The sequence below is a fragment of the Clostridium sartagoforme genome, assembly GCF_039521405.1.
GTDB classification, from domain to species: Bacteria; Bacillota; Clostridia; order Clostridiales; family Clostridiaceae; genus Clostridium; species Clostridium sartagoforme.
The window spans coordinates 1-57671 of record NZ_BAAACH010000015.1 but is presented as its reverse complement, the minus strand read 5'-3'; the positions used below and the strand labels follow the sequence as shown (position 1 = coordinate 57671).

Genomic DNA, 57671 nt, shown 5'->3' with positions numbered 1-57671 from the left:
AAAAATTGAAGCAATAGTAGGTACAATAAATCCTGAATTTAGAAATATTCCATTTATATCATTAGAAGAATTGATGAAGGGGTCAGGAGTTAAAAAGCTTAATAATATAATTTCAGAGAAAGAAGAAAACAAATTATCTGAAATTATTAATAAGGATGTTGTTTTTGTTAATGAAGAATATAGGTATAAGGACGAGGCATTAGATGATATGGTTAAAAAACTTATTAATGGCGGGTATGTAAAAGAAGAGTTCTTATTAAGTGTATTTAAAAGAGAAATGCTTGGAGATACATATTTAAAAGGTGGAATAGCAATTCCACATGGAGATTCAGAGTTTGTTACAAAACCAACCATATTAATTACAAAACTAGACAAAAAGATAACATGGAGTGCTAATTATGAAGTAGATCTAATTTTCCTTATAGCATTAAAAGATGATTCTAAAAAATATTTTGAGCAATTATATAAAATAATCATGGAGCAAGATGTATTAGACAAGATAAAATCTAGTACTAGCAAGGATGAAATATTAGAGATTTTACTATAAAAACATAAATACAAAATCAGCCACAAAAACTTGGCACGGTAATTGCTTTAATATATGGCAAGACAAAAACCAAAGGGGGGAAAAGGATGAAGAATTTTTCTAAAGTGACTGTTATCTTAAGAGGTTACAGCTATGAACAAACAAAAACAGTTATGGAGGCCTTAGTTCAATCAAGTATTAGAGCAGTAGAAATTACATTAAATACAGAAGGAGCCCTTGAAACTATAGAGAAAATCTCTAAGGAATATGGAGATAGAGTTAGTATAGGTGCAGGAACAGTAAAAAATATAGATGATGCTAGAAATGCTATAAAAGCAGGAGCAAAATTTATATTAACACCAATAGTTGTTTCAAAAGACGTTATTGATGAATGTAAAAGATATAATGTTAAATCGGTAATAGGGGCAATGTCTCCAACAGAAGTATGGTGGTGTTATGAAAATGGAGCAGATATAGTAAAAATATTTCCAGCAAGAGCATGTGGAAGTAACTATATAAAAGATATAAAAGCTCCTTTAGGAAATATAAAGGTTATGGCCGTTGGTGGAGTGTCAGTACAGAATGCTAAAGAATTTTTACAAAATGGAGCTGACTATTTAGGCATTGGATCAAGTCTTTTTAACAAAGAGGATGTAGACTCAAAAAATATAGAAGCATTGGTAAATACATTAAAGGAATTAGAGAAAGAGATACAGTAGGAGGAAAAGATATGAGTCACAGCACTTTAATTTATAGGGATTTAAATTTTAGTAATAGCAGCGAAATTTTAAGTTTCTTAGCAGATAATCTAAAAGTAGAAGGTTTTGCTAAAGAAGGATATAAGGAAGCTATATTAAAAAGAGAAGTAGAATATCCAACAGGATTACCAGCTGCTATAAAAATAGCTATACCACATTGCGATCATACTTTAGTAAACGAGTCAGCAATAGCAATGGGAGTACTTAATAATCCTGTAGATTTCCAAGCAATGGATGATCCAAGCATAACATTGGATGTACAAATTGTTATTATGTTAGCATTAAATGAACCACATGGTCATATAGAAATGCTTCAAAAAATTATAAGTTTAATTCAAAATACAGGGGATTTAAAGAAAATTATAGAAGCTAAATCCGATGAATCAGTATTAGAAGTAATAAAAAAATATTTAGATTAAAAAGTAAAAAATAAATTTAAATACAACTACACAAAACTTAATTAAAATGGAGGAATGAAAAATGAAAAGAATATTAGTAGCTTGTGGAAATGGAATAGCAACATCAACAGTGGTAGCAACAAAAATCAGAGAAGTTTGTGAAGAAAATGGGGTAGCAGTATCAGTTACTCAATGTAAACTATTAGAAATAGATAGTAAAGTAGATGATTTCGATATATTAGTAACAACAGGAAAATATGGTGGAGATAATGCAAAAATACCAGTAGTATCAGCAATGTCTTTATTAACAGGTATCGGAGAAGAAGAAACTTTAGAAGAAATAGTGAATTATGCTAAAAAATAAATAAAATATCTTTAAAATGAGGAGGATTAACTATGGAACTTATTTATAATGTATTCCAGACACTATTAAACGCAGGTCCAACAGTACTTTTACCAATAATAATATTACTAGTAGGTCTTGTTTTTGGAGTTAAACCAGCTAAAGCATTTAGATCAGGTTTAACTGTTGGTATAGGATTTGCAGGTATCAAACTTGTAATCAACCTTTTATCAGGAAGTCTTGGGCCAGCAGCAAAAGCTATGGTTGAAAGATGGGGATTTAGCTTAGATGTGTTAGATGTAGGCTGGGGAACAATAGCAGCAGTAACATGGGCATCACCAATTATACCAATTTTAATATTTGCAATTTTAGCAGTTAATATAGTAATGTTAATTTTAAAGAAAACGAATACTCTAGATGTTGACATATGGAATTATCACCATATGGCTATAGTTGGAGTTATGACATATTTTGTAACAGGAAACATATTCTTAGGTGTTGGTGCAAGTATAGTAATGGCAATTATAACATTTAAATTATCAGACTGGTCAGCACCTATGGTTGAAGATTACTTTGGCTTACCAGGGGTATCATTACCTACAGTTTCAGCATTATCATCATTAGTAGTGGCAGTGCCTCTTAACTGGATATTAGATAAAATACCAGGAGTAAATAAAATAAACTTCTCATTAAAGGATGCTAAAAAGTATTTAGGATTCTTTGGAGAACCAATAATAATGGGATTAATTCTAGGTGGAATTATAGGATTTTTAGCAGGATATGATTTTACTCAAATAGCAAATGTTGCTGTAAACATGTCAGCAGTTTTAGTTCTTATACCAAAGATGACATCATTATTCATGGAAGGTTTAATGCCAATATCTGAAGGCGCAAAGAAATTTGCTAAGAAGAGATTTAAAGGAAGAGATTTATTCATAGGACTAGATGCAGCTGTTATTTCAGGGAACCCTGATGTTATAACTACTTCATTAATAGTAATTCCATTAACAATATTATTAGCAGTAGTACTTCCAGGAAATAGAGTGTTACCTTTTGCAGACTTAGCAGTTGTACCATTTAGAGTTGCAATGGTAGTTGCATTAACTAGAGGTAACCTATTTAAAAATATTGTAATTGGATTATGTACAACAGCAGCAATATTATTAGCAGGAACTGTTACAGCACCAGTATTAACAAATTTAGCTGGAAGTGTTGGAATAGATTTAAGTTTAGCAGCAGGAGCATTAATATCATCATTTGCAGCAACAAGTTTAACTCAAAGTTTCTTAGTATTTATGGCATTTACAGTGGCTCCAGCAATATCTATACCAGTATTATTAGTAGTATTTGTAATAGTATGGTACTACATGGATGTTATTAAACCAAAAAAAGATGCTAAAAAAAGTTCAGAAGATAACGGTAGTATAGAGCAAAGCGCTTAAATAAAATCTAATAGTAGAAGGAGACTTTGTAATGAAAATAACAGGTATTAAAGTATATACTGTAAAACCAAGATGGATATTTATAAAAATTTCAACTGATGAAGGAATCGAAGGTTGGGGTGAAATGATATCTGGAACTAAAACGGATACAGTAGTAGCAGGAGCTTATGAATTAGGAAAAAGAATAATAGGAAGGAATCCTTTTGAGATAGAAAGAATTTGGCAAGAACTTCATAGATCATTCTTTAGAGGAGGTCCTATTAATGGAACTATTGTTTCAGGAATAGAAATGGCTCTATGGGACATAAAGGGAAAAGCATTAAATGTTCCTATATATGAATTACTAGGGGGAGCAGCTAGAGATAGAATAATGGTTTATTCATGGATTGGCGGAGATAGACCATCTGATGTTGTAAAAGAAGCTATCGATAGAAGAGATAGAGGATTTAAAGCAATAAAGATGAATGCTACAGAAGAGCTTCACTATATCGATTCATTTATAAAAGTTCAAGAAGTTGTTGATAGAGTAAAAGCAATAAGAGATGCAGTTGGATTCGATTTAAGTATTGGAGTAGACTTCCATGGACGTGTTCATAAACCAATGGCTAAGGTATTGGCAAAAGAGTTAGAACCATATAAGCTAATGTTCTTAGAAGAAGTTGTTCTTCCAGAAAATGAAGAAGCTTTTAGAGAAGTCGCTAATCATGTTTCTACACCTCTTGCAACAGGTGAAAGATTATATACTAGATGGCAATTTAAAAACATTATCAAAGATGGAGCTATTGATATAATACAACCAGATATAGCACTTTGTGGTGGAATATTAGAAACTAGAAAAATTGCAGCAATGGCTGAGGCATTTGATATTGCAGTTGCACCTCATGCACCATATGGTCCAATAGCATTAGCAGCTACATTACAATTAGATGTTTGTACACCAAATGTATTTATTCAAGAACAAAGCTTAGGAATTCACTATAATAAAGGATTTGATTTACTTGACTTCGTTAAGAATAAAGAAATATTCCAATACAAAGATGGATTCTTAGATATACCAACTAAGCCAGGTTTAGGCATAGAAATAGATGAAGAATTAGTTGAAAAAGTTTCTGCAGAAGGACTATATTGGACTAATCCAAGCTGGAAAAACTACGATGGTACTATAGCAGAATGGTAAAATAAAAATAATAATCTGTATGAATCTATTGGTTCATACAGATTATTTATTTACATAGAATTAGGGAGAGAGAAGAATGAAGGAACCAAAATATAAATTAGTTTGTATAGATTTAGATGGAACACTTTTAACAGATGAAAAAACAATAACTAAAGAAAATATAGAAACTATAAGAAAAGCTAGCAGCCTTGGAATTAATATATGTATAGCAACAGGAAGAATTTATAAATTTGTAGATCATATAAAAGAAACATTAGGTAATAAGATCAAAGTAATTGCATCTAACGGAGGAATAATCCTTAAGGAAGATGAGGTCTTAAGTTTTAGGACTATAAGTTATGAAGAAATTCTAAGATTAAAGAATTTAACTAAAGATTATAATGTAGATATATATTTAAACACAGAAAATGAAATAATATCTGAAAAAAGTATTCCTAATACATATAGTTATAAAGCAATAAATAATGGCTTAGAAGATAGATACAAAGTGAATATAGTAGAGAACTATCCTTTTGAAAATTTGAAATATGATAAAAAACATAAGATAGTTAAAGCAATTTGTATAAATAAAGATGATTTAAATGAAGTGAAAAAGGTTAGGCAATTATTAGAAGAAACAAATGAATTTGAAATATCTAGTGCAGAGCATCACTATTGTGAGATAAATAGTAAGGGAGTATCTAAAGGGAAAGCTGTAGAAGAACTAGCAAAAGATTTAAAAATAGATATTAAAGAAGTTATGTGTATAGGTGATGGAGGTAATGATATAGAAATGTTAAAAATATCAGGAATTTCAATTGCTATGCAAAATGGAATGGAAGATGTAAAATCTCTAGCAAACTATATAACTGAAGATAATAATAATAGTGGAGTAGCTAAAGCTATTGAGCGATTTATTTTAAATGATTTAAATATATAAAATGAATATTAATTAAATGTATCTAATATAATGTAAGTGTATATTTTATAATATAAGCAATTAGTCACTAGAGGTATAAATTTGAAGGTTGAAAGAAATATAAAAGAAGAAAATTTGCGAAATGAAAAGACAAACAATATTGAAGAATATACTGATGAAAATAGTGTTGAAATAGATTTTGAAGAAGACCTTGGATTTATATCAGGAAGTGAAGAAAGTACAGAAACTCCGGAAGAGTTATTGTCTAGATTAAATACAATAGAGCAGTCAATTGATGCTTCTAAGGTTGGATTACTAACAGATTTACTAAACTTATATCTTTTATATAGTTCTAGAGCAACAGTAAGAGATACATTATATAATACAAAAGAAAGTGAAAATTTTATTGATACAAGCAACATTTTGTCAATTACAACTACCATGAGTGTTTATACTTCAGGAGTATTCTTAGATATTGCTGATAGAGCATTACAAAATGCCATATCAAGGGGACAACAAAACAGAATAGCAATAGCAAGAAGTGCTTATTGGGCTGCATTATTTGCTTTTATTGCATCAATAATTGCATTTAGTGCTGCTAGAATGGAATAAAAATAAGAGAGAAAAAATATAACTCTCTTATTTTTTTGCAATTTATTCGGATGAGTAGTAATAACTGGTAGCAAACATTGTATAATTAATGTAAAAATAATTACAATTACTAACTACTATAAAATATGAAAAAAAAGTTACAAAACTTCTAGCTTATATTAAACATGTATCTTATGTATCATTGATATTGTAAGAGGGAGTAATAAGGGAGGAAAAAAAGTGTTAAGTGGACGAATGCTAAAATTAATTGAGTATTTACAAATTAATAATGTGAGTACTTACAAGGAAGTATCAATTGAATTAGACATTAAGGAACGACACATAAGATATGATGTAGATAGGATTAATGACTTATTGAAATTAAATAAAATGCCATTAATAGAGAAACAATCTAAAGGCATAATAATATTTCCTAAAGATATTGATATATCTACATTGACTAAAGAAAACGATTTTATATACTCTCAAGAGGAAAGAGCCTCTTTAATCTTACTAATTTTATTAATAGATAATACGAGCCTTAAGATTAATAAGTTAAGTTTTGATTTTCAAGTTTCTAGATCAACTATTAAGAATGATATGAGTTTTCTTGAAGATAAGCTAAGTGAGAAAACTATAAAAATTAGTTACACAGATCATTTCTTTTTGGATGGACTTAAAAATAATAGAGTATCTTTAATGAATAATGAATTTAAAAAATATGTACATTTATTAAAAGAAGATGAATCAAATTTAAATGCTTTTGAAGATTATGCAGTTAAAATTATAAAAAAGGCCTTTGCAAGTGTATCCTTAAAAGATGTAATAAAATGGATTGATGAATTACTTGAAAATATGAATTGTATTCTAACAGATGATTCATATAAATGGTATGTATCAAATATATTTGTTGTTATTTGGTTTATATTAAAAGAAAAAGAAAATCCATTAGAGTTAACTATCAGTAGCTATAGTTGTGACGGCTATAATGAATTCATAGAAAAGTTAGAAAAAATTATAAATATGAAAATAGATAACAGAAAGCAAAAAGTATTAATAAGATTATTAAATTATATAAATAAAGATGCTGGATTAGATGAAGATATGGATCTAATTTACATAGAGACTATTGTTTCAAATCTAATTGCATCTATGTCAAATGAGATGGATATTGACTTTAATAAAGATACTATACTAGTTGATGGACTAATAAATCATATAGTTCCTTTAATTAAGAGAGTTAGTAGCAGAATAAATATTTGTGATGAAGTATTTTCTATTCTTTCCGAAAAAGATATGCAAGTATTTGAAGCAGTAACAAGAGTTATTAAGCAAATAGACAGGCTAAAAGACATTAAGAATTATGATGAAATAACATATTTAACAATACATTTCATTGCAAGCATCAAGAGATTAACAAAATCTTTAAATAAGAAAATATTATTAGTTTGTGGACATGGGTATGGGACAACAACAATATTAAAGGAAACACTATTAAATGAATATCAAATAAATATAATAGATACAATTCCAGTATATAAATTAGCTACATACGATAATTGGGAGAAATTTGATTGCATAATATCTACAACAAAATTAAATATATTAAACAAAAAAGAATATGTAGTTGTTAATCCTTTATTGTCGGAGCAAGATTATATCAATCTTGATAGAATTGGAATACAAAGAAAAAAGATACTAGCTAACTATTACTCCATTAATGAAAAGCTAAGTTTCTTAAATGATAAAGATAGAATTAAAGTACTTGAAGTAATTAAAAAGGAATTTGGATATCAAAGTGTATTGATGCCATCAAAAATTAATAAGCTTAGTGATCTATTAATTAGTGATTGTATAGAAATGATTGAAGAAAAAAAAGCATGGAAAGAAATTGTAAAAGAAGGAACAAAGTTACTTGAAAGACAAAAGTTCATAGATAAGCGATATGAAAAAGATATTATAAATACTATGGAAACTGTAGGATTTTACTCAGTTACAGATGAGTATTTTGCACTATTACATGGCAAAGGAGGTGATGGGGTTAACTGTAGTTGCATGAGTTTAATAGTTAGTAAGGAACCTATAGAATTTGGTGATAAAAAAGTTAAGATAATTTTTTGCTTAGCAAGCAAGGATAAAAAAGAACATATTCCAGCTGTAATAGTCTTAATGAAAATGATTAAAAATACAAATTTAATTGAAAAATTAGAAAACGCGAACTCATTAATTGAAATTAAAGAAATACTATTTAAATCTGAATTGGAGGTAGTTTAATAAATGGAGTCTATTATAAAAAGAGAATGTATCGTGTTCGATATAGATGTAAAAGAAAAAAATGAAGCAATATTAATTTTAGTAAAAAAATTAAAAGAACAAGGTGTTATTACGGATACTGATAAATTTTATGCAGATGTTTTGGCAAGAGAAGGATTATCTCCAACTTCAATAGGAAATGATATTGGCTTACCACATGGTAAAACAGAAAACGTTTTAAGACCAGCTGTATGTTTTGGAAGATTAAAAGAAAAAGTTCTATGGAATGCTGAAACGCAAGAATTGGCTAATATAATTATTTTAATAGCAGTTCCGGGTAATGATAAAGATAATACTCATATAAAAATAATTTCAAGATTAGCCAGACAATTAATGCACAAAGAGTTTATAGAGGAATTACTAACAAGTAATGAAGACAATATATTTAATATGTTAAAGGAAGGATTAGGTGAATAATATGGATTTGAAAAAAAGTTTACTACAACTAAAAAAACATGTACTAACTGGAACATCTCATATGATACCATTTGTAGTTGCAGGGGGAGTTTTATTTTCATTATCAGTAATGTTAAATGATATTCCATCTACACCTACAGAAGGATGGTTAGCAGGATTAGCACAAATAGGATTAGCAGGCTTAACATTATTTATACCAGTATTAGGTGGATATATTGCATATTCAATAGCTGATAAACCAGGATTGGCACCTGGTATGCTTGGAGCTTATTTAGCTAAAGAAGTAGGAGCTGGTTTCTTAGGAGGTATGGTTGCAGGTTTTATTGCTGGTATGGTGGTAAAGCAATTAAAGAAAATTAAATTACCTACATCATTAAAATCATTAGGTTCTATATTTTTATATCCATTGTTTGGTACATTAATTACTGGTGGAATTATAGTTTGGATAATAGGAACTCCAATGGCATCTATAATGGAAAATCTTACAAGTTGGTTAGGTGGATTAGGAGATGTTGGTAAGGTTCCTCTAGCAACTATCTTAGGAGGTATGACTGCATTTGATATGGGTGGTCCAATAAATAAGGTAGCTACATTATTTGCACAAACACAAGTAGATACTCTACCATATTTAATGGGTGGTGTTGGAGTTGCTATATGTACTCCTCCAATAGGAATGGGAATAGCTACATTATTAGCTCCTAAGAAATACAATGTTGAAGAAAGAGAAGCAGGAAAAGGTGCTTTATTAATGGGTTGTGTAGGAATTACAGAAGGAGCAATACCATTTGCAGCAAATGATCCACTTCGTGTTATTCCATCAATTATGGTTGGTGCAGCAGTAGGAAATATAATTCCATTCTTACTTGGAGTTTTAAATCATGCTCCATGGGGAGGACTTATAGTGCTACCAGTTGTTGAAGGAAAAGTAGGTTATATCATAGGTGTACTTGGAGGATCTATAGTAACAGCAGTTATGGTTAATTTACTTAAGAAAGTAAATACAGATAATGAAAGTAAAATAAGTGAAGAAGATTTTGATTTAGAGTTTGAAGAAATGTAAGGATAAGGAGAGATCAGATATGAAAATAGTAGGAGTTACATCATGTCCTTCAGGAGTTGCGCATACTTATATGGCAGCAGAGGCACTGATATTAGCAGGGCAAAATCATGGAGTTGAGGTGTTAATTGAAACCCAAGGGGGAGCTGGAGTAGAAAATAAGTTAAAATCAAAAGATATAGAGGATGCAGTATGTGTAATTTTAACAAATGATATTTCTATTAAAGGCGAAGAGAGATTTAAAGGTAAAAAAGTGATAAGAATGGGTGTATCTGAAATTATAAAAAAAGCAGATGCAATAGTATTAAAAGTTAAAAATACTTTTAAATAATATAAAATCACATGAAATAAAAAAGATTTTAGATATAATATCTAGAATCTTTTTTGTTTTATTATTTAATTTACTTTAATTTCAAACATTAATTTATGTATTATAAAGGGGAGTTATATTATTTAATATATTATTAAAGTTTTTTTAGATGTTTAGTAATATATCCACCTTTAAATTGAGTAGGTTCATAAGAAACTATAAAAGCATTTTTCTCCAAAGTTTGAATTATTGAGATAGCCTCACTTTCTCTTATTCTATGAGAGACAATTTCAAGTCGATATCTTTTTTCTTTATTAATGCCTTCACCAGTATAAGTAGTTACCCCGAAATTTAAGCTTCTTAATTTATCAATTAATTCTTGATTATAGCTGGTTAAATTTACATGGATGGTTCTATATCCAATAGCAAGCTTTTCTTCTATAATTCCACCAATATATATTCCAATACCATATCCAAGTATATAAGCACCTATATTAAGAAAATTACTTAAATCAGAAAAAACAATACCTAAGCTCACTATATAAATTATTGCTTCAAGAAAAGCAAATATTGAAGCTTGAGCCTTCTTACCTTTTACAACAAATGTGGTCCTTAATGTCAAAAGTGGAACGTATATAAGCTGCAAAATAAATATAGTTAATGCATTTATCAATTCAAATCTTTCCCTTCTGTAAAGTTTTAAACTTATTTAATTATAAAACAATAGTAGCTTTATTGTATATAAGAAAAAATTAATTAGATATAGTATAAGAAAGTTCTGAAGATAATAGAGGAGATAATGATGTGTTTTAAAATTAATTATATAAGAGACTTTATGAAACAAAAAATTATTATCAATGAAGCAATATTTTATGAAAAAACTCCTATAAAGTAAAAAAAAGGCTAGATTTAAAATGAATCTAGCTCTTTAAACTTTTCACAATTAAGCTTTTATCCAATCTACAACTCCAGGAGTTAAAGATTCAACATCATCCTTATCAACTTTAGTTACAAAAAGTAAATCATTAGGCTGTAAGAATGCTTTAATTTTTTCTGCTATTTCTTTAGCTGAAACATCAGTTTTAACTAAATAGCTATCAGGCATAAAATTAGCCCAAGCTCCAAGTGTTTTTATAGTTCCAACTATATCATAGTCATCACGATGATGATGATGTTCATGATTATGATCGTGAGAATCACAATCACATGAATGAGAATCTTCATTTAGATAAAATGTTATTGCATAAACTGTCATAGTTACCACCTCAAATTAGTATTTTTTATAATCATAATATATATCTTGTCCAAAAGCTAGTAATATTATTAAATATATTTAAATAAAGAAAAAACAATAAATTATAATGGAATACATTTAATATATAAATCAAATAATATTAATAAGGAATTGCTTTAAGAGGGATAGTTGTGGATTATAATTTTTACAGCATCCTTCTTTTATATTTTGGTTTATGGAGGCTTTAATATGCAATTAGCAAGCATTAATAATTTAAAGAAATATTATGGTGATAGATTATTATTAGATATAGATAAGTTTGAAATAATTAAAGGAGATAGAATAGGAATTGTAGGAGAAAATGCAACAGGGAAAACAACCTTAATAAAAATATTAATCGGTGAAGTAAAAGCAGATGAAGGCTCTTATTATCTTACGGATAGTTATTCTTATATTAGTCAAAGAGAAGAAGTATGTGAGATTGAAGGAAATGGAAAATTAAAAGGTATATTTAATGTTCCAACTGAATATAATGATTATTTATCCGGAGGTGAAAAAGTCAAGATGAGGATAGTAAAAGCACTTGAAGAAAATAAAAGTCTTATAATAGCAGATGAGCCAACTTCCAATTTAGATGTTGAAAGTGTTAAGCTTTTAAATAAAATGTTTAAGAAATACAAAGGAACATTACTTATTATTTCTCATGATAGGAATTTTTTGGATGATTTATGTAATAAAATTATCGAAATTGAAGGAGGAAAGCTGACTTTATATAATGGAAACTACAGTGAATATATAAATCAAAAAGAAAAAAATAGAAGACTAAGCGAAAGAGAATATAATAAGTATATTCATGAAAAAGCTAGATTAGAAAAAGTAATATCAGAAAAAGAAGTACTTAGAGATAGAATTAAAAAAGCTCCTAAAGGAATGGGTCCATCAGAAGCTAAAACCATAAAAATGGGTGATCAAAGAGGAAAGAAGAATATAGATAATAATATAAAATCAATTAAGAACAGAATAGATCATTTAGAAGCTAAAGAAAAGCCAAAAGAAAGAAAAGAAATTATAATTAATATTGTACCAAGTATGAAATTAAACTCTAAGTATCCAATTGAAATAAAAGCTTTTAAAATTTATGTGGAAGATAAATTATTAATAAATGATGTTAATTTAAAAATAAAAGAAGGAAGAAAAATTGCTTTAATAGGTGAAAATGGATGTGGAAAAACAACTTTATTAAAATATATAGTAAATAATAATAATGATAAAGTTAAGATTTCAAGCACTGTAAAAATAGGATATTTTGATCAATTTCAAAGTATTTTAGATGATGATAAAAGCATTTTAGAAAATATAAAGAAGGATTCATCTTATGATGAAACTTTTATAAGAATTAATTTAAGTGAATTTGGTTTTAAAGACAAAAGTGTATATAAAAAAGTAGAAGACTTAAGCGGAGGAGAGCGGGTAAAGATAGGATTATGTAAGGTGATTTTATCAGATAATAATATACTAATAATAGATGAACCAACGAATTATTTAGATATTAAATCTATAGAAGCATTAGAAAATGCTTTAAGAAACACTGATAAGACAATTGTATTGGTGTCTCATGATATAAGATTTATTTCAAATATATGTAATTATATAATTGAAATAAAAGATAAGGGTTTACATGAATTTGATGGAAATTATAGTTCTTATTTAGAACATAATAATAACGAGGAATTTGATAGTAATAAAAAGAAATGTGAGGATGAATTATTAGTTTTAAAAAATAAATTAACAGAAGTTATTTCACGTTTATCCCTAGAAGTAAACGAAGAGAAAAAGGAACAACTAGATTTGGAATATAAAGACTTGCTGAATGAAATAAAAAAGATAAAGTAATTTCACATAAAAAACTATATGAAAAACTATAGGTTTATTATAAAATGATTAAAAGATATATATGATCTTAATTTTAGTATTTTATTTTAAATAATATAGTAATATTTAGTAAGATATTAATTTTTAATTAATCATATAAATATAATGAACTTAGGAAGGAAATATAATGAGTAAACTTAATGATATATTAGAATTCAATAAAGGATTTGTTGAAAACAAAGATTATGAGCAATATATAGCTTCAAAAAATCCAAAGAAAAAAATACTTATTTTATCTTGTATGGACACTAGACTTACAGATTTATTACCCAAAGCATTAAATTTGAAAAATGGTGATGCAAAGATTGTTAAAAATGCTGGAGCGTCAATTATGCACCCTTTTGGAAGCGTAATCAGAAGTATAATCGTTGGAATATATGAGTTTAATATTGATGAAATATTTGTAATTGGGCATCATGGTTGTGGAATGTGCAATTTAAATACAGATAATTTATTACAAAAGGCTATTGATAGGGGGATTACAAAAGAAGTCTTAGAAACACTTCAAAATGGAGGTATAGATATAAAAAAATGGCTTCATGGCTTTGATTCAGTTGAAGAATCTATAAAAGATAGCGTTAATTTAATAAAAAAGCATCCATTAACACCACAAGGAATTTCAATTCATGGACTTGCAATAGATCCTGAAACGGGAAAACTAGACTTAATTGTTAACGGATATAATTAATATTTTGCGAAGCAAAATAGTGAAATAGGGGAAAGGGAAAAAGTGAAGGAGAAAATCCTTACAGGATTTTTGAATAAAAGTTGCTTTGCACCTATATATGCATTCACTTTTTCACTTTTCACTAATTTAAGTATTTATCTATAAAGTTTTCTATTGTAGACCAGTAAAGTTCAGGATTTACCTTAGATGCTTTAGCATGTCCGGCACCTTCTATGGTTAATTTTTCTTTTGGTGAGGTTGTAGCATCATAAAGTTCTTCCATCATTGAATAAGGAACAAAGTCATCCTTATCTCCATGAATAAATAATATTGGAGTCTTAGATTTTGCTACTTGTTTTAATGCAGATGCTTCTTTTAAGGTATAGCCAGCTTTAAGCTTTGTAACAGCTGATGAAGCATTCATTATTGGAAAGCTATGTAGTGAATAAAGTACATTTAATTGATGAGAAAATTGAGCCCAAACAGACGTATATCCACAGTCAGCTATAATAGCTTTTATGTTATATGGAAGATCTTCGCCAGAAGTCATTAAAACAGTGGATGCTCCCATTGATACACCATGAAGTATTATTTGTGCGTTTTCATCAATATTAAGAATTAAATTTATCCATTTAGTAATATCTAATCGATCATACCAACCCATTCCAATGTAACTACCCTCACTTTTACCATGACCTCTTAGATTTGGAATTAGTACATTATAACCAGTTTCATAAAAGTTTTTAGCATAACCACTCATATCTAATCCCTTACTTGTATATCCATGAACAGTTATAATCCATTTATTAGTAGGAATTTCATTTAGTATTTTATAAGCATGAAGCTTTAAATTATCAAAAGATTTTATATATTCATTAGAAAAATTAGATTTATTAAGTAGCCAATCTACATTTTTATTAAGAACTTCTCCACTTGTAGATTTTGCTTCTTCTGGGGTTCCAAAAATAGAATCTTTCGAAGTATTTGGATTAAGTGCTAAGTTATAAAAATAATTACCTATAAGTCCTAAGGCACCGATAGATAAAGCCCCTATTGCGCCAGTAGAAATTAATGCTGTTTTTTTATTCATAAATCCTCCTTTTTCAATTAATAATTCATAATTAACAATTAATACTAAGGAACATATACTTCAGATAAGTGCAGTAGATGTTCCTTAGTATTAAGGTCACCTAAACTGCGTTAAACTTCACTAAGTATTCAATGCCAGTTAAGCAAAACTTAATAAGAGTTATTGTAACATTTTTAAATATCTATTACAATAAAATCACATAGTAGATTATATGAATTAAATGTAAATTAAGTATGAATTATATAAAATGGGTTGACATTTTTGAAATCATTGCATATGATAAAGAAGAAATGAAAAGTTAATATTTTTCGGTAGGTGAGGTTACCACAAGGATAAGGGTTGCTGCCGCAAAATAGTGGAGACACTATGAGAAGGTTAGCAGTCTATGTCGAAGCCAAGGCATAGACTAATGCAATTTCATCGCCTTGTGAAGCTGAAGCTTGAACGATGATAAAGCAGTTTTCTGTTTTATGTTTTTTGCGCAACCTTTTATTAGGATTGTGTTAAGCTTGTAAGTTTATTTCCCTTACCATTAAGTTATTGTGGTAAGGGTTTTTTATTTTTCAAGTCCATTTTTATATTTATTATAGATATTTTGAATTTTAGGAGGTGAGAGGAATGGATGAAGAGAGTAGTAAGTGCATAGATCCACTAATAGAAAATATAAATTTAATTAATGTTGGGAACTATGATGTAGTGGCTTATACATTATTTATTCCTCTTAACTGAGATTCTAAATCTTTGATTTAGTTAATCGAAGTTACTCCTAGGAACGTATGTGAGTAGCGAGTTTCATTCTAAATTTAATAATTAAAGGGATAATATTTCTTTTGGATCTATGTCTTACCTATAAAAAAACTAAAAATTTTTAGGAGGATAGGACTATGAAAAAGAAAATATTTAAAAAAGTAAGTACAAATGAAATAAAAATAAATTCAGGAATTAATAGATTAATTTTATCTTCAAAGCAAGATGAATTAGGTATTTTAGAAAAGTATAATACAAGCTATAGTGGCTATGAAGAAATTAAAGTTGAATTGATGAGAGAAGAATATGGTAAAAATGAAATTACTCATCAAAAGGGAGATTCTTTAGTAAAAAGACTAATAGAGTCATTTATTAATCCATTTACTATTATTTTATTAATTTTAGCAATTATATCTTTTGTAACAGATATAATGATAGTTGATTCAAGCAAGAGAGATGCGACATCAGTTGTTATAGTTACTTCGATGGTTTTAGTAAGCGGTATTCTTCGCTTCATTCAAGAAACAAAGTCAAATAAAGCCGCTGAAAAACTCGGTGAGATGGTTAAAACAACTATAAGTGTAGAACGTAAAGGAGTAGGAATAAAGGAAATTCCTATTAGTGAAATAGTAGTTGGGGATATAATCCATATTGCTGCTGGAGATATGATTCCAGCAGATATTAGAATATTAAAAGCAAAAGATTTATTTATTAGTCAATCATCTTTAACAGGCGAAAGTGAGCCTGTTGAAAAAGTAGATACAGCCATTACTCATGATTGTAAAAATCCGATAGAGCTAAATAACTTGGCGTTTATGGGAAGTAATGTTATTAGTGGATCAGCAATAGCAATAGCAATTAACGTTGGTAATGATACAATATTTGGTTCAATGGCAAAGCAGTTGGTAGGGAAAAAGGTAACTACAAGCTTTGAAAAAGGAGTAAATTCAGTATCTTGGGTATTAATTAGATTTATGTTTGTGATGGTTCCTGTAGTATTATTTATGAATGGATTTACTAAAGGGGATTGGATGGAAGCATTTTTATTTGCACTTTCAGTAGCTGTAGGGCTTACCCCAGAAATGTTACCTATGATAGTATCAGCAAACCTTGCAAAAGGTGCAGTTTCTATGTCAAAGAAGAAGGTAATAGTAAAAGACTTAAATGCTATACAAAACTTTGGTGCAATGGATGTTCTTTGTACTGATAAGACAGGTACACTTACGCAAGATAAGGTGGTTTTAGAATATTCCCTTGATATTGAAGGAAATGAAGATAATAGAGTATTACGTCATGCTTTTCTAAACAGCTATCATCAAACAGGATTAAGGAATTTAATGGATATAGCTATAGTTAATCATGCAAATGAAAAAGATATGATTGAGTTATGGCATGATTATAAGAAAGTAGATGAAATACCATTTGATTTTAGCCGTCGTCGTATGAGTGTAGTAGTTGAAGATAAAGCTGGAAAAACTCAATTAATAACTAAAGGTGCTATTGAAGAAATGTTATCAGTTTGCTCTCATGTAGAATATAAGGGTAAAATTGAAACTATTACAGAAGAAATTAAAAAAGAAATTTTAGAGACTGTTTCTAGTTATAATAGTCAAGGAATGCGTATATTAGGAATTGCTCAGAAGAACAATCCATCAAGCGTAGGGGAGCTTTCAGTAAAAGATGAATCAGATATGGTATTAATAGGATATTTAGCATTTTTAGATCCACCAAAAGAAAGTACAGCTAATGCAATAAGAGCTCTTGAAGATTTTGGAGTTAATGTTAAAATTCTTACTGGAGATAATGATGCAGTAACATCCTCTGTTTGTAAGCAAGTTGGAATAAAGGTAAATAATTTATTACTTGGATCAGATATTGAAGAAATGGATGATGAATTATTAAGTGAAGTAGTAGAAGAAACAAATGTATTTGCTAAACTTTCTCCTAATCAAAAGACAAGAGTTGTTTCTGCTTTAAGAAAAAATGGACATACTGTTGGCTTTATGGGAGATGGAATAAATGATGCAGCAGCTATGACAGAATCTGATGTTGGAATTTCAGTTGATACAGCAGTTGATATAGCAAAAGAATCAGCGAATATAATTTTATTAGAAAAAGATTTAATGGTATTAGAAGATGGAGTAGTAGAAGGTAGAAAGATATATGCTAATATTATTAAATATATAAAGATGACAGCAAGTTCAAATTTTGGAAATATGTTTTCTGTATTAGTCGCAAGTATATTTTTACCATTTTTACCTATGTTACCAATACAATTACTAATGTTAAATTTAATTTATGATATTTCTTGTATAGCTATTCCTTGGGATAATGTTGATGAAGATTATATAAGAGTACCTCGTAAATGGGATTCAAGCTCAATAAGTAAATTTATGTTTTGGATTGGCCCAACAAGCTCAGTTTTTGATATTGCAACTTATGCTTTGATGTATTTCTTTATTTGTCCTTTTGTATTTGGTGGACAATATCATATATTAAATGAAGCGCAACAATTAGGATTTATGGGATTATTTCATGCTGGATGGTTTGTTGAATCATTATGGTCTCAAACACTTGTGATTCATATGATTAGAACACCAGGAATTCCATTTGTTAAAAGTAGAGCATCATGGCAACTCACAACACTAACAACATTAGGTATTGCAGTAGGAACTATAATTCCTTATACATTCTTTGGCAAAGCATTGGATATGGTTTCTATGCCAGCAATTTATTTTCCTTTTTTAATTGTAATAATAATACTGTATATGATATTAGTAACGCTATTAAAAAAAGTTTTTATAAAGAGATATGGCGAACTATTATAGAGATTTGCTAAAAAGTCCTAGCTTAATCGGTTAGGACTTTTGGTTTTAGTTATAAGACTTCTTCAATTTTTTATTAGTGGAGTCGAATTATATGCCTATTAATTTATAATAGTTAAAAGTTAAAGGTCAAATTATTATGGTATAATAAATATAATTCGTTGCATAAAGAAATTATTAATAATAATATTTGTTTATATATGATACATAAGGTAAGGGAGATGAGGAAGTGACTACTAAGAAGGATTATATATATGAAGAAATAAAAAAGCTAATTTTAAATGGAGAGTTCAAAGAAGGAGAATTATTGATCTCTGAAAATGAAATATGTAAAAGATATGATGTTTCAAGAGAGCCTGTAAGGAGAGCTTTAAAAAAATTAAAGGAAAAAGGTTATATTAATTCTAAACAAGGTAAGGGTTATTATATTAATCCACGAGAATTTTATTTAAATACTACAATTACATCATTAAGTGTTGAGAGTAGCAAAATAAATTCAATAATTGTAATAGATTGTAGAATTATTGAAAATAAAATGAAGAACTATTTTAGTTCAGAATTTCTTTATACGTATAGAAGGATAATTAAAACTGATGACAATGTCATTTATGAAGAAGGATTTTTACCTAAGAATATATTTGAAGATTTTGATGAAAATAAATGTAGTGGAAGTATCTTAAATTATTTTGAAAAAGATAAGAATTTTACATTGACTCATGATAGAAAAGAGCTTAAAAGTGTATTAATTGATTCAGAACACATAATAAACGAATACTCACCAGAAAAAGTAACTAATTCAATTGAGACAACTCATAATGTTTATTGCAATAACTTATTGATACAAATAAGCAAGCAAATTAAATATAATTCTGATATAACTATAGTTTCAATGAATTAGGGATAGGTGCTATTACCTATCCCTAAAATTATTTTTATTTAATTAAAGTCTTAGCATAGTTAATTAATATTTTATTGATAAATATATTATAATAACGTTATTTAACTTTAACAGTTTTTTTATTTAATCTAAATTTCTTTAGAACTAAAGTTAGAAATGCAGTTACTATAGTGCCTATAACCATAGATAATAAGCCCATAATAGGTTTATTTACAACTCCTAATAAAAGAACAATTGGACCACCATGTGCAACTGTATTAGTAATTCCAAATAAGAATCCAAGAATACAAGCTACTGCACTACCAATCATGTTTGCAGGGATTATAGCTAGAGGGTCGCTAGCGGCAAAAGGTATTGCGCCTTCGGATATACCTACTAATCCCATAGCTAGAGCAGCTTTACCATTTGCTCTTTCCTCTTCTTTAAAGAATATTTTATTTTTATCAAGGAATGTAGCTAATGCCATTCCGAGTGGAGCAACAGGAATAGCAACTGCTTGAGCTCCCATAAATTGATATTGACCTTCTGCAATTAAACCAACAGAGAACATAAAGGCAACTTTACCAAAAGGTCCACCCATGTCAAATCCTTGCATTAATCCTATAACTAAACCAAGAATTATCATACTACCTGATGACATATTCTTTAATGTATCAAATAACCAGCTCATAAGAGATGATATAGGGGCACCGATTATAAAGATAAATATAAATCCAATAAATAAAGAACCCAAGATTGGAATGATCATTATAGGAACTAGAGCCTCAATAGCTTTTGGAAACTTGATTTTCTTAAAATATAAAACAAAATAACCAACTAATAAACCAGCAGCAATAGCGCCTATAAAACCTGCTCCAGCATCAGCTCCATAAAAAGAACCATTATTTGCAATCCATCCACCTATCATACCAGGAGCAAGTGCAGGTCTATCACCAATTGCATATGCAATATATCCTGCCAAAATTGGAATCATTAATTTAAATCCGATATCACCAATACTTAAAACTTTGTTCCATATACTTCCTTCAGGAATAACTAGTCCACCTGGAGTAGGTTCACCACCTAAGGCAAGTGAAACAGCAATCATAAGACCACCTATAACTACAAAAGGTATCATAAAGGATACACCATTCATTAAGGCTTTATAAAAAGTACTTTTTCCTTTATCCTCTTCATTTGATCGCTTCATAGAAGTATTTTTAGAAGTATATAAAGGAGTAGAAGGATTTAATGCCTTATTTATAAGTTCTTTTGGCTTGTCTATAGCTGATTTTACACCAGTTACAACAACTCTTTTGCCTATGAATCTAGCCATATCTACTTCTTTATCACAGGAAACTATTATCCCATCAGCTCTGCCAATTTCATCATTTGTAGGAGCATTTTCAACACCTATAGATCCGTTAGTTTCTACTTTTATTGAATATCCCATTTCATTAGCTGCTTTAGTTAAAGATTTTGCAGCTAAATATGTATGAGCAACGCCAACTGGGCAACCAGTAACACCTATAAGAAATTTATTATTGGTAACAGATACTTCTTCTTGTGCATTATTTTCTAAAAGGTAAATCAAATCATCAATAGATTTAGAATTAATCATTTTAGTAACATAATTTTCATCAAGTAGCTTACTAGTAATAGTTGATAAAGTATGAATATGAGTATTATCTGAGTTTTCTGGCATTGCTATAAGAAAAATTAAATGAGTTTTTTTAGTTTCGTCACTACCAAAAGCAATCCCCTTTTTACTTATACCGATAGCAACAGCTGGTGAGTTTACATGAATAGATTTTGCATGAGGTATAGCAGCCCCATTTTCTAATTCTGTAGAAAATTCCTCCTCCCTTTTATGAACGTCTTGTAGATATTTTTTAACATCAGTAATTTTCCCCTGCTTATATAGAAGTGATGCTAACTCTTCTATACATTCATTTTTTGTACTAGACTTAATGTTAAGTTGGATTAAGTCTTTTGAAAAAATTTTATTCATAGATTATTCCCCCTTGTTTTCGTTTTCAATAAAATAATAAGACAAAAAAGAAGATTTGTAAATACTAATTTGTAAATATTAATTTGTTAAATAAAAATTTTTGGTTTTTTAGTATGTATGGTATACTTAGTATAAATGTTTAGAAAAATTTTATGACAAAATAATAATATCATATATATTTGGAGGCAATATGAAATACGTAGAGGTTTATGAAGAGATAAAAAATAAAATAATAAGAAAAGAATATTCTTCATGGTCTTCCTTAGAGGGAGAAGAAATACTTTGCCATAAATATGGTGTAAGTAGACCAACATTAAGGAAGGCAATATCAAAACTAAAAAATGAAGGATATGTCCATTCAAGGCAAGGTTCAGGAATATTTGTTAATCCTCCAGAGTTCTATGAACAAAGTAAATTAACAACATTATCAGAAAAGCAAGATGAAGGATACAAGATAGAAAATAGAGTATTTTTCTGTAAGGAAATTGAAGGTGATGAGAAATTATGTAATGCTTTTAATGTGGATAAGAAGGAAAAATTTATTTATTTTAAAAGATTAAGGATTATTTCAGGAGAACCAAGAATATTAGAATATACATATATGCCATGTTATTTATTTAAAGATTTTAATGAGGAAGTCTTAAAGAAGTCTGTTTTTAAATATATGGAAGAACACTATAATGTAAGTCATGATATAAAAACTATAAAAGCTATAAAATCAAATGAAGAGGTTTCTAAAATATTAGAAATAGATTTAGATTCAGCTATTTTGGAGATTGAACATAAGGTATATTTAACAAAATCAATACTTGCTCAATATACTAGAGAAATATCTACGGACAATTCAATTACTATTGCATCTGTTAGATAAAATAAAAAACTATCCTAATATTATTTAAAAATACATTAGGATAGTTTTTTATTTATAAAATTTATTTTAATCAATTAACTTGACGGAAGGAACTCATTGATATAGAATTTACTTGTAATTACAAGTTGATAGGGGGAATAAGTAATGATTAAAAGAGACTTAAAAAGAAATGATACTAATGTAGCTGTTGCACCAAAGGAAGCATTATATATGAGTGAGTTAGAACAGTTAGAAACAATGTTAAAATATACAGCGATTCACAGTAAATACGATGATAGTGAAAAACTAAAAAGGGAAGTTGAATGTTTAAAAGTTCTTTTTCCTAAAGTCTTTAGGCCAATGTATGAAGACGATTTGATAGTAGGAAGATATGATGCATTACCTATAGGATTTGGAAGTGTAACATCCGTTGGTGGGCCAGGGCATTATTGTAAGTTTGAAAAGCTAGATAATTACGTAAATAAACTTGGTGATAAATATGAAGATAATATAGAATTCTTAAAAAAATATTGGAAAAAAAATGATACTAGAGAAGTATTTTATAAGGATAAACTACAAGAAAATGTTTTGGGAAAATTTGTAGATGTATTATTTCCGGCAATTATCACAGCTCGATTTAGTGGCATGTATTTAAATTATAATTTGTTGCTAGATAATGGAATAGATGGTTTGAAGAATATAATAAATTCAAAAAGAGCAATTAATATTGACTCACAAAAAGAATATGATGCTATGATTGAAGCACTTGAACTTTTGCAAGTTGTAATTAAGTATCATATAGAGGAAGTTCAGAAAGAACTAAAAAAAGATGCACTTTCTCAAAAGAGAAGAATGCAAATGGAAAAATTATTAGTTGCATTAAATATAATTGAAAATGATAAACCTAATTCATTTATCTCAGCAATGCAACTTGCATGGATATATTCATCTGTATCGGGAGTTGTAAATTACGGTAGAATGGATGATTATTTAGGAGATTATTTAGTTTATGATTTAGAAAATAATATAATTACTGAAGAAGAAGCAATAGAATACATTAAATCTCAATGGAGATTGATTGAAGTAAAAAGAACAAATGTTAATGGACGTGTTATTGTTGGTGGAAAAGGTAGAAGAAATGAAAAAAATGCAGATGTATTTTGTAAGTTAGCAATTAGAGCAACTAAAGAAGCTAAGTTAGTTGAACCTCAATTTACTCTTAGAATCTATGAAGGAATGAATCAAGAGATATATGATTTAGCTTTAGATTGCATTGGAGAAGGAATAACTTATCCTATTTTATATAATGATGATGTAAATATACCTGCAGTGTCAAAAACAATGCATGTAGATATGACAACAGCAGAGCAATATGTTCCTTTTGGATGTGGAGAGTTTGTTCTTTCAGGTCAAAGTGTAGGTACTCCAAATACTTGTATTAATTTATTAAAGCTTTTAACAATTATGATTCATGATGGAATTGATCAATGGGATTATAAATATAAGTATGGAAAACTTGAAATGAAAAAGATGAATGAAATAGAAAGTTTTGATGAATTCTTTAGTGAATATAAGAAGTTATTAAGCTATTATATAGAATTAACAGCTGATGCTCATGCTTATTCATATAAAGTAATGAATGAAAAGGTTGGATTCATTTTTACAAGTATATTAACAGATGATTGCATTGGAAGGGGAAAAATGACCTTAGATGGTGGTGTTAAGTATCTTGGTGGAACAAATGAGATGTATGGAAATATGAATACTGCAGATTCTTTAGGTGCAATCAAAAAATTAGTGTTTGATGAAAAAAAATATACATTAGCAGATATTCAAAAAGTATTAGAAGTAGATTTTGATGGATATAATGATGTAAAAGAAGAAATGATCAATGCTCCAAAGTTTGGAAATGATGATGACTATATTGATTCTATAGCAGTTGAACTTCATGAATTTACTTGTAATGAAGTGGCTAAGCAAGCTAGTAAAGTAGGGTTAGATAGTTGGTTAGTAGTTGTTATAAATAATCAAGTTAATACAGAATGGGGAAGAGCAACAGCATCATCACCAGATGGAAGAATAGCAGGATTATATATGAGTAATGCTAATAATCCGCAAAGTGGTGCAGATACTAATGGACCAACAGCAATGTTAAATTCTCTTGCTAAAATACGTGCAGATATACATGCAGGTAGCGTTCAGAATATTAAATTCTCTAAGACTATGTTTAATAAGGAAAGAATAAAAATAAAAGCATTATTTTCTACTTATTTTAAGAAGGGCGGCCCACAACTTATGGTGAATATAGTAAATCAAGAAGATTTAGTTGCAGCATATAATAACCCAGAGGAATATAAAAATCTAACAGTTAGAGTAGGTGGGTTTAGTGCAAGGTTTGTAAATTTAGATGATGATGTTCAAAGAGAAATAATGGAGAGGACATGTAATGAGTAGAAAAGGAATAGTATTCGATATACAAAGATTTTCTGTTAATGATGGGCCTGGGGTAAGAACAACAGTATTTTTGAAAGGGTGTTATTTAAGATGTCCGTGGTGTCATAATCCAGAGTCTATTTCTCCTAAAATTCAATTAAGATATAATTCTAAGAAATGTACTACTTGCGGAAAATGTGTTGAATATGTAAATGGTGATGGAATAGAAATAATTAATAATAAATTACGAATAGATTTTAATAAACATGATCAAAATTTTGAGTTAATAAATGTATGTCCTAATAAGGCTTATGAAACATATGGGAAAAAATATTCTTCTGATGAATTAGTTGAAATTATAATGAAGGATGTTGATTATTATAATATATCTAATGGAGGAGTAACTTTTAGTGGAGGAGAAGCTATAAATCAATTTGAGTTTATTAAAGAAGTAGCAATAAAATTAAAGAAAATGGGAATACATATATGTTTAGATATAAGCGGATATGATCCTGAGAATAATATAGAAAATTCAGTTGGATTTGTAGATGAGTATTTATTAGATTATAAGCTAACAAAGAAGGAAGACTATAAAATCTATATAAAGAGAGAGTTCGATTTTTATAGTACAATAGAAATACTAAAAAGATTTAATAAGAGTGTTATTTTAAGATGTCCAATAATTCCCAATATTAATGATAATGAGCTGCATTTTAAAGCTATATGTAAAATATCTAATGATTATGGAAATATAAGATATGTGGATATACTTCCATATCATAATTTAACTAAGATATATGAATTTAAATATTTAAATAAACATAAGAAATATGAAGTTCCATCCAATGATATGAAGGAATTATGGAAAGAGATTTTAAAAGAAAACTCATTAAGAAATGGGTTTATAGAAAATGAAATAATATAAGATAATAAGGGGCGTCATTAGATGGTCCTTATTATCTATAAATTTTAAAAATATAAGATGTTTTTATCGTTGATAAATAAAAAAATTCAACATTTTTAATTAGTATTTTAATTGAAAGATTTACTAATATGTGTTATTATACTTTTGAAAGAAACTTTCAAAAGTATAATATAAAGGTATGGATATAAAAATGAGAGAGTATAAATGTATAATTTTTGATTTAGACGGAACAGTTTTAAATACTGAGAGAATGAATTTAGTGCCACTTCAAAGACTTATAAAAGAAGAACTCTATAAAGACATTCCTTATAAGGATTTACTTAAATATAAAGCATATGCAGGAAAGAAGACAATAGAGGAATTAGGATTTAAGGATATAGACAAGTCTTACAATAAGTGGGTAGAGTATGTGAATGAGTTTGAAGAAGGCGCTGTACTATATGAAGGATTTGATGAAGTAATAAAAACTTTGAGTGAAAAAGGAATCATATGTGCTATAGCAAGTTCTAAAATGAAAAATCAATATAAAATAGATTTTGAACCTACTGGATTAAAAAAATATATCAAATGTGAAGTTTTAGCAGAGGATACAGAAAGGCATAAACCATATCCTGACCCATTATTAAAAGTGAGTGAAATATTAGATATAAATCCAAGTGACTGTATATATATTGGAGATACAATATTTGATTTTAAAGCAACCAAAGCAGCAGGGATGGATTTTGGAATAGCTATGTGGGGTGCTGATGATTTAGAAGGAATAGAAGCTGATTTTGATTTTAAGAATCCAAGAGATATTTTAAAGGAGTTAAAGCTTTTATAATGAAAAAAGTTGTAGGAAAACCAACAGAACTAAAAAATGTAAATAGTTCATTAATAATGAATTCAATAAGGACTAGAGGTATTGCAACTAGAGGAGAAATTTCCAAAGATACAGGATTAAGTCATACAACTGTAAGATCTATTTTAAATGAATTGATTGAAATGAGTGAAATAATATCTGTAGGCCTTGATAAATCTAGTGGAGGTAGAAGAGCCGAGAGATATGAGATAAATTCAAACAAAAGATATTTAATGGTACTTTTAATAGAAGAAAATAAATTAGTTTATAGAATTATAAATACTTTAGGTAAGATCTTAGAAGAGAATACTAAAAATCTAAGAAGCTTAGAGGATATTGAGGATGTTGGCGATATAATAGAAGAGGTATATAAAGTTTATCATAATATAGAAGGTATTGGGATTAGTGTTCCAGGGATAGTTACTAATTATGGTTATTTGTCAGGAATTAAGATGGAAGATTGGAAGGAAATAAAAATAAAAGAATACCTTAGTAAAAGATTTAATATCCCGATATTATTAGAGAATGATATAAATTCTATTTCTATAGCTTTTTATAACGATTATATAGAAAAAAAGAAATGCAATGAAATAAGTCTTGTATATATAAGTTTTACGTCATTAGGGGTAGGAGCTGGAATAGTAATAGATGGAGATATTATAAAAGGTAACAATGGATATGCAGGAGAAATTGGTTTTATTCCTGTAGGAGATACTTTTCTAAATGCTAAGATTATGAGCAATTTAGATGATGAAGAGTACATTGAAGTAATTATAAACACTATAAAAACAATATCAGCAATAATTAATCCGAGTGTAGTTGTTTTAGGTGGAAGTAATTTTAAATATAGTATAAAAGATAAAATAATAGAAAGATACAATAAGGAATTCAGCATAAAAACAGAGATATTAGTACAAGAAAAAAGTAATAATTATGCATTAGAGGGAATAAAAGAAAAAGCATTAAACTTAATAAATAAAGAGGTTAAGTTAATTAAAAACTAATAGGGATTTAATTAGTATAAAGGGCGTTATAGCATTTGCTAGCGTAACCAAAATACTTTTAAATAAATTAAAAGCTATGACTATACTAATATTAGCCATAGCTTTTTTCTTTTAAGAAAATAAATATATGGACTGTTTGGTGGAATATAATACCAATCTTACTAAATTGTAATACAAATAAGTGAAAATTAATTGTATAATTAATTTAATTTTATAATTAGTAAGGAGAAAACTATATGAGTTATAAGATATATATTATAGAAGATGATTCATCATTAGGATTTCTATTAAAAGAATATATTTCTAAATATCAATTTGATGTAAAAATAGTAAAGAACTTTGAAAATATAATGAGTGAATTTAATGAGTTTAAACCTAACTTAGTACTTTTAGATGTTAATTTACCTAAATTTGATGGATTTTATTGGTGTAGAAGAATAAGACAGGAATCAAAGATTCCAATAATATTTATATCAGCAAGAGATAGTGGTATGGATCAAGTTATGGCACTTGAAAATGGTGGAGATGATTATATAACTAAGCCTTTTTATTATGAGGTTGTTATGGCTAAAATAAAAAGTCATTTAAGAAGAGCTTTTGGAGATTATGCACCACACATGGAAGAGCGAATCGTTGAACTTGATGGATTAATATTTTACCCAGAAAGATTAGAAATTAAATTTAATGATAGAAAAGTAATAATAACTAAAAAAGAAGGGATTTTATTAGAGTATTTAATTAAAAAATATCCTAAAGTTGTAGCTAGAGACTTCCTTTTAGAGAAGATATGGGATGATATTGAGTTTGTTGAGGAAAATACATTAAATGTTAACATAAGTAGAATAAGAAAAAAACTTCAGGATATTGGAATATGTAATGGTATAGAAACAGTAAGGTCAGTTGGATATAGATTAAATAAAACTTGGTAGGAGAAATAACATGAAATTATTTTTAAAGGATAATAAAGGATATATAATTATATATTTCATAAGTCTTTTAATTACATTAATTTATATAAACCTTTTAGGAAGTTTAAATGTAATGGAGTCTTTTTATATATCAATTGTTAATACATTTATTTTAATTACTTTTTTATGCTTTAGATATTATAAACATAGAAAAATTTATACATTATTAAATAAGAAAATAAATAATTTAAATCAATTAGTTATAAGTTTAGGAAATTCAGTTTTAGGTAAAGCTATATCAGATATTTTAAAACAAATGAATAATTTATATAGTATTAATATGATTGATAAAAATAAAAAACATCAGGAGCATTTAATGTTTATAAATCAATGGATTCATCAAATGAAAACACCACTTTCTATAATACAGTTAAAAATGCAAGAAGATGAAGGGGAAAGACCTCTTGAAGAAATAAGAGAAGATGTATATAAATTAAATAAGGGATTAAATATGGCAATGTATTTTGCTAGACTAGATTCTTTTGAAAAAGATTTTGTAATAGAGAAAATTTCTCTATATGATTTAGTTATTAGTAAAGTAAATGAAGAAAAAACAATGTTTATAAAAAATAAAATAAAACCAGTAGTTGAAATAGATAAAAACATAAAAATATATAGTGACTTCAAGTGGCTTAAATTTATATTAGAGCAGCTTATTATTAATGGGATAAAGTATTCAAGAGATGTAGGGAAAGAGTTAATAATAAAAGCAGAAGAAAATTTTGAATATATTAAATTAACAATAATAGATCAAGGTATAGGTATAAGCAAAAAAGACGTAAGAAGAGTATTTGATGCTTTTTTTACAGGAGAAAATGGGCGTAAATTTGGTGAATCAACAGGAATGGGATTATACATAGTAAAAAAGGTTTGTGATAATTTAGGGCATAGCATATCAATAGAATCTAATTTAGGATTTGGAACAATTGTTACTGTGAAGTTCAAAAATTAGAATATAAAATTTAAATAATATCTCCCTAAAATTTAATGACACATTAGTATATTATATAGTTAATGTTTTAAGCTCATTAACTATGTAGGGTGTTTATTGAAAAATATATATAAAAACAATAGAATGGTAAATTATATTATATGATTTACCTTATTTTTATATATAAAAAGCAAAAGTGACATACTTGTAATAATTATGTAAGGTTTAAAGATAGTACATGTATATAGTCTTCATTAAACTAGGTATATAAAGTTTAAAGGAGGATAAAGAAAATGATTGATATAATATTTATATTAAAGTCTATTATAATTGCAATTGTTGAAGGTTTTACAGAATTTATTCCAGTGTCATCAACAGGACATATGATTTTAATTGGAAGCTTAATTAACTTTGAGGGTGAATTTGTTAGTATGTTTCAAGTTGTAATCCAATTAGGATCAATATTAGCAGTTATAGTACTATACTGGAACAAAATTTATAAAAGCATAATTGAGTTTTTCAAATTTATATTTAGTAAAGGGCAAGAGGGTAAAATAGGATTTAATTTTGGAATTAATGTTATAATAGCATCTATCCCAATGGGGATTATAGGAGTGTTATTCTATAAGAAAATAAAATCTTTATTTAGGCCAGAAGCCGTAATTATAGGATTTATAGTAGGAGGAATTTTACTTATAATAATTGAAAATATATTTAGGAATAGAAAAAAGGCTACTTACAATATTGATGATATAAGGTACACTCAGGCTTTAAAGGTAGGAATATTACAAGTTTTAGCCGTATGGCCTGGAATGTCTAGAAGTGCGTCTACAATAATGGGAGGATGGATTGCAGGAATATCAACATCTGTATCTGCTGAATTTTCATTTTTCTTAGCCATACCTGCTATGCTGGGATCATCTATAAAAGACTTAATTGAGTTCGATTATTCTATAATGACATTAACTTTGTGGGTTTCATTAATATTGGGATTTATAGTAGCTTTTATAGTAGCATTAATAGTTATAAAGAAGTTCATAGAATATCTAAAAAGTAAACCTATGAGAATATTTGCTATATATAGAGTTTTGGTAGGGATTTTACTTGCAATATTAGTATTAAAGAAGATAATAGTTTTAACTATATAAGAGGAGAGAATTATGGGGATTTTAGAAATTAAAAATTTAAAAAAGATATATGGAAGTAAAGTTTCTTTTACTGCATTAAATAATATTAATTTTATTGTAGAACAAGGAGAATTTATAGGAATAATGGGACCTTCAGGTAGTGGAAAAACAACATTATTGAATGTAATTTCAACAATAGATAAGCCAACTTCAGGAGAAATAAGGATAAATGATATTAAACCTCTATTATTAAAAGGAGATGAATTAGCATTATTTAGAAGGCGAGAGTTAGGATTTGTATTCCAAGATTTTAATTTATTAGATACTCTTACTATTGGTGAAAATATATTGTTACCTTTAACTTTAGATGGAGTATTAGTAAATGAACAAAATAAAAAGCTAGAAAGGGTATCAAAGATTCTAGGAATTGAAAAAATATTAAATAAGAGAACCTTTGAGGTATCAGGAGGTGAAGCTCAAAGAGCAGCAGTTGCAAGAGCCTTGATTCACAACCCATCAATTCTTTTAGCAGATGAGCCTACTGGTAATTTAGATTCAAAATCATCCAAAATAGTAATGGAGTTATTTGAAAAGATTAATAAAGAGGAAAAGGTAACTACAATGATGGTTACACATGACCCAGTAGCAGCTAGCTATTGTAATAGGATATTATTTATAAAAGATGGAGCTATATATAATGAAATTTATAAAGAGGATAGTAGACAACAATTTTATCAAGATATTTTAGATGTTATTGCATTACTAGGAGGAAGAGATAATGAAGTTTATTGAATTTGCCACTAGAAATGTAATGAGAAACATACGAGCTTACTTTGGCTATTTCTTAAGTAGTAGTATTTCAGCTGCTTTGTTATTTTCTTTTACCATGTTAGTATTGCATCCTAATATAGATATAAGCAGTTTTCCTAATTACTTAAAAGTTAGTTTTAAATTAACAATGATTATAGCATATTTATTTTTATGTTTCTTTATCTTTTATTCAGTAAGTGTATTTTTAAAAAGTAGATATAAAGAAATAGGAGTACTTTATATAATAGGAGCTTCAAATAAACAAATAAAGAAGATGATAATAATAGAAAATGTATTAATAAGTTCTTTATCTGGTATTATTGGAGTTCTTATAGGGTTAATTTTCTCAAAAATATTTTTGTTAGCTAGTGGAAAGTTACTAGGATATAATATTTTAGAATTTTATCTACCAAGTAAGGCAATTATTATCACAATAATAGGATTTATCTTAATGGGTGGAATAATTTCTATTTTTACTATTAGCGTTATAAAGGAAGATAAGGTATTATCACTACTTAAAGCAACTAAAAAACCAAAGGATGAACCAAAGGCATCAAAGTTTCTTACAATAATTTGTATTATATTAATTGCTGCAGGATATTTTTTTTCAATTACATCTACTAAGAGCAATATAATATATAGAATTATACCAGTAACAGTAATTGTTGTAGTTGGAACTTATTTATTATTTTCACAATTTAGTATTTTTATTATAAATAAATTAAAAAATAATAAAGCTTTTTATATGAATAAGACAAGACTGCTATGGGTATCAGATCTTTTATATAGGATAAAGGATAATACAAGGATGTTTTTTATTATAACAATAACTTCATCAGTAGCATTTACATCTATTGGAGGTGTATATTCCTTTTGGCTTAACAAAGAATCGGAAGTTAATAGTAGTTTTCCTCAAGCATTTTTTTATGCTTTTAATGAAAATAGCTTATATGTGAATGATAAAATAATATATTTAGAAGAAGCTTTAAACAAAAGTAATTATAATTATAAAAAGGTTCAAGGAAATATAAAATCATTAAAATATAATGATAGTGAGATAAATATAATAAATGAAGATACCTATAATAAATTAGCTAACTCATTTGGCAAAGAAAAAATAACTCTTAAGGAAAATGAAGGAGCATTAAATTCAGCACTATCTAAGAATGTTAATAATATAGAAATTGATAATATAGATATTAAAATCATTTCAAAGTTAGATAGCAAAATACTTCCAGCTCTATACGAGAACTTATATGTTTTAAATGATAAATCATATAATAAAGTTAAAGCTCTAGAATTTTCATTTTATAGTATTAATGTAGATAATTATAAAGACACATTAAATATATCAAGAAGTTATTTAGATAAATTTAATGAGGAAAATTATAGCAAAGAAAGAGTTTTATTAATGAAAGCACATTTACTAGAATCAATTAAATTAGGTTATGGAATATTTATGTTTTTAGCAATATTTATTGGAATAATTTTCTTTGTAACAACAGCAAGTTTCTTATACAATAAATATTATATGGATATAGAAGAGGATAAAGTAAGATATAGTAAGTTAAGTAAAATAGGTTTAACTTTTAAAGAAATAAAAAAAATATCAACTATTGAAATTGGAGCACTATTTCTACTTCCATATATAGTTGCAGCAATACATTCTTTATTTGCATTATTATCACTTAATAACGCCTTTGAAATGGAAATAAGTATATCAGCAATTACAGTTATGGGAAGTTTTTTAATTATTCAAATAATATATTTCTTTATTATAAGAAAGAAATATTTGATAGAAATTAATTACGAATATAAGGATTAAGGCAGATATATTCTATAAGCTCTAAGTAATTAGCCAAGTAGTTGTAGGCTGTGAATTGTGTACTGTGAACTGAGTATATTTGTATAATTATACAATTTATTAAAAATAATTGAGAGGTAATAATCATGAGAGAAATATTATTAATTGAAGATGATTTAGATTTATCAAAACAACTTTTACTATCTTTAAATAAATGGGGGTTTAGTGTAGAGCTAATAGATGATTTTAGTAATATAATTGAAGAGTTTAGTGAAAAGAAGCCAAGTTTAATAATAATGGATGTTAATTTACCATATTATGATGGATTTTATTGGTGCGAAAAAATTAGAGCAATATCTAAGGTGCCAATAATTTTTTTATCTTCTAGAGATTCAAATATGGATTTAATTATGGGAATAAATAATGGTGGTGATGATTATATAACAAAGCCTTTTTCAATAGAAGTTTTAATAACTAAGATAAATGCATTGCTAAGGAGAAGCTATGATTATGCTTTTTCTGATTCAATTATTTATTATAATGATACCATCCTAGATATTGATAAATGTACATTTAAATATAAAGAAAATACTGTTGAATTAACTAAAAATGAAATGAAGATATTATCAATACTTATTAAAAATAAAGGGAAAGTAGTTTCAAGAGACAAAATTATGATGAGCTTATGGAACGATGATGAGTTTGTAAGTGATAACACATTAACTGTAAATGTAACTAGGTTAAGAGGAAGACTTAAGGATGAATTAGGATTGAATAATTTTATAAAAACTAAGAAGGGCATAGGGTATATGGTTTAATGAGCTTAATAAGATTTATAAAAGAAAAGAATATAAATATTATATTTTCAATAGCCTTATTAATAGTAATAAACATATATTTAATTTCAATAAATTCATTTAATGGTAGAGCAAGTGATTTAATCTACCTAGATTTTATTATAATTGCTATATATTTAATGTGGATATATACTGCTTATTTTAATTGGAAAAAGCAATACTACGATTTATATAAATCTATTTTAGATAAAAATGATATTTCTATAGAAGATGTTAAAGAAAGCTCTTTAGAAGAGGAAATAATTTATAAAGTTACAGATAATAAAGATAAAAAGTATGATTTTAAAACTAAAGAATATGAAGAAAAATTAAGTGATATGGAAGAATATATTTCTAAATGGGTCCATGAAATAAAGCTTCCAATAACAGCACTAAATATAATTTCGGAAGATATAGAGGATTATACTGTAGCAAGCAGTGTAAAAAATGAAACAGAAAAAATAAATTTTTTAGTTAATTCAATTATTTATGGAAGTAGAGCTACGGTAGCTTCAGAGGATATATTTATTAAGGAAGAAAATTTAGGTGATATAGTTAAGAAATCTATAAAAAACAATTCATTTTTCTTAATAAAAAATAAGATTGAAGTAGTTGCAAGAAATTTAAATTATAATGTTTATACTGATGGAAAATGGATAATTTATGTTATAGATCAATTAATTAATAATGCAATTAAATATTCAAAAGAAGATGGTAAGATAGAATTTTATGCAGAGGATAATAAAGATTACATAAAGTTAAACATTAAGGATAATGGTATAGGAATAGCAAAAGAAGATATAGATAGGATATTCAATAAAGGATTCACAGGAAGTAATGGTAGAAATAAAGTATATAAATCTACGGGGATGGGGCTTTATTTCACTAAGAAGGTTTTAAATAAATTGGAACAGGAAGTTACTGTTGAATCAATAAAAGGTGAATATACCTTATTTAACATATATTTTTATAAAATATCAGATTATTTAAAGGTTACTAAAATGTAACATTAAAATTAAAAAAGTAAGGTTAAGTGAAGGAATCCAAATTAAAAAACTATTAAAATAAAATTAAAGTTAAAATTAATTTGGGAGGAATGAATTATGAAGGAAATATTAAATTTAGAGAATGTTTCTAAAGAATATGGAATTAAAGGGTTTAGAACTAAAGTATTAAACAACATAAATTTTACTGTAAATGAAGGGGATTTTATTTCTATAATGGGCCCGTCTGGAGCAGGAAAAACTACATTGTTGAATTTAATTTCAACTTTGGATAAACCTACAAAAGGTGAAATAATCCTTGATGGAAAGAATATAACAAGGACTAAAAATAAAGAATTATCCAATTTAAGAAGAGATAAAATAGGGTTCATATTTCAAGATTATAACTTATTAGATAATATGAATTTAATGGATAATATAGCATTACCATTAGCTTTAGGTAAAAAGAAAACAAAAGCTATAGAAGATAAGGTAATGAATATTTCAGAAATATTTGGACTCAAGGAGCATTTAAAAAAGTATCCTTATGAACTATCTGGAGGTCAAAAGCAGAGAGGGGCAGCAGCTAGAGCTTTAATAACTGATCCAAAAGTAATTTTTGCAGATGAGCCTACTGGAGCTTTAGATTCAAGATCATCATCAGATTTGCTAGAATCATTAAGTAGAGCAAATAAAGAAAAAAAGGCTACTATTGTTATGGTTACTCATGATGCTATTACTGCAAGTTATTCTAATAAAGTTTATATATTAAGTGATGGAGAAATAAAGTGTCAATTAAATAAAGGAGAAAGTAGAAAAGAGTTTTATGGTAAGATAATCGATATGTTAGCATCTTTAGGAGGTGCTAAATAATGAGCGTATTCAATATAGCTTATAATAATTTCAAAAATAATATAAAAATTTATACTATGTTTTTTATTTCAATGATATTTTCTGTAGTTATTTTAAGTAATTTCTTAATTATGATGAATGGGGATGCAATGAAGGTCCTTGGTGATATGAATGAAGAATATAGTAAGCTTATTTTGCAAGTTATAACTGTTATTTTAGTTATATTTATGTTTTTCTTTATTTGGTATGCATCGAATATATTTTTAAGAAATAGAAAAAAGGAAATTGGTATCTATGCATTTATGGGACTTGATTCATCAGTAATAGGAAAAATATATTTTATTGAGATGATGCTGATTGGAGTGAGTGCATCATTAATTGGAACAATTATCGGGGTTGTTTTATCAAAATTTTTTCAAGTAATAGTTTTTAAAATTGCAGATTTTAATATAGATGTGACATTTAGTGTAAGTATAAGTTCCATAATTTATACTGTAGCAATTTTTATGTGTATATTCTTATTTATGAGTATAAAAGGCTTTATAAGTATAGTTAGAAGTAAAATTGTAGATCTTTTAAATGCAAGTAAAAAGCAAGAAAAGATGCCTAAAGTTAATTTTCTTATATATATAGTTGCAATAATATCATTAGTTTTAATTGGTTATGGGTATTATTTAGTAAATAAAGAAGCAACTGATGCGCTTAAGACTTTAATATTAGTGTGCATTGGTACTTATGGATTGTTTGGAGCTGTTTTCCAAGTAGTATTTAATTTATTAATTAATAAAAAATCTATATTATACAAAGGAGCAAATATTATAACTATAAATAATTTAGCTTATAGATTTAAGAAAAATTATACAGTTTATGCTACTATAGCTATACTAACAGCAACAACTACTACAGTTCTCGGAACAGCTTTTTCAATGAAGAAAACATATGAAAATAGTCAAAGAAATATTACTTTATATTCTTTAGCAATTTCATCTAAAGATGAGTTTAATTCAGAGGAAGTAGCTAATAAATTAAAAGAAATTGGTGAAGAAAAGTATTCTTTAGAAACTAAAGTGTTAAAAATTAAAAGTACATTGAAGGATGTCCCTCAATATCAAAATGATGAATATATAGTGGTTTCTTATGATAACTTATCTAATATATTAAAAGAAAATGGTGATGAAAAAGATTTAGTTAAGTTTAATGAAGAAATGGTGCAAGGTAATAATGCTATATATATTGAAAGACCTGGTACACTTATGAGTTTGCTATCAAATATCAAAGACGTTACATTAAATGATGTTAAGTTTAATATAAGTGAAAGTACTAGAATCAGGATTTTTGGTGAAGCATTAAATTATGTTACGATAATTGTAAATAATGATGAATATGAAAAACTTAGAGAAACAGCTACTGAAATAAACTTCTATGGAATCAAAATAGAAAATGAAGAAAATATAATTAATGTAATAGAGGAAATAGGGAAGAATCTTAATTTGGAAACTACTCAGGGATTTTATGGACAATATGAATTAAAAACAATAGAATGGGTGAAATTTGTTTATGCAATTGGAGGATTCTTATTTTTAGTAATGGTATTGGCAGAAGCTAGTATTATTTATATAAAAATTTATAGTGATGCAAATGAAGATAAGCAAAAATATAAAACACTTCTAAACATAGGAGCTTCCAAGAAAGATATAAGTAAATCTATAAGTAGAGAAGTTGCATTATTTTATTTCATTCCATTAGCAGTTGGCTCAATTCATAGTTATTTTGCAATTAATGTATTAGCTGATTTTATGAAAGAGAATTTAAATTTTGTATATTTAATTAGCTTACTAATTTGTATAGCTATATTTATAGTTAATTGTATTATTTCAATCATGGGATTTAAAAAGATAATAGGAACAAAGAAAAATTAAGTATAAGTAATTCACGAGTGTTTTTAGCAATCGTGAATTTTACTATTTTAATATGAAAATAGTAAATATGAATAAAATGATTTGAAATAACTAATAATAAGTTCATATATGGAAAGGAGATAGGAATATGGATAATGCAATGTTTTGTTATCAATGTGAACAAACAATGGGGGGAAAGGGATGTACTAAGATGGGTGTCTGTGGAAAGACTCCAGAAGTTGCAAACCTTCAAGACCTATTAATATATCAATTAAAAGGAATAGCATGTTATGCTAAGCCACTAATTGATAAAGGAGAGATTATAGATAAAACAGTAGTGGAGTTCGTGGAAAATGGACTTTTTACAACCTTAACTAATGTTAATTTTGATGTTGAGGTTCACATACAAATGCTTAAAGATTCCCAAAAGATAAAAGAATCACTAAGAAGTAAGGCTCCTAAGGGGAACTACTCAGAGCAAGCTACTTATAATTTAAGTGCAACTAAAGAACAAATGTTAGAAGATGCAGTTAAAGCTGGAATAATGTATGATCAAGATATGGATGCGGATGTAAGATCTTTAAGGTACACGATTTTATATGGATTAAAAGGGATATCAGCTTATGGACATCAAGCAAGATTTATAGGATTTTATAGTGATCAAGTAGACCAATTTTATTTTCGAGCTTTAGAAGCAACAACTAATGATAATATTGGAGTAGAGGAATTAATACGCTGGACAATGAGAACAGGAGAAATTGCTGTAGAAGTTATGAGAGTTCTTGATGATGCTAATACAACAAGATATAGTCATCCTACTCCGCATAAAGTAAATGTAAATATTAAAAAAGGTCCATTTATAATAGTTTCAGGACATGATTTAAGAGATTTAGAAATGTTACTTGAACAAACTGAGGGAAAGGGAATTAATATATATACACACGGAGAAATGCTGCCATCACATGGATATGAAGAGCTAAGAAAATATAAACATTTAGTAGGTAACTTTGGTTCAGCATGGCAAAATCAACAAAAAGAATTTGATAATATACCGGGTTGCATACTTATGACCACAAACTGCTTAATGAGACCTAGAGAAAGCTATAAAGATAGAATTTATAGTACTGGAGTTGTTGGATGGGATGGAATAGTACATATAGGTAGAGATAAAAATGGATATAAGGATTTCTCAGAAATAATAAATAAAGCACTTGAATTAGGTGGCTTTGAGGAAGATGAAGAGGAACATGAAATATTAGTAGGTTTTGCACATAAAGCAACATTAAGTCATGCGGAAGAAATAGTATCAGCAGTAAAGAATGGAGATATAAGACATTTCTTTGTAATTGGAGGTTGTGATGGAGCAAGACCGGGAAGGAACTATTATACAGATTTTGCTAGGCAAGTCCCAGAAGATTGCATAATATTAACCCTTGCTTGTGGAAAATATAGGTTTAATAAATTAGAATTTGGAGAAGTATGTGGATTACCTAGACTTCTAGATGTAGGTCAATGTAATGATGTTTATTCTGCAGTAAAGATAGCTACATCATTAGCGGATGCTTTTGATACAGATGTAAATTCCTTACCATTATCAATAGTTCTATCATGGTATGAACAAAAGGCAGTAGCAGATTTACTAGCATTATTGTCTCTTGGAGTAAAGGATATGTACTTAGGACCTTCACTTCCTGCATTTATATCTCCAAATGTTTTACAATACTTAGTAGATACCTTTGGACTTAAACCAATAAGTACTCCAGAAGAGGATTTAAAAACATGCCTTCAACAAATAGTATAAAAATATAACTTTTCAAATGAAAGGAGCTGTTTTTTACAGCTCCTTAATAAATATCTAAAAATTTTAAATTTGATTTAAATCACATTTTTATTTTTATATTTTTTATATAATCTATTCATAGATAAGATATGAAATGTTTGGAGGAATTAATATGAAAAATGAAATAAATAATAAATTAACTTTAGGAGAATGTGTTATTATTTATCCAGCAATAGTAGAAAGATTTAATGATATGCAATTAGATTACTGTTGTGGAGGAAATCAAAATTTAGAACTAGCATTGAAAGAAAAAAACATTGATGTAGATACATTTATTAAAGATATAAATAAAGAGCTTGAAGAATTTATATTTGAGAATTCTTCATATGTAAATTGGAATGAAAAATCTTCAGAGGAATTAATTAATCACATAGTTAATACTCATCATGCAAAGACATTTGAATTATTAAGAGATATAGATCCATTATTATTAAAAGTTTTTAAAGTACATTATGATCATTTACCAGAGGTTTTAACTAAAGTTCATAAGCTTTTTGGTTCATTAAAGAGTGAATTAGAAGAACATTTAATAAAAGAGGAAAAAATACTATTTCCAAAAATGATTAAATTTGAAAATATTGAAGATAAAGAAGAAAAAGAAAAGTTAAAGAAGGAAATAGAAAGCTTTATATCAGAACATGAAGCTGCAGGGGACATACTAAAGGAATTAGCAGAAATTACAGATGACTATAATTCCCCAGAATGGGCATGTACAAGTTTTAAATTATTATATATGAAAATGCATGACCTTGAAAAAGATTTATTTGTTCATATTCATAAAGAAAATAATATTTTATTTAAAAGATATTAATAGAAAGTTTGAGAAAAGTATAGAGGTGAATAATATGGAAAAGAAAAGATTTATTTTAGATAATGGTGTAAATAGAGCTGTTAATGAAGATAGAATAAAAGAATTAACTGTATTTTTATCAAAATTAAATGAACAAGGTTTAACAGAAGAATTAAAGGAAAAAGGGTTAAAGCTTGTTAAGTCAATAAGTCCTTTAGAATTATCTATGGCAGAACAAAGTTTAATAGATGATGGAATGAATGCAAGTGAATTAAGGCATTTATGTGAAATTCATATGTTGGTTTTAAAAGATGAACTTGAAAAATTAAAGAGCAATATATCAACAGGCCATGTTTTATACACAATGGTTGAAGAACATGAATGCTTATTAAAATTCTTAGATGAAATAGAAGAAACTACAAAAGTAATTTTAGCTATGGATAAATATGATGTAGAAAGAGCAGAATTTAATAAAATTCCAGAATTAGCTTTAAATTTATTAAATGCAGAACCACATCATAAAAGAGAAGAAGAAGTATTATTTAAAGAAGTAGAAGAATTAGGTGTTACAGGTCCAACTAGAATAATGAGAATGGAGCACGAAGAATTAAGAAAGAAGAAAAGAGCATTAAGAGATTTAGGAAGGTCTGTAGGAAATATGGAATTTGAAGAATATAAAAAGCAATTAAAAGATATTTCAAATGCTATTTGCTATGAGTTAAGAGATCATATATTTAAGGAAAATTATATATTATATCCAACATCTTTAGAAACTATCACAGATGAAGGAAAGTGGCAAGAAATGAAAGAAAAGTGTGATATGGTAGGATATTGTACATTTACTCCAGAGAATTCAAAATAATATTTACCTCCTTAGCAAAGATATAAACTATTCATTATACAAATTTGTAGTATAATAAGTATAAGTTACTATTTACTAAGGAGGTTTTACTTTGAAATGTGATTTCTGTTGTGAAAAATGTGCAAGTAGATTATATGCACATGAAGTTCCAATATTTGAATCCTTATCAGCAGAGGAATTAGAGAGAATAATAAATACTAGAAAGCATATGGATCTAAAAAAAGGAGAAACTTTATTTTTGGAAGGAGATGAGGTTTCAAAACTTTTTATTATAAGTGATGGGATGATAAAGATAACTAAAAATACAGCTACTGGTAAAGAACAAATTATAAATATATTAACTGTTGGAGATTTTCTTGGAGAAAATAATATATTAGGAGATCCACATCCAAGTAATGTATCTGCAACAGCAGTTAAAAATACAAGCTTATGCACAATTTCAAGAGAAGATTTAAAAGAAATATTATTTAAAAGCCCCTCAATAGCTTTAAAATTTCTTTCAGAATTAAATAAGAGGTTAATTGAAGTAGAAAATTTAACTAGTAATTTATCTAATAATAATCCTGAATTAAGAATAAGCTGTATGTTATTAGAATTTGCGGAAAAGTATGGACAAGAAGTGAATGAGAAGGTGGAAATAACTTTGCCATTAAATAGAGAAGAAATGGCAAACTATTGTGGAATCGCTAGAGAAACATTAAGCAGAAAACTTACTTTATTAGAGAATGAAGGATGTATAAGTATAGTTGGAAATAAAAAAATAATAATAAATAATTTGAGTCTCCTAGAGGAAGCCATTATTTAAAAAATAATATAAAAATAAGCATGACTATATCATATTAAAGCTTAGGATTAATTATGATATAGTCTTTTTCTATTTTATACTTTGTTGAAAGTTAAATATATTCAAAGGATCATATAATTCTTTTACAACTTTAAGATAAGATGAGTTTTTACCATTTCTAGCTAAACAAACAGCTTTGCTTACATCATCAAAATTATTACAATAAAAGATTGAATCAGGATATTTTTGAATTGAGCGATTCCATATTTGCCTGGCCTCATTATATAAAGGATTATCTGGAGTAATTATTTTACTCAATTAAACCACCTTCAAAATAATTATTTATATTACTTACTATAATTTATGTAAAATGATTTCTAATGTTACTATATATAGAAGAATTAGAGGAAAAATGCTATAATATTATTTTAAACAATTAAAAAGTATAAAATATTAATTAAAGTTTAGGAGTAATGTTAGTATGAGTTTAATATTTAATAAGCCATTAACAGAAATAATAAAAGATAGATATTCAGTTAGAAATTATGAAGATAAAGCTTTACCTAAAAATCTAACAGAAGAAATAGAAAATTATATAAGCAAAGTAGATAATCCTTTTAAAGTAAAGGTAAGAATACATTTAATTAAGAAAGATACGTATAAAGATGTAATTAAGCTTGGAACTTATGGAGTTATAAAAGGAGCCAATTACTATTTAGTATCAGCTTGTGAAAAAGAAGAATTTGCATTAGAGGCTTTAGGATATACTTTGGAAAAGGTAATACTATATTGTACTTCTTTAGGTCTTGGTACAGTATGGCTTGGAGGAACTTTTAGTAAAGGTGAGTATGCAAAAGCTATTAATCTTAAAGAAAATGAAATACTACCAATAGTATCTCCGGTTGGATATGAAGGAGGAAAGAAATCATTATTAGCATCACTTATGGCTGATCATAAGAATAAAAGAAAAAGTTATTCTGAAATATTTTTTTATGAAGATTTTAATACCCCACTTTCAAGTGAAGTGGCAGGGGAATATTCGGAAGCATTAGAAATGGTGAGGTTGGCACCATCAGCAATGAATAAGCAACCTTGGAGAATCGTTAAGGTAAAGGATGATCTTCATATATATAATAGCGGAAAAATAGATATGAATAAAATAGATATAGGAATAGCACTTTGTCATCTTAATTTATATATGAATGAAAAAGGAATTTCAGGAGAGTTTAAAGTTACAAATCCTAATATAGAAAGTAAGTATAAGTATGTTATATCTTGGATTAGAAATAAGTAAAAAGGAAGTCTTAGTGACTTTCTTTTTTTTATAAAAATATAAATTATTATAAAGTTGAATAAACAATATACAAATAAAAGAATTAATTTACAAATTAATATATCTAAAATTGATATTATAGTAAGTGTAAAGGGTTTAAAGAACCTATTAAATCTAAAAGAATATAAATAATATTATTAAAAATCAAATTAATTATTTAAGGGTGGGATAGAACAATGGTGCAAGAAAACTTAACAAAAATTCTAGAAAAGAGATTTAACAAGACAATAAAAGAAGCAAGCAACGAAGAAATCTATTTAGCTTTATTAGAATTAACAAAAGGAACTATTAATAAAAAGGGAACTAATAAGGGAAATAAAAAGCTTTATTATATTTCAGCTGAATTTTTAATTGGAAAGTTATTATCAAATAATCTAATTAATTTGGGACTTTATGAAGAAGTTAAAGAAGTATTATCTGCTAATGGCAAAGAATTAACTGAAATAGAAGAAATAGAGTTAGAACCATCATTAGGTAATGGTGGACTTGGAAGATTAGCTGCATGCTTCTTAGATTCAATTGCAACTTTAGGATTAAATGGGGACGGAGTAGGTTTAAACTATCATTTTGGATTATTCCAGCAAGTATTTGAAAATAATAAACAAAAGGCAGTAAAAAATCCATGGATAACTAGTGAAAGTTGGTTAAATAAATCAGATATAAAATTTGAAGTTTTATTTGGAGGATTTAAGGTTATATCAAGCCTTTATGATATAGATGTTACAGGTTATGATAAGGCTTGCAATAAGCTTCGTTTATTTGACATAGACACAATAGATGAAACATTAGTAAAGGATGGTATAAATTTTAATAAGGAAGAAATAAAGAAAAACTTAACTTTATTCTTATATCCAGATGATAGCGACAAAGCAGGACATTTATTAAGAATATATCAACAATACTTTATGGTAAGTAATGCAGCTCAATTAATTTTATTAGAAGCTGAAGAAAATGGATATGATTTGCATAAATTATATGATCATGTAGTTATTCAAATAAATGATACACATCCATCAATGGTTATTCCTGAATTAATTCGTCTTTTAGGAGAAAGAGGAATAGGAATGGAAGAGGCTATTGAAATAGTTACAAAGACTTGTGCATATACAAATCATACAATATTAGCAGAAGCATTAGAAAAATGGCCAATAGAATATTTAGATAAAGTTGTTCCACAATTAATGCCAATTATAAGAGAATTAGATAATAAAGTAAAAGCTAAGTATGATGATGAAAAAGTAGCTATAATAGATAAAGATAATAGAGTTCATATGGCTCATATGGATATTCATTATGGATTTAGTGTAAATGGGGTTGCCGCACTTCATACTGAGATATTAAAAGAAGAAGAGTTAAAGACATTTTATGATATTTATCCAGAAAAGTTTAATAATAAGACAAATGGAATAACATTTAGAAGATGGTTAATCCACTGCAATAATGAACTTACTAAGTTTATAGGTGAATTAATTGGAGAAAACTTTAAAAAGGATGCTACTAAATTAGAAAATTTAATAAAATATATAGATGATAAAACTGTTTTAAATAAGCTTGGAGAAATTAAAAAGAATAATAAAATTGCTCTTAAAAATTATTTAAAAGAAACTCAAGATGTTGAAATAGATGAAAATTCTATATTTGATATTCAAATAAAGAGACTTCATGAATATAAGAGACAACAAATGAATGTACTTTATATTATTCATAAGTATTTAGATATTAAAAAGGGAAATATTCCAACAACTCCAATAACAATGATATTTGGAGCTAAGGCAGCACCAGCTTATATAATAGCTCAAGATATAATTCATACTATCTTATGTCTACAAGAAATTATAAATAATGATCCTGAAGTTAACAAGTATTTAAAAGTTGTTATGGTAGAAAATTATAATGTAACAAAAGCATCTAAATTAATTCCAGCTTGTGATGTTTCAGAGCAAATCTCTTTAGCATCTAAAGAAGCTTCTGGAACAGGTAATATGAAGTTTATGTTAAATGGAGCATTAACTTTAGGTACAGAAGATGGAGCTAATGTTGAAATACATGAATTAGTTGGAGATGATAATATTTATATCTTTGGGGAATCAAGTGAAACTGTTATTGAACACTATAAAAAAGCAGATTATGTTTCTAAGAAATATTATGAAAAGCCTGCAATAAAGGAATTAGTTGACTTTATAGTAAGCGATGAAATGATAGCAGTTGGAGATGAAGAAAACTTAACAAGACTTCATAAAGAATTAATCAATAAGGATTGGTTCATGACATTACTAGATCTTGAAGATTACATCAAAACTAAAGAAATAGTATTTAAAGCTTATGAAGATAGAGAGACTTGGAATAAAAAAGTTTTAGTTAATATTAGTAAAGCCGGATTCTTCTCTTCAGATAGAACTATTGAACAATACAATAATGAAATCTGGAAATTAAAGTAGAAGATCATTATAAATTACAACTACAAGTAAAAAAAGCTGCAATTGCAGCTTTTTTTATTTAAAATTAACTTCACGTTCAGGAATTGTATATTTCAAATAGTTTTCTATTTCTTCCAAAATATTATAATTTTTAGGATCTGTAATAAGACAAGTATAACCACTATCTCCAGCACGAGCTGTTCTTCCTATTCTATGAATATAGCTTTCAACACTTTCTGGTGCATCATAATTATATATGTGAGTAACTCCAGTAACATCTATTCCTCTTGAGGCAACATCAGTTGCAATTAAATATTGAATCTCACAATCTCTAAAAGATTTCATTATCTTTTCTCTTTTATTTTGAGGAACATCACTATGTATTTTAGCAGCTTTTATACCTTTGGCAGCAAGTTTTACTTCTAGTTCATCAGCTCTTCTTTTAGTTCTACAAAAGATAATAGACATAAAAGGATTATCTTCTTCTAGAATCTTAACTAAAGCATCTACCTTCCATCTATCCGTAGTTTTAACTACTTCTTGTTTAATATTGGGAATTTCAGATTCTTCATTTTCTGTAATATCTATGATAGCTGGATTATTCATATATCTATAAGCTAGTTTTTTTACTTTAGAGTCTATAGTTGCAGAAAAGCAAAGAGTTTGAAGCTTTTTAGGAGCGTAAGACATTATTTTTTCAATTTCATTTTTAAATCCCATTAAAAGCATTTGATCAACTTCATCAATAACAACTGTATTTAGCTTACTTAAACTTATACTTTTTCTTTCTAAATGATCAAGTAATCTTCCTGGAGTTGCAATAATTAAATTAATGCCTTTATTAAGTTTTTTTAATTGAGAACCAACATCTTTTCCACCGTAAGCAGCTAAAATTCCTATATCATTTATATTAAATTTATTAGCTTCTTCAGTTATTTGGATTGCTAATTCTCTAGTTGGAGATAAAATTAGAACCTCAGTGTTTTTAGAAGTATTATCTATTCTTTGAAGTATAGGTAATAAAAATGCTAGGGTTTTTCCAGTTCCAGTTTTTGATTTTCCTATAACATCTTTTTTGCTAATTATTTCAGGAATAACATCCATTTGAACTTTAGTAGGTGTTATAATACCATTATTTTTTAATGAATCAATTAGTTTACTATTTATTTTTAAATCTTTAAAATCCATATTTATATCCTTTCCTACATTTAGTTTTTAAGTAGAAATATGTAAGATTAATTTTTCTTAGAGTAAAGCGACAGAATAAGTAAGTTTACATGTGTCCACTTTTGTATAAAATTATAAAAATAAAGTGGAGCTTGGTAATCCGGCGAAAGACAAACCAAGCTCCACGGTAATTAGCACTTTACGTACCAACTGCCTAATAAGAATAACATTAAATAGATAAAAAAGCAACAAAAATTTTAAAATATTAGAAATTAAAAAGGGATTTGGAAGAATAATTTTACGGTTAAGTAAAAGTTTGCATGAATTATTCATTTATAAGGATTTTTTAAGCTTAAATTTAGGAAATCTTTATTTTTATATGAAAAATATTTTAAGAAGTTCATCTTATACTAAAATTAATAAATTCTTATTTATCTTTAAATAAGAAAAATCATTTTAAGAAGGAATGAGTTAATGAATAAAAGTAAAACAAAGCAAAAGATAGGTTTAAGTTTAATAATACTCTTAGTTATAACAATAGTAGTATACTTAAAATATAGTGGTATTTTAGGATATATGACTTCATTAGAACAATTAAAAGCCTATATAGAAGGGTTTGGTAGTAAGGCTTATATAGTATTTTTTATATTACAATTAATATCTATTATTATAGCTCCAATACCAAGTAATGTAACTGCAGTAGCAGGTGCTATGATATTTGGAATGTGGGGTTCGTTTATTATAACTACTTTAGCTATAATTTGTGGTTCAGCTATCGTGTTTTCATTATCAAGAATATATGGAAAAGCATTTACAGAAAAGTTTGTGAGCCAGAAGTCTTTGAAAAAGTATGAAAACTTAATAAATTCTTCAAAGGGAGAAATTACTATAGCTTTAATGTTATTATTTCCATTTTTTCCTGATGATATAATTAATTTTTTAGTAGGGCTTAGTGGAATGAGCTTTAAAAAATATTTCATTATATTAATACTTACAAGGCCATGGGAAATCTTAATAGCATCAGCAATGGGGTCAGCAAGCATAACAGTACCATTATGGATATGGGGAATAATAATAGCCGTATCTATAGTTTTAATTATTAATAGCAACAAAATAGAAGATAAATTAACTAAGATAATTAAAGCAATATAAAGCATTTATCAACTAACAATCAAAAAAAATAAGCTTAAAAGAAGAATACTAAGGGAAAAGGTCTTTAGAAATTCTTTAGAAATATAAAGAGTTTTTCTTAATTATTTAGAAATACTATTAAGTTAAGATGTAACTTTATTAAAAGTTCTTATAGGATATAATAGTTATATATTAAGAAATGAAGGAGAAAAATTATGAATTCATATAATATTTTGGTTGTTGAGGATGATAAGGAGATTGCTAGAGCAGTAGAAATATATTTGAAAAATCAAGGATATAAGGTTTTTGTAGGACATAATGGTATAGATGGGCTAGAAATAATAGAAAAACAAATAATACACTTAGCTATTGTTGATATAATGATGCCATTAATGGATGGAATACAGATGACAATTAAACTAAGAGAAAAGTATGATTTTCCAATTATAATGTTATCTGCAAAATCAGAAGAAATTGATAAGATAATGGGACTAAATATAGGAGCAGATGATTATGTTTCCAAGCCTTTTGCGCCTCTAGAATTAATCGCTAGAGTGAACTCACAAATTAGAAGATATTCCAGATACTTAAACTTAGTTGGCACAGAAAAAGAAGAAGTTAATAAAGAGGATATCTATAGTATAGGAGGACTTGAACTTAATGTTAACAAAGTTGAGCTTACTGTTGATGGCAGTTTAGTTAAAATTACCCCTATAGAATTTAAAATTCTTCAATTGCTTATGAAAAGCCCTGGAAGAGTATTTTCTTCCGAAGAAATATATGAAAGAGTATGGAATGAAAAAGCAATAAATACAGATACAATAATGGTACACATAAGAAACATAAGAGAAAAAATAGAATTCGATCCAAAAAATCCGAAATATTTAAAGGTGGTGTGGGGAGTTGGATACAAAATTGAAAAACTCTAAAGAAAAATATTATATAAGTGGAATAGTTATTTTAATCATTATGATGCTTTCGATAATAATGGTTTCTTTATATGAAAGAATAGATAGTATAGCTAAAGATAGCAATCAAGGAACAAGATATGAATATATACAACATGATTTATATAAAAGTAATTTTGTATTGAATAAACTTCTTATTGAAAAAGAAACAGGAAAATCAGTAAATTACAGTGATTTGTATTTAAGTGAAAAAGTCAAAAAAAATACAGATACATTATTAGTATATGAAGAACAATTTAAAAATTTGAAAACAAGGTTAACTAATGATTTGAAAAATTTAGATTATCTAATAATAGATAATCTAAATAATGAAAAATTAACAAATACCAAACAAGACTTATCATTACTCATAAATAGTAACATAAAAAATCAAGACATATTAAATTATTACAATTATTATATAGTAATTGAATTTGATAGTGAAGGAAATGTAAATATTAAAAATACTAATCAATATGGATATAACTATTACAGTAATAAAAATGGAAACTTAAAAGGTTACTTGGGATTAGATTATGAAGAAGAAATAATAAATCCTAAAAATGTGACTATAGTTTATGGAATACCTAAAAACTTATCATATTCCGATGACGATATTTACTATAATTCATTAAATATAGGAAATTGGGTTTATGGAGATGCGCTAGCTCCTTATGCAATTATTATTTATGCAGTAGTAATATTAATGTCCTTAATAATTTCTTATAAGAAATCTAAGGAAGATAAGATAATATCAAAGTTGTTAAACATCCCTTTAGAAATACTGGCAACTTTAATAATATCAATAACAGCATGTGTCAGTTTATCACCAGAAATTATATATGGAACATTATATAATACAGAAGTTATTAATGGACTTAAGATATATGGATTAAGCGAATCAGTTTCTAGATATGGTTTGTATATCATTAATGTAATATATTGGATAGCTTTATTATTTTCAGCTTTCATAGCAATTTCTTTATTAAAGCATATATTTAAGAAAGGAATTATAAAGTATATAAAAGAAAATACTTTAGTTGGTAGATTTACATTATTTATAATTAGAAAATCAAGAAGTGTTATGAATAATTTATCCAAAATTGATTTTAATGAAAATAGCAATAAATATCTTTTAAAATTAGTAGCAATTAATTTTGTAATAGTAATGTTTTGTAGTCTTCTATGGTTTGGAGGAATATTTGGAGCTATAGTATATTCAATAGTACTGTTCTTCATATTAAGAAAGTATATGAGTGAAATAAAAGAAAAATATAATATTTTATTAGAAGCTACAAATAAAATTGCCGGAGGAAATTTAGATGTAGAGATAAAAGAAGACTTAAAGGTTTTTGAACCATTAAAAGATGAACTTCAAAAAATACAAAAAGGATTTAAAAATGCAGTTGATGAGGAGGTGAAAAGTCAAAGAATGAAAACAGATCTTATATCTAATGTTTCTCATGATTTAAAAACACCATTAACATCAATAATTACTTATATAGATTTACTAAAGGATGAAAATATAAGTGAAGAAAATAGAAAACTTTATTTAGATACATTAGATAGGAAATCTCAAAGGCTTAAAAATTTGATAGAAGACTTATTCGAAGTAAGTAAGGCAACAAGTAAAAATGTGCAATTAAATATATTGAATGTGGATATAGTTTCGCTTATGAAGCAAACACAATTTGAATTAAGTGATAAAATTGAAGAATCATCATTAAAGTTTAAATGGAATTTCCCAGAAAATAAAGTAATAGTACCTTTAGATAGTCAAAAAACCTTTAGAGTATTTGAAAATTTATTAATAAATATAGTCAAATATTCAATGCCAAATTCAAGAGTTTTTATAGATATAGTAGATGGCAATGAAGAGGTTTATGTAACATTGAAAAATATGTCAGCAAATGAAATAGACTTCACATCAGAAGAAATAGTAGAAAGATTTGCTAGAGGAGATAAATCAAGAAATACAGAAGGGTCAGGGCTTGGATTAGCAATAGCAAAGAGTTTTGTTGAGCTTCAAGGTGGAAATTTAAATGTAGAAATAGATGGCGATTTATTTAAAGTAACATTGAAATTTAAGAAGTAATAAAAGAATCACTAATATCTATGGGATATTAGTGATTTTTCTTAATGAAGTAAGAGATGTAATAGGTATTAATTATTTTAATAAGAAGTAAAAATGAAGGAATTGATAGTTTAGGGAATAATATTTTTTAAAATATTGAAATAGTTTGTCTGATTAACTATAATAAGTATGATTAAAAGTTTGTAGGAGGATTAACAAATGAGAAATTTTAAGAAATTATTATCAATAATTTTAATATCAATGTTCTCAATTATTTTAATTGGATGTAAAGGTAATGAACAGAATGAAGAAGTTTTAGTAGAAGATACAACATTAAAAATAGGTCTAATGCCAGCTGTGGACACAGCCCCAATACTTATTGCAGAAAAAAATGGATATTTTGAAGAAGCAGGAATAAATGTAGAAATAGAAATATATACTAATGCTCAAAATAGACAAAGTGCTCTTCAAAGTAATGCTATAGATGGAGCAATGACAGATTTTATAGCAGTTGCAACTAATGTTGATGGTGGGTTTGACATAAAGGCAACAACAATGACAGACGGAATGTTTCCTGTACTAGCAAATGAAGGAGCAACTGATAAAAAAGAGATAAAAGTAGGTATGATGGAAGTAAGTGTTTCCAATTATTTAATAGATAAGTGGCTTGGAGATAAATATAATGTGGAAAAGGTATTTATAAATGAGATACCAGCTAGACTTGCGGCTTTAAAAAGTGGTGAAGTTGATATGAGTTTATTCCCAGAGCCAGTAGCTTCAAATGGAGAGTTACAAGGTTTAAAAAAGAATATATATGGAATGGATGATGAATTTTCACCTGATTGCTTAGTATTTACTGGGAAATCTATAAAAGAAAAACCAAAAACTATAACAGCTTTCCATGAAGCTTATAATAAAGCTGTAGATGAAATTAATAAAAACCCTGAAATAGCAAAAGAGATATTAATTGAAAAAATACCAAATACAAATCCTGCTGTAAAAGATATTATGGTATTACCAACATATAAAAAAGCAGCCCTTCCAAGTGACGAATATTTACAAAGTATAATAGACTGGACTGAAAAAACTTTAAATAAGGATTTATCAGTAAAGCCAGATGCTTTATTAGAAGGAAAATTTGTAAAGTAATATGATAAGGATAAGTGATTTAACCGTTAAGTATAAGAATGAAATAGCAATAGATAAAATGAGCTTATCTATTGAAAAAGAGAAAACTTATGCAATTATAGGGAAATCAGGATGTGGAAAGACAACCCTGCTATACACTATAGCAGGGCTTATTTCTAATTATGAAGGGAAATTAGAAATAGAAGGGGAGACTTCTTTAATATTACAAAACTTAGGGTTATTTAATTGGTTTACAGTATATAAGAATGTAGAACTTGGACTAAATAAATATAATTGTACCAAAAAGGAAAAAGAGAAATTAGTTAATGATGTATTAAAAGAGTTAGATTTAATAAGTTTAAAAGATAAATATCCCAAGGAACTAAGCGGAGGGCAAAAGCAAAGAGTTGCAATTGCAAGAACAATAATAAGAAATCCGGAGATATTATTATTAGACGAAGCAACATCAGCTTTAGATTCTATAAATAAAGAGAAAATTCAGGAGCTACTTTTAGAAATAAGAAATAAAAGAAAAAATACAATGATTTTAGTTACACATAGTATTGAAGAAGCTGTTTTTTTAGGTGAGTATATAATAGTCATGAAAGATGGAAGAATTCATAGTCTAATTAATAATAAATATTTTGGTGACAAGGATATAAGAAAAAAACAAGAATATATGGAGATATGTAATGAAGTAAGAGGGAAGCTTTATGATTAAGGATATATTATTAAAAATAATAAAGGGGTTTTATGGAGTAGTAATTATAGTAGTATTATGGTATTTATTAAGTATATTAATAGGAAGTAACATGGTTCCATCTCCTAAAACTACTATATATGAATTATTAAGATTATTAAAAAATGAGTTTATATATCATATTTTATATAGTATGTATAGAATATTAGGAGCAATATTGATATCATTAATTATAGGAATTCCTGTTGGTATAGCTATTGGAATGAGTGATTTAATAGATAAAATAATATCACCAGTAGTATATTTATTATATCCAATACCAAAGATAGCATTCTTACCTATATTTATGGTAATGTTTGGAATCGATGATAAATCTAAGATAATATTAATGGTTACTATAATTGTTTTTCAAATTTTAATAGTAACAAGAGATGCAGTGAAAGAAACAGATAAGGATGTACTAATATCAGCTAGAGTTATGAAATTTACTAAAATTGATACAATAATAAAAGTGATAATTCCATCAATAGCTCCAAAAGTATTTTCAGCTTTGAGAGTAAGTATAGGAATCGCAATTTCAGCTTTGTTTTTTAGTGAAAATTATGCAACTAAATATGGTATAGGGTATTATATAATGAATGCATGGTCAATGGTTGATTACAAAGGAATGTTTGCAGGAGTATTAGCTCTTAGCATTATGTCTCTTATTATATTTAAAATTATAGACTTATTAGAAAAGAAAATATGTCCATGGGTATAAAAAATAGCTATATCGATTTTGATATAGCTATTTTTTATTTTATAGATAATTATATTTAATTTTATTTTAAGGTTTCTATGATAAAATCGTATTATATAAATAAAAACAAATAGAATTTAGGAGCTAATTTCCTTATTTATAACATAAAGGAGGATAAGTATGAGATTATTATTAGTAGAAGATGAAAAAGAATTATCAGAAGCATTATTTCAAATATTAATGAATAATAAATATTCAGTTGACTCAGTTTATGATGGTGAAGAAGGCTTGGATTATGCTTTAACAGGAATATATGATGTTATAATTTTAGATATTATGTTACCAAAGTTGAATGGAATAAGTTTATTGAAACAATTAAGAAAAGCAGGGATATCTACTCCAGTAATTATGCTTACAGCTAAAAGCCAAATTGAAGATAGGGTACTGGGGCTTGATTGTGGAGCAGATGATTATTTAACCAAGCCTTTTGCAACAGAGGAGTTACTTGCAAGGTTAAGGTCTATAACTAGAAGAAAAGGAAATGTAGTAAATGACAATGTATTAACTTATGGTGACATAAGATTAAATATAGAAACTTATGATTTAGATGTTAACTCTGAAAGTATAAGGTTAACTTTAAAGGAATTTGAGATAATTAAGTATTTTATGGAAAGACCTAAATGTGTAGTTAGTAAAGACGATTTAATAACTAAACTATGGGGATTTGATTCAGAGGTTGAGTATAACAATATAGAAGTATATATTTCATTTATAAGGAAAAAACTAGCATATTTAAACTCTAAAGTAAGCATTATCACAATAAGAGGTGTAGGCTACAGAATGGAGGAGTAATTTTGTTTGATAAGTTAAAGAAAAAATTTATATTTATAAATATGTCTTTGTTAACATTAGTGTTTATAGCAATTTTTGGAACAATATATATTTTTACAGCAATAAGCATGGATAAAGATTTAGAAAGAGAATTAAGGAGTACAATGTTTAATCCACGTAAACCGGCACCCGATTCTCCAATGATGGCAGGAAGCATAATCATAGAATTGAATTCTGACAATACAATATCAACAGTAATAAAATACATAGAAATTGATAGCGAAGATTTAAATAATACAATAGATAAAATTATTAAAGGAGATAAAAAGTTTGACAGGATAAAATTAGCAGATAATAGCTATGGGTATCTGAAGGAAACTACTCTTAAGGGAACTAAGATTATATTAATGGATAGAGAACCACAAATAAATACTCTTTCAAGTCTCTTAAAAGTATTTATAGCTATTGTTGGTATAAGTTTAGTGATTTTATTATTAATAAGTATCTATTTAACTAATAAAACTATAGAGCCTATAAAAGAAAGCTTTGAAAAACAAAAGCAATTTATTGCAGATGCGTCACATGAATTAAAAACTCCTCTTGCTATTATAAGAACTAATACATCTTTAGTTTTATCTAATAAAGATGAAACTGTAAATAGCCAAATTAAATGGATAAATTATATAAATAATCAAACTGAAAGAATGGCAAAATTAATAGATGAAATGTTATCATTAGCTAAGCTCGATACTGGTAGAGAAATTATAGAGTTTTCGATATTTGATTTAAGTAAATTATTAAACAATATTTTATTAACATTTGAAGCAGTTATATTTGAGAGCAAAATTGAATTAGAGACAAATATTTCAGATGATATATTTGTAAGGGGAGATAAGGAAAGTATAAAAAAAGTATGTATAATACTATTAGATAATGCAATTAAATACACAAATCCTAATGGGAAAATATCTGTATTTCTTAATTTAGACAAAAGTAGAATAAAGTTAATAGTTAAAAATACTGGAGATGGTATAAAGAATGAGGAGTTAGATAAAATCTTTGAAAGATTCTATAGAATAGATAGCTCAAGAGCTAGAGAAACAGGTGGATATGGATTAGGTCTTTCAATAGCGAAATCTATAATAGAAAGTCATAATGGAAGAATTTATGCAGAAAGCGAATTAGGGAAAGATACTACATTTGTGATAGATTTAAATTGTGAAGCAATTTATTAGTGAAAAGTTAAGAGTGAAAAAGTGAAAAGTTGAGGGTGTTTTGCTACGCAAAACTTAAATTCCAATTGGTGCAAATCACCTTTTATTCAAAAATCCTGTAAGAATTTTTTTATTCAACTCTTTCACTCTTTCATTTTTCACTTATAACATTTTGCTTCGCAAAATTTTGCAATTTACAAAATTAAAACAAAAGTTCCAATAGTAATAAAAATTCCACCTATTATAGTTTTAGTAGTAATAGCTTCTTTTAATATTACAAAAGCTAATATCATAGTTATTACAACACTAAACTTATCTATGGGAACAACCTTTGAGGCTTCTCCTATTTGTAATGCCTTATAATAAAATAACCAAGATAATCCAGTAGCTATACCAGATAAAATTAAGAAAATCCAGCTTTTTTGACTTATATTACTAATTTGGTTTAAGCTACCATTTATAAAAACTATTCCCCAAGCCATTAGTAAGACTACAACGGTACGAATTGCAGTAGCTAAATTTGAATTTATGTTTGCTATTCCTATTTTAGCTAAAATAGATGTAAGGGCGGCAAAGAAAGCTGAGAGTAATGCATAAACAACCCACATATGAGCAACTCCTTTAATATTAAATTTTTTTATCAATATAAAATCCTCCATAAAATATATAATTATCATTTAATTATATATTAGCATTAAATATAAAAAATATGATTATAACGAATAAAAAATATAAATTTTAATGAATTTAAAATAAGAAATAAAGAAAATATATAAATAATTTAAAAATATACATAAAATGAACAATTAAAGCATTATATATAATAAAGGGATATTTAAATATAAATTTAAATTTAATAATATTTAATACTTAAAAAATTATTAATATTAATGATAAAAAGAGGATAACTTTAGTAGAGTATAGAATTAGTAACTGTATCAAACTTTATGGAGGGGGTAGTATGGTATTATCAACTAATCCGGCAGTTAGACTATACGAAATTTTAAGTGAATCAAAAGAATTTTGCAGTAATAATGCTAATAAACAAAGCAGATTTAGGACGGTAGAATCAGTTCTTGCTCAAGTTTTTGACTTAGATATTAACGATGACGAGAAAATATTTAGATCTATCATACAAATTATTGAAATGATAGAAAATATAAAAAAACTAACTAACAAGATTGAAAGCAATTCGAAAGATGAGTTAGTAAGATCTCTTACTAATTTTGAAAAAAAGGTTATGGCTATAGGATTAGATGATGATGCACACAAGTTAGATATTATAATTACAAAAGAAATATTGATATCTATAAATGGCTTAGCATTAGCTTTAGATGTATGTAATCAATATAGAAATGTTGAAGAAGAAAATTTGATGAAGTTTAAAGAAAAGATACAAACTTTAGTAGAGGAACTTGAAGAATTAGAGGTAAATGAGGAACTGAAGTTATTTTTGAATGATGTACTTAGTAATTTATACTATAAGATAGAAGAATACAAAATATATGGAATAGATGGCCTAAAATCATCTATAGAACAAGGTTTGGGAAGTATAATGCTTAATAAAAATATTTGTGAAGAAGCGTATAAAAATAAAAGTTTTAAAGAAAATATAAAAAAAATTTTAAGCTTGCTTACAAGCATTAATACTACTATTTCTTTTGTAAAAAATATAATACCAATAGCTCAAGATGCCAGTGATATAGTAAATAGATTATTAGGTTAGAATAGATATAAATAAAAATACCGTTTATTTTATAAACGGTATTTTTATTTCAGACTGCTGACAAAGTATTAGCAGTCTTTAATTTTATACAAATATGTAATATAATTAAAAAT

The 57671-nt window shown here is 27.0% G+C and carries 52 protein-coding genes and 1 riboswitch (1 of these 53 running past the window's edge); of the genes, 45 read left to right on the top strand and 7 right to left on the bottom strand.

The annotated features are described in order from the left end of the window. From ABDZ60_RS07285 to ABDZ60_RS07230, 12 genes are all read left to right on the top strand, one after another. Positions 1 to 547: the 3' end of a sigma 54-interacting transcriptional regulator gene (locus ABDZ60_RS07285; protein WP_343777208.1), read on the top strand. The gene continues 2369 nt to the left of window position 1, outside the view; 547 of the gene's 2916 nt are visible here — the last part of the coding sequence; its start codon lies off the left edge, out of view; the stop codon is at positions 545 to 547. 86 nt (positions 548 to 633) lie between these two features. Further along, positions 634 to 1245, top strand: a complete 612-nt coding sequence (locus ABDZ60_RS07280; protein ID WP_343777207.1) for a bifunctional 4-hydroxy-2-oxoglutarate aldolase/2-dehydro-3-deoxy-phosphogluconate aldolase — start codon at positions 634 to 636, stop codon at positions 1243 to 1245. Positions 1246 to 1256: 11 nt separating this feature from the next. Further along, a complete protein-coding gene (locus tag ABDZ60_RS07275) occupies positions 1257 to 1703 on the top strand; it encodes a PTS sugar transporter subunit IIA (protein WP_343777205.1) in 447 nt (148 codons plus the stop codon). A 61-nt stretch (positions 1704 to 1764) separates the two neighbouring features. Beyond that, positions 1765 to 2046, top strand: a complete 282-nt coding sequence (locus ABDZ60_RS07270; protein WP_343777203.1) for a PTS sugar transporter subunit IIB — start codon at positions 1765 to 1767, stop codon at positions 2044 to 2046. Positions 2047 to 2078: 32 nt separating this feature from the next. Beyond that, the gene (locus ABDZ60_RS07265; protein ID WP_343777201.1) at positions 2079 to 3467 is read left to right on the top strand and encodes a PTS galactitol transporter subunit IIC; all 1389 of its coding nucleotides are present in this window, start codon (positions 2079 to 2081) and stop codon (positions 3465 to 3467) included. Positions 3468 to 3498: 31 nt separating this feature from the next. Then, entirely contained in the window at positions 3499 to 4644 is a 1146-nt protein-coding gene (dgoD, locus tag ABDZ60_RS07260; protein WP_343777199.1) for a galactonate dehydratase, read from the top strand. A 76-nt stretch (positions 4645 to 4720) separates the two neighbouring features. Further along, positions 4721 to 5563, top strand: coding sequence for a Cof-type HAD-IIB family hydrolase (locus ABDZ60_RS07255; RefSeq protein ID WP_343777197.1), 843 nt, complete (start codon positions 4721 to 4723; stop codon positions 5561 to 5563). A gap of 81 nt (positions 5564 to 5644) precedes the next feature. Beyond that, positions 5645 to 6154, top strand: coding sequence for a hypothetical protein (locus ABDZ60_RS07250; RefSeq protein WP_047002212.1), 510 nt, complete (start codon positions 5645 to 5647; stop codon positions 6152 to 6154). Between the two features lie 219 nt (positions 6155 to 6373). After that, positions 6374 to 8407, top strand: coding sequence for a BglG family transcription antiterminator (locus ABDZ60_RS07245; protein ID WP_047002211.1), 2034 nt, complete (start codon positions 6374 to 6376; stop codon positions 8405 to 8407). 3 nt (positions 8408 to 8410) lie between these two features. Beyond that, a complete protein-coding gene (locus ABDZ60_RS07240; RefSeq protein ID WP_343777193.1) occupies positions 8411 to 8863 on the top strand; it encodes a PTS sugar transporter subunit IIA in 453 nt (150 codons plus the stop codon). 1 nt (position 8864) lies between these two features. After that, entirely contained in the window at positions 8865 to 9923 is a 1059-nt protein-coding gene (locus ABDZ60_RS07235) for a PTS fructose transporter subunit EIIC (RefSeq protein WP_425544850.1), read from the top strand. A gap of 19 nt (positions 9924 to 9942) precedes the next feature. Then, positions 9943 to 10251, top strand: coding sequence for a PTS fructose-like transporter subunit IIB (locus ABDZ60_RS07230; RefSeq protein WP_016208362.1), 309 nt, complete (start codon positions 9943 to 9945; stop codon positions 10249 to 10251). A gap of 133 nt (positions 10252 to 10384) precedes the next feature. On the opposite strand, the gene ABDZ60_RS07225 is transcribed toward ABDZ60_RS07230, so the two are convergent. Both ABDZ60_RS07225 and ABDZ60_RS07220 read right to left on the bottom strand, forming a co-directional pair. Further along, entirely contained in the window at positions 10385 to 10903 is a 519-nt protein-coding gene (locus ABDZ60_RS07225) for a DUF5698 domain-containing protein (protein ID WP_343777190.1), read from the bottom strand. A 270-nt stretch (positions 10904 to 11173) separates the two neighbouring features. Next, positions 11174 to 11485, bottom strand: a complete 312-nt coding sequence (locus tag ABDZ60_RS07220; protein WP_343777188.1) for a hypothetical protein — start codon at positions 11483 to 11485, stop codon at positions 11174 to 11176. A gap of 228 nt (positions 11486 to 11713) precedes the next feature. On the opposite strand from ABDZ60_RS07220, the gene cplR reads away from it, so the two are divergent. Both cplR and ABDZ60_RS07210 read left to right on the top strand, forming a co-directional pair. Then, positions 11714 to 13357: an ABC-F type ribosomal protection protein CplR gene (gene cplR, locus ABDZ60_RS07215; protein WP_343777186.1), complete on the top strand. Its 1644-nt coding sequence runs from the start codon at positions 11714 to 11716 to the stop codon at positions 13355 to 13357. A gap of 166 nt (positions 13358 to 13523) precedes the next feature. Further along, the gene (locus tag ABDZ60_RS07210) at positions 13524 to 14084 is read left to right on the top strand and encodes a beta-class carbonic anhydrase (RefSeq protein WP_016208360.1); all 561 of its coding nucleotides are present in this window, start codon (positions 13524 to 13526) and stop codon (positions 14082 to 14084) included. A gap of 121 nt (positions 14085 to 14205) precedes the next feature. Here ABDZ60_RS07210 and ABDZ60_RS07205 read toward each other — a convergent pair whose 3' ends face one another. Beyond that, positions 14206 to 15153, bottom strand: a complete 948-nt coding sequence (locus tag ABDZ60_RS07205) for an alpha/beta hydrolase (RefSeq protein ID WP_016208359.1) — start codon at positions 15151 to 15153, stop codon at positions 14206 to 14208. Positions 15154 to 15453: 300 nt separating this feature from the next. Continuing rightward, a riboswitch (M-box (ykoK) riboswitch) is annotated at positions 15454 to 15612 on the top strand. 425 nt (positions 15613 to 16037) lie between these two features. On the opposite strand from ABDZ60_RS07205, the gene mgtA reads away from it, so the two are divergent. Both mgtA and ABDZ60_RS07195 read left to right on the top strand, forming a co-directional pair. Continuing rightward, positions 16038 to 18728, top strand: a complete 2691-nt coding sequence (gene mgtA / locus ABDZ60_RS07200; protein ID WP_343777183.1) for a magnesium-translocating P-type ATPase — start codon at positions 16038 to 16040, stop codon at positions 18726 to 18728. A gap of 226 nt (positions 18729 to 18954) precedes the next feature. Continuing rightward, complete coding sequence (locus ABDZ60_RS07195) at positions 18955 to 19623, top strand: GntR family transcriptional regulator (protein WP_052954008.1); 669 nt, start codon at positions 18955 to 18957, stop codon at positions 19621 to 19623. A gap of 97 nt (positions 19624 to 19720) precedes the next feature. Here the strand turns inward: ABDZ60_RS07195 and ABDZ60_RS07190 are convergent, their stop codons facing one another. Beyond that, on the bottom strand, positions 19721 to 21613 hold the full coding sequence (locus ABDZ60_RS07190) for a PTS fructose transporter subunit IIABC (protein WP_343777179.1): 1893 nt from the start codon (positions 21611 to 21613) through the stop codon (positions 19721 to 19723). 190 nt (positions 21614 to 21803) lie between these two features. Between ABDZ60_RS07190 and ABDZ60_RS07185 the strand changes: the two genes are divergently transcribed. The 18 genes from ABDZ60_RS07185 to ABDZ60_RS07100 all read left to right on the top strand — a co-directional run bounded on the left by ABDZ60_RS07185 (position 21804) and on the right by ABDZ60_RS07100 (position 42172). Next, positions 21804 to 22484 (top strand): GntR family transcriptional regulator, encoded by a 681-nt coding sequence (locus ABDZ60_RS07185; protein ID WP_047002197.1) that lies wholly within the window; start codon positions 21804 to 21806, stop codon positions 22482 to 22484. A 144-nt stretch (positions 22485 to 22628) separates the two neighbouring features. After that, positions 22629 to 24917 carry a pyruvate formate lyase family protein gene (locus ABDZ60_RS07180; RefSeq protein WP_343777176.1) on the top strand — a complete coding sequence of 763 codons (2289 nt, stop codon included), beginning with the start codon at positions 22629 to 22631 and terminating at the stop codon, positions 24915 to 24917. After that, positions 24910 to 25821, top strand: a complete 912-nt coding sequence (locus tag ABDZ60_RS07175) for a glycyl-radical enzyme activating protein (RefSeq protein ID WP_343777174.1) — start codon at positions 24910 to 24912, stop codon at positions 25819 to 25821. Before ABDZ60_RS07180 ends, ABDZ60_RS07175 begins: the two co-directional genes overlap by 8 nt. Positions 25822 to 26011: 190 nt before the next feature. Then, positions 26012 to 26644, top strand: a complete 633-nt coding sequence (locus tag ABDZ60_RS07170) for an HAD family hydrolase (protein ID WP_343777172.1) — start codon at positions 26012 to 26014, stop codon at positions 26642 to 26644. Beyond that, a complete protein-coding gene (locus ABDZ60_RS07165; protein WP_343777170.1) occupies positions 26644 to 27666 on the top strand; it encodes an ROK family protein in 1023 nt (340 codons plus the stop codon). The genes ABDZ60_RS07170 and ABDZ60_RS07165 overlap by 1 nt, the downstream gene beginning before the upstream one ends. Before the next feature lie 236 nt (positions 27667 to 27902). Continuing rightward, positions 27903 to 28595 (top strand): response regulator transcription factor, encoded by a 693-nt coding sequence (locus ABDZ60_RS07160; RefSeq protein WP_343777168.1) that lies wholly within the window; start codon positions 27903 to 27905, stop codon positions 28593 to 28595. A 10-nt stretch (positions 28596 to 28605) separates the two neighbouring features. Further along, positions 28606 to 29586, top strand: coding sequence for a sensor histidine kinase (locus ABDZ60_RS07155; protein WP_343777167.1), 981 nt, complete (start codon positions 28606 to 28608; stop codon positions 29584 to 29586). Positions 29587 to 29858: 272 nt separating this feature from the next. Then, complete coding sequence (locus ABDZ60_RS07150; protein ID WP_343777165.1) at positions 29859 to 30713, top strand: undecaprenyl-diphosphate phosphatase; 855 nt, start codon at positions 29859 to 29861, stop codon at positions 30711 to 30713. A gap of 12 nt (positions 30714 to 30725) precedes the next feature. After that, positions 30726 to 31484 (top strand): ABC transporter ATP-binding protein, encoded by a 759-nt coding sequence (locus ABDZ60_RS07145; protein WP_343777162.1) that lies wholly within the window; start codon positions 30726 to 30728, stop codon positions 31482 to 31484. Beyond that, positions 31471 to 33327 carry an FtsX-like permease family protein gene (locus tag ABDZ60_RS07140; RefSeq protein WP_343777160.1) on the top strand — a complete coding sequence of 619 codons (1857 nt, stop codon included), beginning with the start codon at positions 31471 to 31473 and terminating at the stop codon, positions 33325 to 33327. The genes ABDZ60_RS07145 and ABDZ60_RS07140 overlap by 14 nt, the downstream gene beginning before the upstream one ends. Positions 33328 to 33452: 125 nt before the next feature. Continuing rightward, positions 33453 to 34124 carry a response regulator transcription factor gene (locus ABDZ60_RS07135; RefSeq protein ID WP_343777158.1) on the top strand — a complete coding sequence of 224 codons (672 nt, stop codon included), beginning with the start codon at positions 33453 to 33455 and terminating at the stop codon, positions 34122 to 34124. Continuing rightward, positions 34124 to 35149, top strand: coding sequence for a sensor histidine kinase (locus ABDZ60_RS07130; protein ID WP_343777156.1), 1026 nt, complete (start codon positions 34124 to 34126; stop codon positions 35147 to 35149). Before ABDZ60_RS07135 ends, ABDZ60_RS07130 begins: the two co-directional genes overlap by 1 nt. Positions 35150 to 35245: 96 nt before the next feature. Further along, positions 35246 to 35998 carry an ABC transporter ATP-binding protein gene (locus tag ABDZ60_RS07125; protein ID WP_343777154.1) on the top strand — a complete coding sequence of 251 codons (753 nt, stop codon included), beginning with the start codon at positions 35246 to 35248 and terminating at the stop codon, positions 35996 to 35998. Continuing rightward, a complete protein-coding gene (locus ABDZ60_RS07120) occupies positions 35998 to 37896 on the top strand; it encodes an ABC transporter permease (protein WP_343777152.1) in 1899 nt (632 codons plus the stop codon). Before ABDZ60_RS07125 ends, ABDZ60_RS07120 begins: the two co-directional genes overlap by 1 nt. 127 nt (positions 37897 to 38023) lie before the next feature. Then, the gene (gene hcp / locus ABDZ60_RS07115) at positions 38024 to 39676 is read left to right on the top strand and encodes a hydroxylamine reductase (protein ID WP_172655035.1); all 1653 of its coding nucleotides are present in this window, start codon (positions 38024 to 38026) and stop codon (positions 39674 to 39676) included. A gap of 151 nt (positions 39677 to 39827) precedes the next feature. Next, on the top strand, positions 39828 to 40526 hold the full coding sequence (gene ric / locus ABDZ60_RS07110) for an iron-sulfur cluster repair di-iron protein (protein WP_047002190.1): 699 nt from the start codon (positions 39828 to 39830) through the stop codon (positions 40524 to 40526). Between the two features lie 34 nt (positions 40527 to 40560). Then, a complete protein-coding gene (locus tag ABDZ60_RS07105; protein WP_343777148.1) occupies positions 40561 to 41367 on the top strand; it encodes a DUF438 domain-containing protein in 807 nt (268 codons plus the stop codon). 91 nt (positions 41368 to 41458) lie between these two features. Continuing rightward, positions 41459 to 42172 carry a Crp/Fnr family transcriptional regulator gene (locus tag ABDZ60_RS07100; protein ID WP_047002189.1) on the top strand — a complete coding sequence of 238 codons (714 nt, stop codon included), beginning with the start codon at positions 41459 to 41461 and terminating at the stop codon, positions 42170 to 42172. 69 nt (positions 42173 to 42241) lie between these two features. Here the strand turns inward: ABDZ60_RS07100 and ABDZ60_RS07095 are convergent, their stop codons facing one another. Further along, the gene (locus ABDZ60_RS07095; RefSeq protein ID WP_047002188.1) at positions 42242 to 42469 is read right to left on the bottom strand and encodes a BBE domain-containing protein; all 228 of its coding nucleotides are present in this window, start codon (positions 42467 to 42469) and stop codon (positions 42242 to 42244) included. A gap of 163 nt (positions 42470 to 42632) precedes the next feature. Between ABDZ60_RS07095 and ABDZ60_RS07090 the strand changes: the two genes are divergently transcribed. Next, a complete protein-coding gene (locus ABDZ60_RS07090; RefSeq protein ID WP_343777145.1) occupies positions 42633 to 43445 on the top strand; it encodes a nitroreductase family protein in 813 nt (270 codons plus the stop codon). 215 nt (positions 43446 to 43660) lie between these two features. Next, positions 43661 to 45922, top strand: coding sequence for a glycogen/starch/alpha-glucan phosphorylase (locus tag ABDZ60_RS07085; protein WP_343777143.1), 2262 nt, complete (start codon positions 43661 to 43663; stop codon positions 45920 to 45922). Positions 45923 to 45976: 54 nt separating this feature from the next. On the opposite strand, the gene ABDZ60_RS07080 is transcribed toward ABDZ60_RS07085, so the two are convergent. Continuing rightward, positions 45977 to 47089, bottom strand: a complete 1113-nt coding sequence (locus ABDZ60_RS07080; RefSeq protein WP_343777141.1) for a DEAD/DEAH box helicase — start codon at positions 47087 to 47089, stop codon at positions 45977 to 45979. 453 nt (positions 47090 to 47542) lie between these two features. Here ABDZ60_RS07080 and ABDZ60_RS07075 point away from each other — a divergent pair, with 453 nt between their 5' ends. The 8 genes from ABDZ60_RS07075 (at position 47543) to ABDZ60_RS07040 (ending at position 55853) form a co-directional block, all read left to right on the top strand. After that, on the top strand, positions 47543 to 48220 hold the full coding sequence (locus tag ABDZ60_RS07075) for a TVP38/TMEM64 family protein (protein WP_047002184.1): 678 nt from the start codon (positions 47543 to 47545) through the stop codon (positions 48218 to 48220). 194 nt (positions 48221 to 48414) lie between these two features. Next, a complete protein-coding gene (locus ABDZ60_RS07070; RefSeq protein ID WP_047002183.1) occupies positions 48415 to 49128 on the top strand; it encodes a response regulator transcription factor in 714 nt (237 codons plus the stop codon). Continuing rightward, positions 49103 to 51241, top strand: coding sequence for a sensor histidine kinase (locus tag ABDZ60_RS07065; protein WP_052954007.1), 2139 nt, complete (start codon positions 49103 to 49105; stop codon positions 51239 to 51241). Before ABDZ60_RS07070 ends, ABDZ60_RS07065 begins: the two co-directional genes overlap by 26 nt. A 198-nt stretch (positions 51242 to 51439) precedes the next feature. After that, entirely contained in the window at positions 51440 to 52369 is a 930-nt protein-coding gene (locus ABDZ60_RS07060) for an ABC transporter substrate-binding protein (protein ID WP_047002182.1), read from the top strand. Position 52370: 1 nt separating this feature from the next. Beyond that, positions 52371 to 53069, top strand: a complete 699-nt coding sequence (locus ABDZ60_RS07055; RefSeq protein WP_047002181.1) for an ABC transporter ATP-binding protein — start codon at positions 52371 to 52373, stop codon at positions 53067 to 53069. Continuing rightward, entirely contained in the window at positions 53062 to 53808 is a 747-nt protein-coding gene (locus ABDZ60_RS07050) for an ABC transporter permease (RefSeq protein WP_343777136.1), read from the top strand. Before ABDZ60_RS07055 ends, ABDZ60_RS07050 begins: the two co-directional genes overlap by 8 nt. 159 nt (positions 53809 to 53967) lie before the next feature. After that, complete coding sequence (locus tag ABDZ60_RS07045; RefSeq protein ID WP_016208334.1) at positions 53968 to 54639, top strand: response regulator transcription factor; 672 nt, start codon at positions 53968 to 53970, stop codon at positions 54637 to 54639. 2 nt (positions 54640 to 54641) lie between these two features. Further along, positions 54642 to 55853 (top strand): sensor histidine kinase, encoded by a 1212-nt coding sequence (locus ABDZ60_RS07040; RefSeq protein WP_343777134.1) that lies wholly within the window; start codon positions 54642 to 54644, stop codon positions 55851 to 55853. 173 nt (positions 55854 to 56026) lie between these two features. Here ABDZ60_RS07040 and ABDZ60_RS07035 read toward each other — a convergent pair whose 3' ends face one another. Then, on the bottom strand, positions 56027 to 56440 hold the full coding sequence (locus ABDZ60_RS07035) for an EamA family transporter (protein ID WP_047002204.1): 414 nt from the start codon (positions 56438 to 56440) through the stop codon (positions 56027 to 56029). Positions 56441 to 56793: 353 nt separating this feature from the next. On the opposite strand from ABDZ60_RS07035, the gene ABDZ60_RS07030 reads away from it, so the two are divergent. Continuing rightward, the gene (locus tag ABDZ60_RS07030) at positions 56794 to 57558 is read left to right on the top strand and encodes a hypothetical protein (protein ID WP_047002178.1); all 765 of its coding nucleotides are present in this window, start codon (positions 56794 to 56796) and stop codon (positions 57556 to 57558) included. Positions 57559 to 57671 lie beyond the last annotated feature (113 nt).

Bases quoted from the DNA above. Each gene is read 5' to 3' on its own strand.
- ric (WP_047002190.1), top strand. From the start codon at position 39,828: ATGAAAAATGAAATAAATAATAAATTAACTTTAGGAGAATGTGTTATT.
- ABDZ60_RS07105 (WP_343777148.1), top strand. From the start codon at position 40,561: ATGGAAAAGAAAAGATTTATTTTAGATAATGGTGTAAATAGAGCTGTT.
- ABDZ60_RS07135 (WP_343777158.1), top strand. From the start codon at position 33,453: ATGAGAGAAATATTATTAATTGAAGATGATTTAGATTTATCAAAACAA.
- ABDZ60_RS07045 (WP_016208334.1), top strand. From the start codon at position 53,968: ATGAGATTATTATTAGTAGAAGATGAAAAAGAATTATCAGAAGCATTA.
- ABDZ60_RS07130 (WP_343777156.1), top strand. From the start codon at position 34,124: ATGAGCTTAATAAGATTTATAAAAGAAAAGAATATAAATATTATATTT.
- hcp (WP_172655035.1), top strand. From the start codon at position 38,024: ATGGATAATGCAATGTTTTGTTATCAATGTGAACAAACAATGGGGGGA.
- ABDZ60_RS07205 (WP_016208359.1), bottom strand. From the start codon at position 15,153: ATGAATAAAAAAACAGCATTAATTTCTACTGGCGCAATAGGGGCTTTA.
- cplR (WP_343777186.1), top strand. From the start codon at position 11,714: ATGCAATTAGCAAGCATTAATAATTTAAAGAAATATTATGGTGATAGA.
- ABDZ60_RS07170 (WP_343777172.1), top strand. From the start codon at position 26,012: ATGAGAGAGTATAAATGTATAATTTTTGATTTAGACGGAACAGTTTTA.
- ABDZ60_RS07055 (WP_047002181.1), top strand. From the start codon at position 52,371: ATGATAAGGATAAGTGATTTAACCGTTAAGTATAAGAATGAAATAGCA.
- ABDZ60_RS07075 (WP_047002184.1), top strand. From the start codon at position 47,543: ATGAATAAAAGTAAAACAAAGCAAAAGATAGGTTTAAGTTTAATAATA.
- ABDZ60_RS07150 (WP_343777165.1), top strand. From the start codon at position 29,859: ATGATTGATATAATATTTATATTAAAGTCTATTATAATTGCAATTGTT.
- ABDZ60_RS07220 (WP_343777188.1), bottom strand. From the start codon at position 11,485: ATGACAGTTTATGCAATAACATTTTATCTAAATGAAGATTCTCATTCA.
- dgoD (WP_343777199.1), top strand. From the start codon at position 3,499: ATGAAAATAACAGGTATTAAAGTATATACTGTAAAACCAAGATGGATA.
- ABDZ60_RS07160 (WP_343777168.1), top strand. From the start codon at position 27,903: ATGAGTTATAAGATATATATTATAGAAGATGATTCATCATTAGGATTT.
- ABDZ60_RS07155 (WP_343777167.1), top strand. From the start codon at position 28,606: ATGAAATTATTTTTAAAGGATAATAAAGGATATATAATTATATATTTC.
- ABDZ60_RS07070 (WP_047002183.1), top strand. From the start codon at position 48,415: ATGAATTCATATAATATTTTGGTTGTTGAGGATGATAAGGAGATTGCT.
- ABDZ60_RS07050 (WP_343777136.1), top strand. From the start codon at position 53,062: ATGATTAAGGATATATTATTAAAAATAATAAAGGGGTTTTATGGAGTA.
- ABDZ60_RS07280 (WP_343777207.1), top strand. From the start codon at position 634: ATGAAGAATTTTTCTAAAGTGACTGTTATCTTAAGAGGTTACAGCTAT.
- ABDZ60_RS07060 (WP_047002182.1), top strand. From the start codon at position 51,440: ATGAGAAATTTTAAGAAATTATTATCAATAATTTTAATATCAATGTTC.
- ABDZ60_RS07140 (WP_343777160.1), top strand. From the start codon at position 31,471: ATGAAGTTTATTGAATTTGCCACTAGAAATGTAATGAGAAACATACGA.
- ABDZ60_RS07275 (WP_343777205.1), top strand. From the start codon at position 1,257: ATGAGTCACAGCACTTTAATTTATAGGGATTTAAATTTTAGTAATAGC.
- ABDZ60_RS07090 (WP_343777145.1), top strand. From the start codon at position 42,633: ATGAGTTTAATATTTAATAAGCCATTAACAGAAATAATAAAAGATAGA.
- ABDZ60_RS07080 (WP_343777141.1), bottom strand. From the start codon at position 47,089: ATGGATTTTAAAGATTTAAAAATAAATAGTAAACTAATTGATTCATTA.
- ABDZ60_RS07085 (WP_343777143.1), top strand. From the start codon at position 43,661: ATGGTGCAAGAAAACTTAACAAAAATTCTAGAAAAGAGATTTAACAAG.
- ABDZ60_RS07185 (WP_047002197.1), top strand. From the start codon at position 21,804: ATGAAATACGTAGAGGTTTATGAAGAGATAAAAAATAAAATAATAAGA.
- ABDZ60_RS07190 (WP_343777179.1), bottom strand. From the start codon at position 21,613: ATGAATAAAATTTTTTCAAAAGACTTAATCCAACTTAACATTAAGTCT.
- ABDZ60_RS07175 (WP_343777174.1), top strand. From the start codon at position 24,910: ATGAGTAGAAAAGGAATAGTATTCGATATACAAAGATTTTCTGTTAAT.
- mgtA (WP_343777183.1), top strand. From the start codon at position 16,038: ATGAAAAAGAAAATATTTAAAAAAGTAAGTACAAATGAAATAAAAATA.
- ABDZ60_RS07210 (WP_016208360.1), top strand. From the start codon at position 13,524: ATGAGTAAACTTAATGATATATTAGAATTCAATAAAGGATTTGTTGAA.
- ABDZ60_RS07145 (WP_343777162.1), top strand. From the start codon at position 30,726: ATGGGGATTTTAGAAATTAAAAATTTAAAAAAGATATATGGAAGTAAA.
- ABDZ60_RS07235 (WP_425544850.1), top strand. From the start codon at position 8,865: ATGGATTTGAAAAAAAGTTTACTACAACTAAAAAAACATGTACTAACT.
- ABDZ60_RS07030 (WP_047002178.1), top strand. From the start codon at position 56,794: ATGGTATTATCAACTAATCCGGCAGTTAGACTATACGAAATTTTAAGT.
- ABDZ60_RS07180 (WP_343777176.1), top strand. From the start codon at position 22,629: ATGATTAAAAGAGACTTAAAAAGAAATGATACTAATGTAGCTGTTGCA.
- ABDZ60_RS07270 (WP_343777203.1), top strand. From the start codon at position 1,765: ATGAAAAGAATATTAGTAGCTTGTGGAAATGGAATAGCAACATCAACA.
- ABDZ60_RS07265 (WP_343777201.1), top strand. From the start codon at position 2,079: ATGGAACTTATTTATAATGTATTCCAGACACTATTAAACGCAGGTCCA.
- ABDZ60_RS07120 (WP_343777152.1), top strand. From the start codon at position 35,998: ATGAGCGTATTCAATATAGCTTATAATAATTTCAAAAATAATATAAAA.
- ABDZ60_RS07255 (WP_343777197.1), top strand. From the start codon at position 4,721: ATGAAGGAACCAAAATATAAATTAGTTTGTATAGATTTAGATGGAACA.
- ABDZ60_RS07230 (WP_016208362.1), top strand. From the start codon at position 9,943: ATGAAAATAGTAGGAGTTACATCATGTCCTTCAGGAGTTGCGCATACT.
- ABDZ60_RS07125 (WP_343777154.1), top strand. From the start codon at position 35,246: ATGAAGGAAATATTAAATTTAGAGAATGTTTCTAAAGAATATGGAATT.
- ABDZ60_RS07240 (WP_343777193.1), top strand. From the start codon at position 8,411: ATGGAGTCTATTATAAAAAGAGAATGTATCGTGTTCGATATAGATGTA.
- ABDZ60_RS07035 (WP_047002204.1), bottom strand. From the start codon at position 56,440: ATGTGGGTTGTTTATGCATTACTCTCAGCTTTCTTTGCCGCCCTTACA.
- ABDZ60_RS07165 (WP_343777170.1), top strand. From the start codon at position 26,644: ATGAAAAAAGTTGTAGGAAAACCAACAGAACTAAAAAATGTAAATAGT.